Source organism: Streptomyces sp. NPDC056128, assembly GCF_042263835.1.
Lineage (GTDB): Bacteria > Actinomycetota > Actinomycetes > Streptomycetales > Streptomycetaceae > Streptomyces.
Genome location: NZ_JBHJVQ010000027.1, coordinates 9,483 through 63,931 on the forward strand (window position 1 = coordinate 9,483; position 54,449 = coordinate 63,931).

The window sequence follows — 54,449 nt, forward strand, 5'->3', positions numbered from 1 at the left end:
GCTTCGGCCTGAACGGCCTCGTCCTCAAACGCCGGACGGGCTGATTGGCCACGCATCCGCCAGCATCTTGCGGGTGTCCCCCAGCAGCTGCGGCAGCACCTTCGTGTGGCCGACCACCGGCATGAAGTTCGTGTCGCCGCCCCAGCGGGGGACGATGTGCTGGTGGAGGTGGGCGGCGATGCCCGCGCCGGCCACCGTGCCCTGGTTCATGCCGATGTTGAAGCCGTGGGCGCCGGACGCGGTGCGCAGCGCCGTCATCGCCTGCTTGGTCAGCGCGGCGAGTTCCGCGGTCTCCACGTCGGTCAGGTCGGTGTAGTCGGCGACGTGGCGGTACGGCACGGTCATCAGGTGGCCGCCGTTGTACGGGTACAGGTTGAGCACCGCGTACACGTGCTCACCGCGGCGGACGACCAGCCCGTCCTCGTCGGATTTGGCCGGGATCGAGCAGAAGGGGCAGCCGTCGTCGGCGCCCGGGCCGCTCGGCTTGTTCTCGCCCTGGATGTAGGCCATCCGGTGGGGCGTCCACAGGCGCTGGAACGCGTCCTGCGTCCCCACTCCCAACTGCTGCTCCGGCTCACTCGTCATGCGTGCAGCATATGGCGTCGTGTACGGCGACAGGGAAAGGCCCCCGGGAGATCCCGGGGGCCCTGCAAGCCCGTGATCAGACCTGCACCCGCTCCTCGACCACCTTCGCGATCTTCGCGATGGCCTCGTCGACGGGGATGCCGTTCTCCTGGGAGCCGTCGCGGTAGCGGAAGGAGACCGCGTCGTTGGCCATGTCCTCGTCGCCCGCGATGACCATGAAGGGCACCTTCTGCTTCTGGGCGTTGCGGATCTTCTTCTGCATCCGGTCGGAGGAGGTGTCGACCTCGACGCGCAGGCCCTGCCTGCGGGCCGCCGCGGCGAACTTCTCCAGGTGCTCGACGTGCGCGTCGCCGATCGGGATGCCGACCGCCTGGACCGGGGCGAGCCAGGCCGGGAAGGCGCCCGCGTAGTGCTCCAGGAGCACCGCGAAGAACCGCTCGATCGACCCGAACAGCGCGCGGTGGATCATGACCGGGCGGGTCTTGGTGCCGTCCGCCGCCGTGTACTCCAGGTCGAAGCGCTCCGGCAGGTTGAAGTCGAGCTGGATGGTCGACATCTGCCAGGTGCGGCCGATGGCGTCCTTGGTCTGGACGGAGATCTTCGGGCCGTAGAAGGCGGCGCCGCCCGGGTCCGGGACCAGGGGCAGACCCTGCTTCTCGGCGACCTGCCGGAGCGTCTCGGTGGCCTCCTCCCACGCCTCGTCGGAGCCGACGAACTTCTCCGGGTCCTTGGTGGACAGCTCCAGGTAGAAGTCGGTCAGGCCGTAGTCGCGCAGCAGGTTCAGCACGAAGGTGAGCGTCGAGTCCAGCTCGTCGGACATCTGCTCACGTGTGCAGTAGATGTGCGCGTCGTCCTGGGTGAAGCCGCGGGCCCGGGTCAGGCCGTGCACGACGCCCGACTTCTCGTACCGGTACACGGTGCCGAACTCGAACAGGCGCAGCGGCAGTTCACGGTAGGAGCGCCCGCGCGCGTCGAAGATCAGGTTGTGCATCGGGCAGTTCATGGGCTTGAGGTAGTAGTCCACGCCCTCGTCGAGCTGCATGGGCGGGTACATGCCGTCGGCGTACCAGTCCAGGTGGCCCGAGGTCTCGAAGAGCTTCCCCTTGGTCGCGTGCGGGGTGTAGACGAACTCGTAGCCCTCCTCCTCGTGGCGGCGCCGCGAGTAGTCCTCCATGACCCGGCGGATGATGCCGCCCTTGGGGTGGAAGACGGCGAGGCCGGAGCCGATCTGCTCCGGGATCGAGAACAGGTCCAGCTCGTGGCCCAGCTTGCGGTGGTCGCGCTTCTCGGCCTCGGCGAGGAACTCCAGGTGCGCCTTCAGCTCGTCCTTGGTCGGCCAAGCGGTGCCGTAGATGCGCTGGAGCATCGGGTTCTTCTCGCTGCCGCGCCAGTAGGCGCCCGCGTTGCGCATCAGCTTGAACGCCGGGATGTTGCGGGTGGTGGGCAGGTGGGGGCCTCGGCAGAGGTCCTTCCAGCACAGCTCGCCGGTCTTGGCATCCAGGTTGTCGTAGATCGTCAGCTCGCCCGCGCCGACCTCGACGTCCGCGCCGTCGTCGTGCGAGGCGGAGCCCTTGAGGCCGATCAGCTCCAGCTTGTACGGCTCGTCGGCGAGCTCCTCGCGGGCCTCGTCGTCGCTCACCACGCGGCGCGAGAACCGCTGCCCCCGCTTCTGGATCTCCTGCATCTTCTTCTCGATGGCCTTGAGGTCATCGGGGTGGAAGGGCTTCTCGACGTCGAAGTCGTAGTAGAAGCCGTCCTTGACCGGCGGGCCGATGCCCAGCTTGGCCTCGGGGAACAGCTCCTGCACGGCCTGCGCCATGACGTGCGCGGTGGAGTGGCGCAGGATGTTCAGGCCGTCCTCGGAGGAGATCTCGACGCCCTCGACGGTCTCGCCGTCGCCGACCTCGTAGGCGAGGTCCTTGAGCTCACCGGCCACCCGCGCCGCGACGATCGAGCGCTGGCCGGCGAAGAGCTCGGCGGCCGTAGTGCCCGTCGTCACCACGCGTTCTTCCCGCTCGGAATCGCGTTGGATGATCACACGGACGTCTGACACCGGTCTCTCCTGACTGAAGGTGGGGCCGCGGCGCCATACCGGAGCGCACGCATGAGGGCGATCGTACCGACCCGGACCCGTGCACCGCGAAATCATTCCCGGCGGCCGCCCTCAGCCCGCGTCCTCGCCCTCGCCGCCGCAGGTCTCCTCGAAGAAGGCCGCCACCTCCACGTGCTCCTGGACCGCCTTGAGCAGCCGGTCCCGCTCCGCGTCGTCGACCTGCACCGGGGCGATCTCGCAGGCCCCGGTGAGCCGGCGGAAGCCGCCCCGGCTCTCCAGCCGGCCGAGCACCCGCACCGGCAGCCCGACGAGGTGGGCGTGGCCCGCGATCCGGTAGGCCTCCTCGTCCAGGGTGATCCGCACGTGCGGCACCTCGGCACCGGCCAGCACCCGCAGCCGTACGGTGCCCGTGCCGCGCGGTCCGGAACGGCGCATGCGGACGACGGTGCCGGTGATCCGCACCGGCACGGAGGGCTCCGCGCGCAGATAGCGGGCGGCGGCCTCGCGCAGCGCGGGCAGGTCGCCGGGCGAGAACTCCACAGGTTCGGCGAGGGCGCCGCAGCCCTCGGGGACGCCCGCGGCGGGCGCCCAGTCGACGGCGACCCTGGCTCCCTGGGTGCCCCGGACCAGGGCGACCAGCGCCTCGGTCAGCTCGTGGCTGACGCCGGCCCCGACTGCGGCGTCGAAGGCTTCCATGCCGCCGGTGGCCCGCCGGTAGTCGACGGCCTCACGCGCGGCGTACAGGGCCTGGTGGAGGCGTACGGCGAGCGGGCGGCCGGTGGTGACCGGCACGAACGCCGTCAGTCGGCGACCGCCAGGGGCCGTGCCGACCAGGACGTTCTCCAGGGCGGTGGCGGCGGTGCGCCGGTGCCGGGCGCCGAAGTAGCCCGCACGCGCGCGTGTGGCGAGCGCTCCGGCGAGCAGCATCCGGCGGGCGGCGGCGCGCAGCTGTTCCTCGGCGGTCCAGGAGGCGGTGTCGCCGGGGCCGGTCGGCACGTCGCGTGCCCAGCGGATCTCGTCGCTGGGGACGGAGAGTGAGACGAGGATCTCGCGGGCGGCGGGGGTGCCGCTGCGGGACAGGGCGAGCAGCGCCTCGCCCAGCAGGTCCTCGCTGTCGGGGAAGGCGCGGCTGACGGGCACCAGCAGGCTGGTGGCGCCGGCCGCCGGGCCGGGTGGTGTCCAGCGGCCGTAGCGGCCGGGGGCGCCGCCGCGCCGCTGCCAGCCGTGCCGGTGGAGCAGCGCGGTCAGGACGGCCGGGTCCACGGTGGCGGACTCGGGCGGGCGGCCGTCGTCCCAGGCGGTGTCGTCGCCGGCGGGGTGCGGCCGTACGGCGCGCAGGGGTTCGCCGGTCGGGCGGTGCGTCATGGTTTCCCTCCCGTACCGACCCGCGTCATGATCTCGCACAGCGCCCGGTCGTCGAAGACCCGCGCGGTCGGTATCCGCACGGTGGTGCGCCGCCGGCCGGTGACCGGGTGTCCGGCGAGGTTGGTCCAGTAGCAGCAGTGCCTGAGGTCGAGCCGGTCGTGGCCGGCGCGCAGCCACTGGTCCCTGGACCGGGGGACGATCATCACGACCAGGATCTTGTGCACGGAGACCGGGGTGCGGGCGAGCTTCGCCAGGTGGTCGTTGTCGAGCGTGAAGGAGAAGAAGCGGCCGGGCGGCTGCGGCGGGATCTGGTACGTCGCCTTGAGCTGCACCTTGATGGTGACCTCGTCGTCGACCGTGTGCCCGGGGGCGCTGTGGCTGACGTGCCAGTCGATGCCGTTGTCCGGGAAGGGCTGGGAGAGCGAGCAGCCCGCGGCGGCGGCGACCGCGTGGAGGTAGCCGACCTGCAGGGTCTCCATGCAGGCGGTGGTGGCGAGGGAGCCGCGGGTGGGCGCGGTGCGCTCCGGCAGCAGCCCGCCCCGTTCGGGCTGCGCGATGGCCATGACCAACAGCCTTCCAGAACTGGCGTGTCCGTGTCGCGGGTCGCTGAACTGCGAGGACCCGTAATCCTGTTGTGTCCTTCCGGCGTACGTCGCAAACAGCCCGGGTATCACCGAACCGGGACAGAGGACGGCGCGTCAGCCGGTGTGTGTGGACGAGGAGTTGAGTGCCCTATGGCGAGCTGGTTCGAGGGGCCGCTGGCCGCCTTCGACACGGAGACGACGGGTGTGGACGTCGAGACCGACCGGATAGTGTCGGCGGCGCTCGTCGTCCAGGACGCGCCCGGGCTCCGGCCGCGCGTCACCCGGTGGCTGGTGAACCCGGGCGTGCCGGTGCCGGAGTCGGCGACGGCGGTGCACGGGCTGACCGACGAGCATCTGCAGCGCCACGGCCGCTGGCCGGCGCCGGTGATGTACGAGATGGCGGAGGCGCTGGCCGAGCAGGCCCGCGCCGGGCGTCCGCTGGTGGTGATGAACGCGCCGTTCGATCTCACGCTGCTGGACCGCGAGTTGCGCCGCCACCGCGCCTCGTCCCTGGGCCGCTGGCTGGAGCGGACGTCACTGCACGTGCTGGACCCGAGGGTGCTCGACAAGCACCTGGACCGGTACCGCAAGGGCCGCCGCACCCTCACCGACCTGTGCGCGCACTACGGCGTCGAGCTGGCGGAGGCGCACGACGCGGCGGCCGACGCGCTGGCCTCGCTGGAGGTGGTCCGGGCGGTGGGGCGGCGCTTCCCGGGCCGGCTGGAGCGCCTGTCCCCCGCCGAGCTGCACACGCTCCAGGCGGTGTGGCACGCGGGGCAGGCGCGGGGACTGCAGGCGTGGTTCGCGCTCAACGGCACCGAGGAGCCGGTGGACCCGGCCTGGCCACTGCGGCCGGACCTGCCCGCGGCGGCGTGAGCCCGGACGCGCACGCGTGGGCATACGAAGAAGCCGGTCCGTCGTCTGACGGACCGGCTCTTCCCGGGTGGGCGATACTGGGTTCGAACCAGTGACCTCTTCGGTGTGAACGAAGCGCTCTCCCACTGAGCTAATCGCCCGGGAACGCACCGAACAATACAGGGCCCGGCGCGCTTCCATCAAACCGCTTGCCGATCGCCTTCCAGGTACGCGGCGAGCCCGCGCCGTCCCGCCCGCATCATCAGCCGGTGGTTGGCCCGGAACAGCGGCCGCCCCGGCACGGCGAGCCGGCGCAGCAGCGGCTTGCGTACTTCGACCTCCTGGTCGTAGCGGGCGAGGGTGCCGGATCCGCGCGGGGTGACCGTCCAGCGCGCCCACCCCTCCATGTCGCCGCGCATCGCGACCTCCAGGACCCCGGCCGCCGGGTCGCGGCGCCCCTCGTACAGGGTCGCGGTGAGGTCGTACGGGAGCAGGGAGCGGAAGCGGAGGAGTCCGCTGGTGTCGTCGAGCCGGGTGACCTCGCGCACCTGCGGCCACCAGCGGGGGTAGTCCTCGATCCGTTCCAGCGCGCGGTAGACGTCCGGGGCGGGCGCGGGCAGGGCCCACAGGCTGCGGAATCGGTACTGGTTCCAGTCCACCTGTGGAGTCTGCCCGTACCCGCCTTGGTCACGTGCCGTCTAGGGCATCCTGTCCCCGAGGAGCGCCAGGTTCTCGATGGCGGCGAGCCCGTAGAGGGCGGTGTCGTTGGTGGACACCCAGCTCGCCTCGGTGCCCGGCACCAGGGTGACGGGGCCGGTCAGCTTCTCCGTCGTCCAGGGCGCCGACTCCTTGTAGCCGTCGGAGTCGTAGAACTTGGCCCACGCGCGCGTGGCGAGCTTCTCGTCGCCGGTCCGCACGGCGGCGTAGGCGTCGAGGCGGGAGTGGCCCTGGAAGAGGATGAGGCTGCCGAAGTCCTTGCCGTACCGGGCCGCTTGTTCGGCCTTGGAGGCGTTGAAGTAGCGGCAGTAGTCGTAGTAAGCCTCATGGAACTCGGGCATGTCGACGAGGTCGATCAGCTCGGCGCACAGTTCGCCCAGGCCGAAGACGGCCGACAGGTGGGAGACCTCGACCTTCGGCGTGTCGGCGACGGCGAACCTCCCGGTGTCCAGGTCGTACAGGCCGCTGCCCTGGACGAAGCCGTTGGGCTGGGCGGCGATGGTCTCCATGGTGGACAGGACGCGGTCCCGGGCCTTCTCCCACTTGGGGCCCCTGCGTTCCCACTCGGTCAGCCAGGCCGACACCAGGCCGCTCCAGTCGGTGCCGAAGCCGATCGACAGGGCGTGCCGGTCGGGTGTGTACGGCTCGGTGCGGATCTTTCGCAGCGGGTCGAGGGCGAGGAAGGTCTCGTCGGAGTCGACGTTGGCGTGCATGAGGTCGCCGACGCGTTCGTCGGCGGTGAGGAAGTAGTAGAAGCGGCGGTAGGTGGTGTTGGCGATGCGCTGCTGCTTGGCGCTGTCGGCGTAGTGCTGGACGCCGTGCCGGGTGCCGAGGCCGGCCCATTCGCCCAGGTGGTAGACGTCGACCTCGCCGGTGTGCCGGGTCATGGCCTCGGCGAAGCGGAAGATGTCGGCCCGGCCGGAGCGCAGGTAGGCGTACCAGAGCCACAGGTCCGGGGAGAGTTCGGAGTTGTCCCAGGCGTAGCCGCCCACGTCGTAGCGCCACTGGTGGCGGGCGGTGTCGTAGGAGTGCATGACGTCGCCGTGGTCCCAGAAGCCGTACCAGCGGCGCTGTTCCACCTGGTCCTTGTAGTAGGTGAAGAGGAAGTCGAGGTGGTCCTCGATCCTGGCCTTGGCGGGTGTGGAACGGTCGGGTTCGGCGTAGAGGCCGGGGCCGAAGACCCTGGACCTGATCAGCTGTGCGGGCGGGGCGGCGAGCTGCGGCGGTGTCCGCACGGTCCGGACCTGTTCGGCGAGCGTCTCCGCGCTCGGGGTGGCGGCGTTGGCCCAGAACATCAGCTCGCTGGTGCGGGCGATGCCGTACGGGGTGCCGAAGCCGGGTTCGTAGTCCTCGTAGGTGATGTTGAGGCCTTCGAGCTGTTCGGCGTAGCTGTCCTGGCCCATGCCGTCGTGGTAGAAGCGCAGGTCCATGGGCTGGGCCTCGGGTGACCAGAGCCAGAGGGTGACCTCGGCCGCGTCGGTCGCGGCGTCGCGGATGTCGAGCTGGGCGGGGAACTTCTCCCAGAAGTCGCGCAGGCCGAAGGAGAGGCCGCCGCTCGCGCCGCCGACGTAGCCGAAGCCGGAGGCGCGCCGTCCGCCGCCGGCGCCGATCCAGCCGTGGCCCTTCTTGGTGCGCTTGCGGACGGTGAAGCCGTCGGCGGAGAGCTGGGCGAGGGTGTGGTCGCCCCACTCGGGGATGTACTGGAGCCGGGTGGTGACGCGCTGGTCCCAGGTGGCGGGGTCGGGCAGCTTCTCGCCGGCGAACTGCGCCGCCTGCACGGCCGCCCCGGGGTCGCGGCGCAGTCCGGTGATGCCCTTGACGGCCTCGCGCAGCAGGCCGGTGCCCTCGCCGCCGAGGCGGATGTGGCGGTCGTAGGACTCGTCGCGCATCGGGACGGTGAAGCGGACGCCGAGGCCCCGGACGAAGTCCCCGTTCGCCTTCCCGGGCTCCTGCTTCCCGTCGAACGTGATGGTGTGCACCATGCGGAAGGAGTCGGCGCCCGCGTAGAAGTAGAGGCGGACGGAGAAGGGCAGCAGGCCGCGGCGCCCCTTGCGGTGCTCGCCGTCGACACGGACCACGGCGCGGACCGGGCCGTCCTGTTCCACCTTCACCTCGTGGATCGCGCCGTCGAAGCGTTCGGACCTGACCGTGCCCTGCTCGTCGTCCTCGATCTCGGGCCGGCGCAGCACGACCAGGCGGCCGTTCCTGGCGATCTCGGTGGAGCCCCGGACGACCGACTTGACGAGCGTCGATCCCGAGGTGCCGATCCTCGCGGTGATGACGCCGGTCGATATGTCGATGGTGCCGCCGCGCCGGTCGACGGTGATCTTCCGGGTGGGTGCGGCGGGCGTACCGGCGGCCAGGGTGAGCTTGCCGTTGCCCGAACCGACGGCGTGCGCGGTCCACTTCAGGGAGCCGTCCGGCCACTGGGCGAGCGGCCAGGACTGCACGGGTACGTCCTTGCCGTCGGCGTCGGTGACCGCGAAGGACTGGTCCGCCCGGAAGGTGCCCCTGGGCCAGGGGACGCCGACGGTGGAGCCGGGTGCGGCGCCGAGGCCGCCGTCCTCCAGCCAGGTCAGGGTGACGGGGCTGTCGTCGGCCACCGCGGCCTGCGCGTTCTTCGTGCCCAGTGCCCAGCTGAACTGGGCGGCGGCGCCGGCGACGGCGGCCGCCTTGAGGAGGGACCTGCGGGGGATGGGGGACATGGCCTTCCTTTCCTGTGACAGGGCATGACTGGCAGGGGCATGACAGATCGAGCCGCGGGCGGGGCACGGCAGTCGGAACGGGCCCCTCAGCGGCGCCGGTGGCGCTCCTCCGCGGCGACGGCAGCCGCCGCCACCGCGCCCAGGACGGCGACCGCCAGCGGTGCGCTGAACCAGGCGGAGCAGACCACGAGGGCCAGTCCGCCGACGAGGAGGAAGGAACCGGCGGGGTCGAGCACGGTGCGCCGGGCGGCCCCGGCGAGCAGCGACCGCCAGGAGGCACCCGGGTGCCAGGCCGCCGCCGCGCGCAGTCCCGCGACGGCCGCGCCGATGAGGGCCAGGACCCCGACGGCACCCACGAAGGCGCCGCCCGGCAGCCCGTCCCGGACCACCCGAACGTCCACCCACACCACCGCCAGGGCGGCCCATCCGGCGACCCCGACGAGCCACCCGCGGCGCACCGCGGCCCGGAAGTCGGCCGCGAACTCCCGCAAGCCGCCGCGTTCATGGGCGAGTCTGCGCCGGAGATGCCGCGTGCCGGCCGCGAACGCGGCGGGGTAGCTGACCAGCGGCAGCGCGGCCACCGCGATCCACACGCCGGTGAGCAGGCACTCGGCGAACAGGGCGAAGCCCTCGGCGAACCGCGACTCGCCCCGCTCCCCCGCCCGCTCCGTACGGGCCTTCGCGCGCGCCTGGGTCATGATCGGCTCACCTCAGCCCTTCAGGCCGGACGTCGCCATGCCGTCGATCAGATAGCGCTGGAAGGCCAGGAAGAAGGCGAGGACGGGCAGCAGCGCGACGAGGGACATGGCGATCATGCCGCCGTAGTTCGCCAGCCCTTCCTGGTCCACGAACATCTTCAGACCGAGCGAGACGGTGTACTTGCCGGGCTCGTTGAGGTAGATCAGCGGGCCCATGAAGTCGTTCCAGGAGTTGATGAAGGTGAAGATCGCGCTGGTGATCAGGGCCGGCCGGCAGAGCGGGAGCACGATCGACCAGTAGATCCGGAAGTGCCCGCAGCCGTCGAGGCGGGCCGCCTCGTCCAGTTCCCTGGGCAGGTTGCGCATGAACTGGACCATCAGGAAGACGAAGAACGCCTCGGTGGCCAGGTACTTCCCCAGCAGCAGCGGGGTGTACGTGTTGATCATGTCCAGGTTGCGGAAGAGCACGTACTGCGGGATCAGCAGCACGTGGTACGGCAGCAGCAGCGTGCCGATCATCAGCGTGAACAGCAGATTGCGCCCGGCGAACCTGATCTTCGCGAAGGCGTACGCCGTGAGCGAGCAGGACACCACGATCCCGATCACGGAACCGACGGCCAGGAACAGCGAGTTGAGGAAGAAGGTGGAGATCGAGATGTCCGCGATGCCGTCGGCGAGGCTCGTGTAGTTGGAGACGATGGGGTCGCCCGGGAAGAGGTCCAGGCTGCCGACGATGTCGCCGCTCTCCTTGAAGGAGCCGCCGACGACCCAGAGCACCGGGTAGAGGATCACCGCCAGGATCGCCAGCGACCCCAGGTGCCAGGCGAGCGAACCCGGCAGCCTGCGCCGCAGGGCGCCCTTCGCGGCGGCGGTCGGCGTGACGTCCGTGGCCTGCGCGCTCATCGGCCGCCCTCCTCGTAGTGCACCCAGCGCTTCTGGGACCAGAACAGCACCGCGGTGACCAGGGCGACCGCGACCAGCAGCATCCACGCCATGGCGGAGGCCAGGCCCATGCGGCTGTTCTCGAAGCCCTGGACGTACAGGTAACAGGTGTAGACCATCGTGCCGTCCGCGGGACCGCAGGCGTTGCCTCCGGCGCCGCCGCCGACGATGTAGGCCGAGCTGAAGATCTGGAACGAGTGGATCGTCTCCAGCAGGACGTTGAAGAAGAGCACCGGGGAAATCATCGGCAGGGTGATGTTCCAGAACTGGCGCAGCTTGCCCGCCCCGTCGACGTCGGCCGCCTCGTACAGCTCGCGCGGCACCTGCTTGAGGCCGGCCAGGAAGATGACCATGGGGGCGCCGAACTGCCAGACGGTGAGCGCCACCAGGCTGTAGATGATCAGCTCCGGGTCGCCGGTCCAGCCTCCGGCGCCGATCCCGAAGAACCGCTGGGTACGGTCGACGACCGCGTCGTCCGAGAAGATCGCCTTCCACACGATGGCGATGGACACGCTCGCGCCGATCAGCGAGGGCGCGTAGAAGGCGGCCCGGTAGAAGGCCTGCCCGCGCCGCTTCTGCGCCAGCAGCAGCGCGACGCCGAGCGCCGCGAGCAGCTTGATCGGCGTGCCGACGACGACGTACCACAGGGTGATCCGGACCGAGTGGCGCCAGCGGGGGTCGCCGAACATCTCGGAGAAGTTGTCCAGGCCGATCCACCTGGGCGCGTCGAACAGGTTGTAGTCGGTGAACGCGAAGTAGAGCGAGGCGACCATCGGTCCCGCCGTCAGCAGCAGGAATCCGGCGATCCAGGGGGACATGAAGAGGTAGCCGGCCAGGTTCTCCCGGCGGCCCCGCCGCTTGTGCGCGGCGGAGCGCGCGGGCTTCTCCGGGGCGGGCCGCGGCCGGGAGTCCCGGGCCGGGCCCGCCATCGCGGGGGCGTGTGTCACGGTGCTTCCCCTCAGCCGGCGAGGGCCGTCTTCGACTCGGTGAAGAACTGCTCGACGGCGTCCTCGACGGACCGCGAGCCGAGCGCCATCTCCTCGGCGATGCGCAGGAAGGCGGCCTCGCAGATGTCCGCGCCGTTCGGGTGCGGGGTGATCGGCTCCAGCACGCCCGCCTCGACCAGCGACTCCTCGTAGGCGGCGATCGCCTTGTTCACCGGGTCGGTCGGCCGGTAGGCGTCGTACTGGGCCTGGGTCGTGGGGACACCGCGGTCATAGCCCATGATCTTGGCGACCTCGGGGTCGTGGACCATGAAGTCGATGAACTGGGCGACCTCCTTGGGGTGCTGGGTGCGCTTGTAGGCGCTGAGCATCAGCGAGCCGAGGTACTGGCCGGTCTTCTTGCCGTCCGTGGTCGGGATCGGCGCGAGTCCGTACTCGCTCTTGCCCTCCGACGTGTAGCGGACGGTGAAGTTGTCCCAGGTGAACTCGCTGCCGGCCAGTTCGGCGGAGAGCGCCGACTTGGGCTTGATCTGGGCGACCTTCTTGGGGTCGGCGAAGAGGCCGGACCGCACGCCCTTGTCCGCCTTGGTCCACCAGGTGGTCAGGTCGGCCTCCGTGAAGCCGAGTCCGTCCTCGGTGAAGAAGGCCTTGCCGTTCTGCCGCAGGTACAGGTCGTAGAGGTACATGACTCCGTACATGCCGCTGTCACCGGCGCGGCCCGTGCGGTCCCGGACCCTCGTCATCGCCTCGTCGAAGTCGTCCCACGTCCAGCCCTGTTCGGGCTTGACGCCGGCCCGGGTGTAGACCGGCTTGTCGATGACCAGGGCCATGGAGTTCGAACCGACGGGCACGCCCAGGAGTTTGCCGTCGATCTCGCCGAACTTCTCCAGGCCCGCGCGGAATCCGTCCATGGAGAGGTTTCCGGCCTCGACCTGCCCTCCGAGGTCGAGCAGGACATTCTTCGCGTCGTATTTGCGAAGAAATCCAATGGCATTCTGGAAGACGTCCGGCGGATTCCCCCCGGAAGCCTGTGTGTTGAACTTCTTCCAGAAGTCGGTGTACGGCTGAAAGTCCGTCTTGACCTTGATCTTCGGGTACTTCTTCTCGAAGAGCGCGATGGTCTTGTTGATGCGCTCGGCCCGGTCCTCGGCACCCCACCAGGAGTAACGGATCGTCACCGAACCGTCTCCCGAGCCGCTCCCGCCGCCGCACGCGGTGGCCGTGGCGCCCAGTCCCGTGACGGCCAGCGAAGCCCCCGCCGCCTTGAGGACCGTGCGCCTCCCGACCTGCCTCCGCGCAATCCCGTCCTGCTGCATACGAGCCTCCCCGCGACGCGGCCTTCGCTTCATGAATCGTTTCAAGTAAGCGCTTGCTGGCACAAGGTACGGAGGGCCCGGAAGCGCGTCAACGATTCGGACAGGAATTTACGGGCGCCCGGCGTGCGGAGCCGGAGGCACCGTTTCGGGGGCGGCGGCAGCAGCAGCACCGGAGAACGGCCAGGTGGGCGCCGCGCGACCGACGGACCGAACACCGGGGAGCCCGTCGGCACGCGGGGCGCGGAAGGTCACGGTTGGATGACGGCGCACGGAAGCGGAACGGTCGCGCGGTTCGCGGGCGGACACCGGGAGCGACCGGCATGCCCGGCGCGGACACGCCGGGGGGGCGGACACGTACGCACCGGGCGGCGGACACTGACGGGCCGGGGGGCGGCCACTGACGCACCAGGTGGCGGGCATGACAGAGCGGCCCGGCTCACGATCGTGAGCCGGGCCGCCTGATGATCCGGTGGGCGATACTGGGTTCGAACCAGTGACCTCTTCGGTGTGAACGAAGCGCTCTCCCACTGAGCTAATCGCCCGGACGCAGGAAGAACATTACCCCATGTCAGAGGCGCTCGTGACCAGCCGGTACCGGGACGCCGCGCCCGTCGCGGCGGTCACTGGTCCTTGATCTTCCAGGGCATCTCGAGGCCGAACTTCCACAGGTAGATCCCGGCGAGCACGGCGAAGATCACCACCCCGATCGAGGTCAGGATGATGTTCCTGCGCCGCACCTTGGGATCGAGGGCGCGTTGCGCCGCCTCGGTGACCTTGCGCTTGGTCCAGCGCAGCACCAGCTGGGCCCAGACGAACTCGGTCGCCCAGATCGCCATGCCGCCGAAGATCACGACCCAGCCCGGTCCGGGCAGCGGCAGCATGATGATGCCGGCCACCACCACGGCCAGGCCGACGATGAAGACGCCGACCTGCCAGCTCAGGTGCAGGGCGCGGCGCGCCTTGATGAAATCCGGTGCCCGCGAGCCGAGCGCGCGCTCGCCCGTGGCGCCGTCCGTCCCCGTACGGTCTTCCGCCACGGCCGCCTCGCCGGGCTTGTTACTCCCCGTGTTCATACGGCCAAACACTACCCGAGCGAAACCTGTCACCGGAATGGGCGCAGGACTCGAACGACCACTCGGCCGGAAGAGTTACGTAAACACACGCAAAACACTCAGAGGGGTTTACAACGGCACCGTAGGTGGCATGTCGATTTCGCCGACGTGCGAATCCCCGAGCGCACACTGAGCGAAAGGCCCTGGCGCTTATGAACACCACGGTCAGCTGCGAGCTGCACCTGCGCCTCGTTGTGTCGAGCGAGTCCTCCCTGCCTGTCCCCGCAGGCCTGCGGTACGACACGGCCGACCCCTACGCCGTGCACGCCACCTTCCACACCGGAGCCGAGGAAACCGTCGAGTGGGTGTTCGCCCGCGACCTCCTCGCCGAAGGTCTCCACCGTCCCACCGGGACCGGCGACGTCCGTGTCTGGCCGTCCCGCAGTCACGGCCAGGGCGTCGTGTGCATCGCCCTCAGCTCCCCGGAGGGCGAGGCGCTGCTCGAGGCCCCCGCGAGGGCCCTGGAGTCCTTCCTGAAGCGCACAGACGCCGCCGTGCCTCCCGGCACGGAGCACCGGCACTTCGATCTCGATCAGGAGCTCTCGCACATCCTGGCGGAAAGCTAGGGCGGGGCTCCGCGTGAAGCCGCCCGTCGCCGTCGACTCGGGGTGACGGCACGGGCCGGGACAACCGCATACGGCACACACGGCGTCGTCGCCGCGGTTCTCCGCGGGGGCGGCGCCGGCGCGTGTCCCCGCCGGGGAACCAAGGCCGGTCCGGCCGCGTTGTAGGGGCAACCGGTGGCCGGGGGCGCGATCGCGGCCGGTCCGCCCGCCGCGGATGGCACTACCATCGGCCAGCATCGGCGGGCGCCCGCCCGACCCCAGGCCAGGGAGCTAAGTGTGCTGATCACCCACGACACCCGGTGCGCGCTCGACACCGTGGTCGATCTGGTGAACTCCGTACCGGAGGACGACACGGCTCCGGACGGGCTGCGGGACGTCGCCGCCCTGCAGGAATTCGTGGGAACGCACGAGATCAGCGACGTCGGCGTGCTCTCGGAACTCGACCTCTCGGCGGTCCTCAAGATCCGCGGGAGGTTCGCCGCGGTCTTCGCGGCTCCCGACGCCCGTGCCGCCGCCGGACTGATCAACGACCTCGTCGCGGCCGCCGGCACCACACCCCGTCTCACCGACCACGACGGCTACGACTGGCACATCCACTACTTCGCGCCCGGCGCCTCCGTCGCGGACCACCTGGCCGCCGACTGCGGGATGGCCCTGGCCTTCTTCGTGGTCGCCGGGGAGCAGGAGCGGCTGCGGCGCTGCGAGGCCCCCGACTGCCGGCGCGCCTTCGTCGATCTCTCCCGCAACCGGTCGCGGCGGTACTGCGACAGCCGGACGTGCGGAAACCGGTTGCACGTGGCGGCCTACCGGGCCCGGCGCAAGGAGGCCGCGGGCTGAGCCGTCGGCACGGACGGGCGGGGGCGTGGACGCCCGGGTGGTGTGTCGCGACCCCCGGCGGGTGGCGCCGGGGAGCGCGGGTACGGCTCACAGCAACAGCAGATCGTGCAACGCAGCCATGAGCAGCAGACACCCGATCACCGCAAGGAAGATCATGAGCGGTGGCTGGGAAAGGGCGAAGAGGCAGCCGCGTGGTTCACTCCGTGTCCGCGCGGTTTCGCTCTGTCTCGTGTCCAGCTGGGGATCCAGCTGAGTGGTGTCCGGCATCTCGCGGCGATGATGACGCAGCGGAGCGGGCCCTCGCGATCAACACGCCCGTAACGACCGGGTGTTCGTTGAATGTCGCAATGTCCGGTCGGATCGTGATCGTTACGGAGCACGCACTGTCGGCCTCGGACCGCTGTGTCGTTTCAGCCCGGGACGACGGGGGTCATATGCCGTGCTTCTTGAGGATGGCCTCGATGTCGCTGAAGTCGTCCTCACCACGGGACGCTTTCGCCGGCTTGGGCGCGGGCTTGGCGGCCGGGCTCGCACCGGCGCCCAGCGAGGGCGCGGAGGCGTCCGGCGCCACCGCGTCGCGCTGTGCCGCCGCCCGGGCCTGCTTGCGCTCCTTGCGGGTGCCGCCGCGGCGGCGCTCGACCGTGCGCGTGATCATGAAGAGGGCCCAGGCCACGCCCAGGACTCCGAATCCGGCCCAGGCCACCGGGCTGAAGGCGGTGTCGGCCAGCCACTCCACGACCCCGGTCATCACCAGGCCGATCGGAACCAGCGCGTAGGCGGCGACACGGACGGCGGTGAGGAAACGCCTGCGGTACGCGGTGACCGCCGCGATGCCCAGGCCCGCCGCGGACACCGCGGAGCAGACGGTCTCGGCAATCATCCGGTCCTCCAGAGCTGGGCCAGGTCGGGCATGAGTACTTCGTCCCTTCCATCCTGCACCGCCCGCACGCGGTGAGGCCATGCCGTGGCCCGAGATCAGGGAGATCTCGGGGTCGGCTCCTCCCCAGGTGCCGGGCCCGGAGGAGGACCGCGGTCGGGGCGCCGCCCCGTGGACTGGGAGGATGGGGGCATGAGTGACTCCTCCCCCGCCGGGCCCGCCGCGCCCGTACTCGACGTCTGGTGCGAGCTCCAGTGCCCGGACTGCCACGCCGCCCTGGACGACCTGCGCGCCCTTCGCGCCCGCTACGGCGACCGGCTGGAGCTGCGGCTGCGGCACTTCCCGCTGGAGAAGCACAAGCACGCCTTCGCCGCCGCGCAGGCCGCCGAGGAGGCCGTCGCCCAGGGCAGCGGGTGGCAGTACGCCGAGGCCGTGCTGGGCCGCGTGGCGGAGCTGGACCGCAAGGGCGAGTCCCTGCTGGTGGAGGTGGCGGGCGACCTCGGACTGGACGCGGAGGAGTTCGACACCGCCCTCGTCGACGGCCGGCACATCCTGATCGTCGACGCCGACCAGGCCGAGGGCAAGGCGATCGGCGTGACCGGCACGCCGACCTACGTGATCGGCGGCGAGCGCCTCGACGGCGGCAAGAGCCAGGAGGGGCTGCGCGAGCGGATCGAGGAGATCGCGGACCGGCTGCTGGCCGAGCGGCAGGGCTGAGGCGGGCGCGAACCGCTGTCCCGTGCGGCGCGCGTCGGGCCCACTCCCGCCGCGCGTATCGCCGTCGCGCGCGGCGCGCGCCAGGCCGGACCCCCGCTTCGCGCCGCGCGTACCGCCGCCCCGTGCAGCGCGCGCCGGGCCCCATCCCCGCTTCGCGACGGTCCGGCACCCCGCTTACAGCAACGGCTTGTAGAACAGCGACCGCGTGGTCCGGTAGCCGAGCGACTCGTAGAGGCGCTCGGCCGCCGTGTTCCCCGCGAAGACGTTGAGGCCGATCAGGGGCCGGCCGGCGCCGATCGCCCGGCCCTCGGCCAGCAGCATCAGGGTGCGCCCGTGGCCCCGGCCCCGGTGGGCCGCGTCGGCCTCGACGTCGAAGACGAAGGCCCGGTCCTCGTGCAGCGCCAGCCAGAGGATCCCGACCCTGGTCCCCTCGTGCTCCAACACGTTGAACAGCGTGTTCTCCGTGGCCAGACCCTGCGGCAGGAGCACCTCGTGGTCACGGCGGGCCTTGGCGCGCGCTTCGGCCTCGGGCACCCCCCGCTCCATCCAGGTGCGGGCGTACTGCTCGGACTCGTAGGCCTGCCAGGCGTCGAACTCGTCCGGTGTCATCGGCCGGGCGCGGCTGCCCTCGGGCAGGGCGGGCGGGGTGTCGCCGAGCTGCTTGGTCATGCCGCGGTTGCGCAGGACGTACCCGAGCGCCTGTGCGAGGCGGGCGCCGGCCTCCGCGTCGGCGGCGACGCCCACCTCGATCTGCCGGCAGCCCCAGCCCCGCGCGATCTCCTCGGCGGCGAGCGCGGCCACCGTGCCCCGGCCCCGCCGGCGGTCCGGTTCGTCGATGCGCAGCCGGTGGATCACGGCCACCGAGTCGCCGAGGGAGCGCGAGGTGCCGAGGTGTACGGCACCGACGGGGCGGCTGTTCACGCACACCTGGTAGCGGCGGGAACGCGTCCCGTCGGCGGCGCGCTGGAGCGGCTCGGTCGGCCGCAGGGTCGTGGTCATCAGGGCAGTTCTACCCACCCAGGACGCCGAACGGCAGCCCAATATCCGCGCTCAGGGATCCAGGTCGTCCCCGGAGCGCTCCTCGAAGACCCGCATGGCCTTGGCGGTCACCGGTCCGGGGGCGCCGGGAAGGTCGCGGTCGTCGACCCGGTGCACGGCCTGCACGTCCCGCAGCGTGGAGGTCAGGAAGACCTCGTCGGCGCGGTCCAGGACGTCCAGCGGGAGGTCGGTCTCGCGGGCGCCGGTCCACTCGGCGGCCAGGGCGCGGGTGATCCCGGCGAGGCAGCCGGAGGCGACCGGCGGGGTGTGGATCTCTCCGTCGAGGACGACGAAGACGTTGGAGCCGGTGCCCTCGCAGAGTTGCCCGACCGTGTTGGCGAACAGCGCCTCCGAGGCGCCCCGTTCCCGGGCGCGGGCCAGGGCGACGACGTTCTCGGCGTAGGAGGTGGTCTTCAGGCCGGTCAGCGCGCCGCGTTCGTTGCGCGTCCAGGGCACCGTGATGACGGCCGTGGAGTCGGGGCGGCGGCTCGTCTCCCCGAGGGCGACGACGAGGGTCGGGCCGTGGTCGCCGCGGTCGGAGCCGAGGGGGCCGTGGCCGCCGGTGTAGGTGATGCGGAGCCGTCCCAGCGGCACCGGGTCGTCCGCCAGGACGGCGGCGCAGGCGCGGCGGACCTCGTCGAGGTCGGGGTCGGGCAGGCCCAGGCCGCGGGCCGAGCGGGTCAGCCGGTCCAGGTGGCGGGTGAGCGCGAACGGCCGGCCGGCCACCGCCTTCACCGTCTCGAAGATGCCGTCGCCCACGGTCAGCCCGTGGTCGAGGACGGAGACGCGGGCGGACTCGATGTCCTGCAGCCCGCCGTCGAGCCAGATCTTCACGTCGGTAGCGCCTCTCCACTTCCGGTGACCTCGTACACCCCCGACGCTACCGCGAGCAGCCGGGACGCCTTGAGTTCGGTCTCCCGCCATTCGCCGTCCGGGTCGGACCCCCAAGTGATGCCGGCCCCGGTGCCGAAGCGCAGCAGCCCCTCGGTCCGGTCGGTCCAGAACGTCCGGATGCCGACGGCCAGCTCGCCGGTGCCCCGGTCCGCGTCGACCCAGCCGACGCCCCCGCAGTACGGGCCGCGCGGCGCGGTCTCCAGGGCGTCGATGATCCGCAGGGCGCTCGACTTGGGCGCGCCGGTGACGGAACCGGGCGGGAAGGCCGCGTCGAACAGCTCCGGCCAGCCGGCGTCCGCGCGCAGTTCGCCGCGTACGGTCGACACCAGGTGGACGAGGCCGGGGTGCTTCTCGACGGCGCACAGGTCGGGGACGGTCACACTGCCCGTGGCGCAGACCCGCCCGACGTCGTTGCGGACCAGGTCCACGATCATGACGTTCTCGGCGTAGTCCTTCTCCAGCAGGTCGCCCTCGGTCCGCCCGGTCCCCTTGATCGGCCCGGACTCCACGGTCCGGCCGTCCCGGCGCAGGAACAGCTCGGGCGAGGCGGTGGCGATCTCGACGCCGTGTCCGGGCAGCCGGATCGTGCCGGCGTACGGCGCCGGGTTGCCCCGGGCCAGCAGGGCGGTGAGGGCGTCCACGTCGGCGTCGGGGGCGAGGGGCGCCGAGAGGACCCGGCAGAGGTTGGCCTGGTAGACCTCGCCGGCCGCTATGTGCTCGCGGATGCGCCGCACCGCCGCCGTGTACGCGGCGCGGTCGAGGGAGGACGTCCAGTCACCGACGGCCGGTCCGTGCCACCGCCCCGGTGCGGGCGCGGGCACCGGCTCGGTCCGTACGTCCGCGAAGCGTGCGCAGGTCGTGCGGCCCTCGAAATCCGCGCAGACGGCCCAGAAACCCTCGGACTCCAGAGCGGCGGCATCGCTCGTGACGTCGAGGAGACCGGTGGCGAGGCGGTCGCCGAAGCGGGCGAGAGGAGGGAGGTCGTGCACGTGCCCGAGTCTAGGCCGGTGTCCCGGAGGGCACTCGAACGTGTCCTTCCGGGTGCCCTGACCAGGTCCGCGAGCGGACGCACCGCAGCACGCTGCACAAACGCGTTTTTGTACTGGCCCCGGTATCCGCTAGAGTTCATCACGTCGCCGGGCCGCGCAAGCGGACCGAACCGACAGGCGGACGTAGCTCAGTTGGTAGAGCGCAACCTTGCCAAGGTTGAGGTCGCGAGTTCGAGCCTCGTCGTCCGCTCGCAGGAACAGGGGGTCTCCCGGACCTCCTACACTCCTGGTGGAGTGGCCGAGAGGCGAGGCAACGGCCTGCAAAGCCGTCTACACGGGTTCAAATCCCGTCTCCACCTCCAAGGACGATTAGCTCAGCGGGAGAGCGCTTCCCTGACACGGAAGAGGTCACTGGTTCAATCCCAGTATCGTCCACTGGTCCGCAAGGATCACCGATCCGTATGGATCCCCGCGCGATTAGCTCAGCGGGAGAGCGCTTCCCTGACACGGAAGAGGTCACTGGTTCAATCCCAGTATCGCGCACGCAGCACTTCGCACCATCGCAGCACTCCCAGGACGATTAGCTCAGCGGGAGAGCGCTTCCCTGACACGGAAGAGGTCACTGGTTCAATCCCAGTATCGTCCACACCCACCGAAGCCCCGGCCGTCTCGTACGGCCGGGGCTTCGTCGTGTCCGGATCAGCCGGAGATCCGGATCAGCTGGAGAAGAGCATCCGGCCGAAGCCCTTCTGACGGTGGTGACCGTACTGGCCGTGCCCGTGGCCGTGGCCGCCGTGCGGGGCACCCCAGGCGGGCTGCTGCGCGGCCGGGTAGGCCTGCGGGGCGGCGGGCGGGGCCGGCGGCGGAGCGGACTGGGACCACTGGGCCTCCAGGCGGGTCAGCGACTCCAGCTCGCCGTAGTCGAGGAAGATGCCGCGGCAGCCGCTGCACTGCTCGATCTGAACGCCGTTGCGGTTGTAGGTGTGCATCGGTGCGTGACACTTGGGGCACTGCATGGACGGCTCAACTCCTCGCCGGTCGGTCCTGCTTCGCGTATCGCCAGGACAGACTCTGTCCGGCCGCGGGTCGGTTGCACCCTACTTCGCGGAAATTCGGCTCAACCGCCTGGGGCTCAGGGGCGGACGGCGGCCATGCGGGCGCAGGCGTCGACCAGGGGCAGCTCCACCTCGTCCAGGGGCCGGTCCGCCGCGACCGCCTTGGTGACGGCCCTGGCCGCGGTCTGCACGGTGAGGGCGCGGGCCGGGACGTCCAGGGCGGGCCAGGGATCGCCGTCGGACGGGACGGCGGGGCCGCCGGCGGCGCGGTAGGCGGTCAGGAAGCGGTGCCACTCGTCGGGCGGGAGCAGTCCGCAGGCGTACCAGGCCGCCGGGCGCGCCAGGTCCCAGGCCGGGACGCCGGTGCCGAGGTCGTCGACGTCTATCAGCAGCCAGGGCCCTCCGGGGACGGGGTGGCGGACGAGCTGGCCGAGGTGGAAGTCGCCGTGGACCAGGGTGGCCGCCGTCGGCGGGGCGGCCTCGCCGCGCGCCCAGGCGGGCAGGTCCGCCCAGGCCCGGAGCACGGGGGCGGTGGCGGGGTGGTCCGGGGCGCCGGTCCGGAGGCGGGCGACGGCCTCGGCCGCCTTCGCGGGTCCGCGCATCGCGGGTACGGCGGCGGGCACCGGTGCCCGGTGGAGGCGCGCGAGGAGTACGGCCGCCGCCTCCCAGGGAGCCGCGTCCGGATCCTCGGGGTCCACGGGGGTGCCGTACGGCCAGGAGGTGACGAGCCGTCCGTGCAGCGTCACGGGCGTGGGGGCGAGCGGCGGCAGGAGCACGCCGGGGAGCCGGGCGGCGACCTCGACGCGGCGGGCAAGGGCGGCGGGGTCGGCGTCCGCCGCGTGGGCCTTGGCGACGGTGCCGGCGTGCCGGACGACGGTGGCGTCCGGGCGGTCGGCGAGGGTGGTGAGGGTGGCCGCGCCGCAGGGGCAGGCCGGGGTGTCGGCGTGGGCCGTCGCCCTGACGCGGGCCGCGAGGGCGGGGAGGAGGGCGTCCGTGGTCACCGGGTGAGGGTACGCACCGCTCCCTCGGACACGGCAATGCCGGCGCAGCTCCCCAGCTGCGCCGGCATTCTTGCCGTCCGCCGCACCCCCGTCCCCACGGGGTTTCATGGATGGATGTCCCCGCCCGGACCGCTCTTCCGGGCCCGGGGCGCCGCTCAGCGCCCCAGCACCACACCCACGGACGACGCTTGTGTGGCCACTGTCTCCCACCCGTCGAAGACGAGGAGGAGCAGGACCGCCAGGGGCAGGGCCATGAGCGTCGCCACCGCGGGGTGGCGGCGGCCCTGACGGCGGGTCTCCCGCGTGCGGACCAGCGTCCGCGGCAGCGTCTGGGCCATGGTCCCTCTCCTGACCGATTCCGGTGTTCTTGGCAAGCGGCGGGTGTCTGACCTCGGGGGACGAGTGCTGCACCCGCCGCTTGACCTCAAATCTAGGCGTCCGGGGATCGCCGGACGTCATGCCCTCGTACCGATTGCCGGGCCTCCCGGAGGATGAGCCATGACCAGCGGAGTACTCCCCTGGGTGGAGACCGGGTCCCGGGTCTCGGGGTCTTCCCGGACGGGGTGCCCACCGTGCCCCGGTATCTCCGGGCTGTCCGGTGACTTCGCTCACTTCCGACACCGCCCCGTACGCCCCCGTCTCCGCCCGCCGTCCGACCCGGACCGGCCCCGCACGGCAGGCACCCGGCGCCTCCCCTGAACCCCCCACCCGCATCTCCCGCCCTCCTCCCCGGACCCAATCCCCCGCCCGCGACGGTCGGTTGGGATCACCGGCGGTCCGGGGCCAGGGCGCCCTCTTGTTCCCTGACCGCCCCTCAACTGTCGCACCCGGCACTGACAATCCGTCGTCGCGAGAGGGCGCGGCCTCTGCGCGCGGGCGGCCGTGGAAACGTAAGCTGTGGCTCGTCACAGGGACCGGGCAGCGGGGATGAACATGGCGATGATGCGCCTGAGGCGCGAGGACCCGCGCGTCGTCGGCTCGTTCAGGCTTCACAGGCGGCTCGGCGCGGGTGGGATGGGCGTGGTCTACCTGGGCTCCGACAAGAAGGGGCAGCGGGTCGCGCTGAAGGTCATCCGGCCGGACCTGGCCGAGGATCAGGAGTTCCGGTCGCGCTTCGCGCGTGAGGTCTCGGCGGCCCGGCGAATCCGGGGCGGCTGCACCGCCCGGCTGGTCGCCGCCGACCTGGACGCGGACCGTCCCTGGTTCGCCACGCAGTACGTGCCCGGCCCCTCCCTGCACGACAAGGTCGTCGACGGGGGCCCGCTCGGCGCGGCGGACGTCGCCGCGGTGGGCGCCGCCCTCTCCGAGGGGCTGGTCGCGGTGCACGAGGCCGGGGTGGTGCACCGGGACCTGAAGCCGTCCAACATCCTGCTGTCCCCGAAGGGGCCGCGGATCATCGACTTCGGCATCGCCTGGGCGACGGGCGCCTCCACCCTCACGCACGTGGGCACCGCGGTCGGCTCCCCCGGGTTCCTCGCGCCGGAGCAGGTGCGCGGGGCGGCGGTCACGCCGGCCACGGACGTGTTCTCGCTCGGTGCCACGCTGGCGTACGCGTCGATGGGCGACTCGCCCTTCGGGCACGGCAGTTCCGAGGTGATGCTGTACCGCGTGGTGCACGAGGAGGCCCAGCTGCACGGCGTCCCCGACGCGCTGGCGCCGCTGGTGCGGGCCTGTCTGGCCAAGGACCCCGAGGAACGCCCCAGCACGCTGCAACTGTCGCTGCGGCTCAAGGAGATCGCCGCCCGCGAGGCCCAGGGCCTGCCCGACGCCCGGCCGCCAGCGCCGCGCAGCGCGGAGGCCGACCTGCCGACGGGACGGCTCGCCGACACCTACCCCGAGCGCGCGCCGCGGCGTCCGCAGGGCACCCCGGCGCCGCGGAGCACCCCGGGGTCCCGTGGGCCGGCGCCCCGGCGCGCCGCTCCGTCGCGCGGCGGTACGCCCTCGCGCGGAGGTACGCCGTCGCGCAACGGCGGTACGGGCGCCCGGCCCGCGTCCCGGTCCACGCCCGCCCCCCGCGACGGCACCGGGCGCGGCAGCGCACGCAACGACGGCGGCCGGCCGGGACCGCGCAGCGGAACCGGCCGCACCGGGCCGAGAACCACGGGAACCGGCCGGCGCCGCCCCGCGAACCCGCGGCTGCTGCGGCAGCGCCTGTTCGTCTTCGTGGTGGTGACGCTGCTGGTCGCGCTGGGTATCGCCGTCGCGCAGGGCTGCCAGGGCCCGTCGCAGGGGCTCGGCGACGACCGCGGTGTCGTACGGGCGGCGCAGGAGCGGGTGCAGGTGCCCGGCGGCGGATACCTCTCCGGGGACCCGGCACCGGGGCGGTAGCCGCGGGCTACGCCGTGGGGCGGCCCACCGTCACCGCGTAGAAGGCGACCGCTGCCGCCGCGCCCACGTTCAGGGAGTCGACGCCGTGGGACATCGGGATGCGGACCCAGGTGTCGGACGCGGCCAGCGCCCGACGGGACAGCCCGTCGCCCTCGGCGCCCAGCATGAGGGCCACCCGGTCCATGCGGTGCGGGGCGACCTCGTCGAGGGGCTCGGCCCGTGCGTCCGGGGTGAGGGCGAGCAGCGAGAAGCCCTCCTCGCGGACCGTCTCCAGGCCGGCCGGCCAGGTGTCGAGGCGGGCGTAGGGCACGGAGAAGACCGCGCCCATCGAGACCTTAACGCTGCGCCGGTACAGGGGGTCGGCGCAGTCCGGGGAGAGCAGGACCGCGTCCATCCCGAGGGCGGCGGCGGAGCGGAAGATCGCGCCGATGTTGGTGTGGTCGTTGACCGACTCCATGACCACGACGCGACGGGCGGTGCGCAGCAGGTCGGCGGTGGCCGGGAGCGGCCTGCGCTGCATGGAGGCGAGGGCGCCGCGGTGCACGTGGTAGCCGGTGACCTGCTCGGCGAGGGCCGGGTCCATGACGTACACCGGGGCCGGGGCCTCTTCGATGACGTCGCGCATGGTGTCGACCCACTTGGCGGACAGCAGCATCGAACGCATCGCGTAGCCCGCCTCGCCGGCCCGCCGGATGACCTTCTCGCCCTCGGCGATGAACAGGCCCTCGGCGGGTTCGCGGCGACGGCGCAGTTCGACGTCGGTCAGGTTCGTGTAGTCGTGCAGACGCGGGTCGCCGGGGTCGTCGATGGTGACGATGCCGCCCATGTCAGACCGTCCCGTGCGGGCCCACGCCGACGACCTCGCCGACGACGATGACGGCGGGCGGCCTGACCCCCTCGGAGACGACCCGGTCGGCGACGGTGGCGAGGGTCGCGTCCACCCGGCGCTGGGCGGCCGTCGTGCCCTCCTGGACCAGGGCGACCGGCGTCTCGGGGGACCTGCCGTGCGCGACGAGGGTCTCGGCGATCCGGCCGATCTTGTCGACGCCCATGAGGATCACGAGGGTGCCGGTGAGCTTGGCGAGGGACGCCCAGTCGACCAGGGAGCGTTCGTCGTCGGGGGCGACATGGCCGCTGACCACGGTGAACTCGTGGGCGACCCCGCGGTGGGTGACCGGGATGCCGACCGCGCCGGGCACCGAGATGGAGCTGGAGATGCCGGGGACGACGGTGCACGGGATACCCGCCTCGGCGAGCGCCTGGGCCTCCTCCATGCCCCGGCCGAAGACGAAGGGGTCGCCGCCCTTCAGCCGGACCACGGCCTTGCCCTGCTTGGCGTGCTCGATCAGCGCGTTGTTGATGGCCTCCTGGGCCATGAAACGGCCGTACGGGATCTTCGCCGCGTCGATGACCTCGACGTGCGGCGGCAGCTCGGCGAGCAGGTCCCGCGGGCCGAGCCGGTCGGCGATGACGACGTCGGCCTCGGCGAGCAGGCGGCGCCCCCGGACGGTGATCAGGTCCGGGTCGCCGGGGCCGCCGCCGACGAGGGCGACCCCGGTGGCGCGGGTGCGCTGGTGCGGGGCGACGAGCGTCCCGTCGCGCAGGCCCTCCACGACCGCGTCGCGGATGGCGGCGGTGTGGCGGGGGTCCCGGTCGCGCGCGTCGGTGGTGAGCACGGCGACGGTCACGCCCGCGCTGTGGCCGGACGCCGGGGTCCAGGCCGTGGCCCGGTCGGCGTCGTCGGCGCGGACGCACCAGACGCGGCGCCGCTCGCCCTCGGCTGAGGCGGCGGCGTTGGCCTCGGCGTCGCTGGTGGCGATCAGGGCGTACCAGGCGTCCGTGAGGTCGCCTTCCGCGTACCGGCGACGCTCCCAGGTGAGTTCGCCCGCGTCCACCATCGCCTCGACCGACGCGGTCGCCGAGGGAGAGACGAGGAGGACGTCGGCGCCCGCCGCGATCAGGGCGGGCAGGCGGCGCTGGGCGACCTGACCGCCGCCGAGGACGACCACGCGACGGCCGGTGAGGCGGAGGCCTACGGGGTAGGCGGGGTGTTCGGCCATCAGGGTGGGCTCCTCGTCCTGACATGCGGTGGGGCGCTGCGTCGGTGGAGCGGCCCTGACGTGGGGATACGTGCGGATTGTAAAAGACGTGCACGGGCGGCACGAGGTCGGTCCAGCGTACGGCCGGGCCGGGGCGGTGGCGGGACGGTGGCGACGGATCTCCCGCCGCCTTGTCCCGCCCCGCCCCGTCCGGCGCGTCGCGGTGCTACTTCTCGGTGACCCCGGCCGAGTCGAAGGTCGCCACCTCGTGCATCGCCCGCGCGGTGCTCTGCACCATCGGCAGGGCCAGCAGCGCGCCGGTGCCCTCGCCGAGGCGGAGGTCCAGGTCGACCAGGGGGCGCAGGCCGAGCTTGTTGAGCGCGGCGACGTGTCCCGGCTCGGCGCTGCGGTGGCCCGCGATGCAGGCCGCGAGGACCTCGGGGGCGATCGCCCGGGCCACCAGGGCGGCGGCGCCGGCGCTGACGCCGTCCAGGATCACCGGTGTGCGCAGGGAGGCGCCGCCGAGGAGCAGGCCGACGATGGCGGCGTGCTCGAACCCCCCGATGGCGGCGAGGACGCCCAGGGGGTCGGCCGGGTCCGGCTGGTGGAGTTCCAGGGCGCGGCGGACGACCTCGGTCTTGCGGGCCAGCGTCTCGTCGTTGATGCCGGTGCCCCGGCCGGTGACCTCGGCGGGGTCGGCGCCGGTGAAGACGGAGATCAGCGCGGCGGACGCGGTGGTGTTGGCGATGCCCATCTCGCCGGTGAGCAGCGCCTTGTTGCCGGCCGCCACCAGGTCGCGGGCGGTCTCGATGCCGACCTCGATGGCCTGCTTGGCCTCCTCTCGGGTCATCGCGGGGCCGGTGGTCATGTCGGACGTGCCCGCGCGGACCTTGCGGGGCAGCAGGCCCGGCGTCGCGGGCAGGTCGGTGGCGACGCCGACGTCGACGACGCAGACCTCGGCGCCGACCTGGGTGGCGAACGCGTTGCAGACCGCTCCCCCGCCGAGGAAGTTGGCCACCATCTGGGCGGTGACCTCCTGCGGCCAAGGGGTGACGCCCTGGGCGTGCACCCCGTGGTCGCCGGCGAAGACCGCGACGGCCGCGGGCTCCGGGATCGGCGGCGGGCACTGCCGGGAGAGTCCGGAGAGCTGGGCGGAGATGATCTCCAGCATGCCGAGCGCGCCGGCCGGCTTGGTCATCCGCTTCTGCCGCTCCCACGCCTCGCCGAGCGCCTTGGCGTCCAGCGGGCGGATCTGCGCGACGGTCTCGGCGAGCAGGTCGTGCGGGGCCTCGCCGGGCAGGGCGCGACGGCCGTACGTCTCCTCGTGCACGACCCAGGACAGCGGGCGGCGCTTGGACCAGCCGGCCTGCATCAGCTCGGGCTCGTCCGGGAACTCGTCGACGTACCCGACACACAGGTAGGCGACGACGTCCAGGTGCTCGGGCAGGCCCAGCGCGCGGACCATCTCGCGCTCGTCGAAGAAGCTGACCCAGCCGACGCCGAGGCCCTCGGCGCGGGCGGCGAGCCACAGGTTCTCGACCGCGAGCGCGGAGGAATACGGCGCCATCTGCGGCTGGGTGTGCCGACCCAGGGTGTGCCGGCCGCCGCGCGTCGGGTCGGCGGTGACGACGATGTTGACCGGGGTGTCGAGGATGGCCTCGATCTTCAGTTCCTTGAACTGCTTGGCCCGGCCCTTGGGGAGGGACTTCGCGTACGCCTCGCGCTGCCGCATCGCCAGTTCGTGCATGGCGCGGCGGGTGTCGGCGGAGCGGATGACGACGAAGTCCCAGGGCTGCGAGTGGCCCACGGAGGGCGCGGTGTGGGCGGCCTCCAGGACGCGGAGCAGCACCTCGTGCGGGATGGGGTCGCTTCGGAAGCCGTTGCGGATGTCGCGGCGCTCGCGCATGACCTTCAGTACGGCCTCGCGCTCGGCGTCGTCATAGGCGGGGGCCGCGGGTCCGGCGGACCGGCGTACGTCCGGGGGCGCCGGCTGCTCCGTGGCAGGCGCGGCGTCGACGAGGTCGTCCTGGTCGGCGGCGTGGGTGTCCAGGTCGTCGGCGCTCTGGGCGAGGCCGGGGTCGGCCTCGCGCGGGGCGGGGACCTCGGGTGCGGGGTCCGTCGCGGGGTCCTCGGTGCCGGGCTCCGCGGCCAGGGCCTCCGGTGGGAGGACGAACGCCTCCGGCGGGGTGGGGGCGAGATGCGGGGTGGTGGGCACCGGAGCACCGTCGACCGGCAGGAACTGGCCGACGGAGTCGTCGGGCTGCGGTTCCTGGGCGACGGGCGCCTGCTCGGGCTGGGGCTGCTCGGCGGTGGCGGTGGCGGTGGCCGGAGTCGGGTCGGTGTCCGCGGGCTCGGGCGGGGCGGGGAACACGGCCATGTCCTGAGGCACGTCTTCCTGCGGGGCGTCCGGGGCCGGGACCTCTTCGGCGGTGAGGTGGGGTTCGGGGGCGGGCTCGGCGGGCGGCTGCGGGGCGAACTCGATGTCCGGCTGCGCGGGTGCCGACTCCTGCGGTACGGGGGGTGCCTGCGGCTCGGGCTGCGGCACCTCCTCCTGCTGCGGCGGTGCGGGCGGTGCGGTGGCCATCGGTGCCCCCGGGGCGGCCGGGGCCGGCTCGGGCTCGGTCACCTCGGGAGCAGGTTCGGCTGCCGGGACGGGCGGCACGGGCATGTCCGGCACCTGGGCGTCCGGGGCGTCCTGCGGCGCGGGAGCCTCGGCCGGCGGGGCGTCCGGAGGCGCGGGAGTCTCGGCGGCCAGGGGTTCTTCCCACGCCGCCGGTTCCTCCGGGGCCGGCGGCTCGGAGGAACCATCGGCCCCTTCCGCTCCTTCGACAGCCTGGGCCTCTTGGCCCTCTTGGTCCTCGTCAGCCGCGTCGGCCGTGGGCTCCGTGACGACCGGCTCGGGGGCGGGCTCCGCGGCGACCGGCTCAGGGGCGGGCTCCGCGGCGACCGGCCCGGGGATGGGCTCCGCGGCGACGGGCTCGGGAGTTGGCTCCGCGACAACCGGCTCGGGGATGGGCTCCCCGGCGACCGGCCCGGGAGTGGACTCCTCCTCCGCCGAGCCTGGTACGTGCGCCACCGGCGCGGAGTCCTCGCCGGACTCGGCCTCGGGCGTGCCCGTCCCGCCCGTCGCCGCGACGGCCTCCGTGGCGACGCGGGTGACGAGGGCCTGGGCGGCGCCCACCGGCTCGGGTGCCTGCTCCGGTACCGGAATAACCGTTTCCGCATGCCCCGCCGCGGCGCTCACCGGCGCCTGCGCGGTCTGCGGCGCGCCCTGCGCTCCCCAGGGAGCCGCGGCCTGCGGAGGCGTCGCGGCGGCCTGCTGGACGTCGAGGTACTCCGGGCCGGCGGTCGGCGGTCCGGCGTGCCGTGCCGGAGCGTCGGCCGGGCCGCGGTCGGCGAGGGAGCGGACCGGGCTGGCGGAGGTGTCGGGAATCGGCGGGCCGAGGTGCAGGGGCCTGCGCGGCGGGACCGGAGCGGTCGCGGGGTCCTGGGCCGGATCGGGCAGGCGGACGCCATTGAGGTCGACCGAGCCGCTGTCACGGCCGGACAGCTCGTGCGGGCCCGGCTGGTGCACGGTCTCGACGACCGGCTCCGGCGCCGGTGGCGCGACCTCGTTGCCCCATGCACCTTGGGCTCCCGGCAGCAACAACAGGTCCTCGTCCTCGGCTTCGGCCTCGGAGAGGTAGGTGTACGCGCCGGGTGCGGGGACGCCCGGCTGCTCCACCATGCCTGCGTTCTCCGGCAGCCCCTCGCCGGGGATCTGGCCGGTGTCGGTCATGCGTAACCCCTCGCCCATCGGTTAGTGCTTCTACGACCAGCTCACCCGGGGCGGCGCACCGACCGCCCCACAGTGAAGAACGAGCGTGCGTGCCCAGCGGCACGAACGACCCGCGGGAAAAGACGACAAAGCCATTCAGTGGCATTGTCGCGGTCGTTCCCCCGCCACGACAGGTTGATCCGCGACGGCCCGCTGTGGACTGCGCCACGTTGCGCGTCCTCCGGTTCTGCCGTACCACACCCGGCCCGGATCGGGCGGGTTTCTGCGGACATTGACCGACGAAATGCCGGGTGTCCGAGTGCGGTACAACAATCCGCCAGCCTACCCCGCGCGGTATGAACAACCGATCACGGGGCGCGGTCCGGAAGGACCCCGCTGAGCAGGAACGCGACGCTCCGCTCCGTCTCCGTCCAGGCCCGGGTGTCCAGTCCGACGGACTGGAGCAGGGCGCACTCGACCCGGTACCCGTGCTCCGTCAGGTCCCTGCCGACGAGTTCGGCCGCGTCACGGGTCGCGGCGTGCGCGACGATGCGCTGCGGGCGCCGGTCGGCGACCGCGGAGACCACGGCCGCTCCCCCGCCGCCGACACGGACGACGTCGGGTTCGGGAAGGTTCTCCAGGATGTGCGGCGCGGTGCCGTGCACGATCTGGATTCGGACGCCGAAGTGGCGCGCGGTGGCCTCGGTGCGGGCGCAGGCGTCGGGGGCGCGGTCGACGGCGATGACGGCGGCGCCGCCGCGTGCCGCCTCGGTGGCGAAGGCACCGCTGCCGGAGCCGATGTCCCACACCAGGTCGCCCGGGCGGGGGCCGAGCCTGGCGAGTTGGGCCGTGCGCAGCAGGTCGGTCTCGCCCTCGCCCAGCGGGCCGGCGTACGCCTCGGCGGGCAGGGACCAGCCGCGCGGTCCGACGGCGGGGTCGCGGCCGGCGATCCAGCCGGCGCCGTCGGGTGCCGTGCCCGGTCCGACGCTGCCGCCGGCCACGATGACGACGTTCGGGTCGCGCCAGGTGTGGTCGGCGGCCTTGTCGGAGGTGACGACGGTGACCCGCTCGCGTGTGGTGCCGAGTTCCTCGCAGATGACGAAGGTGCGGTGGACGCCCTCCATCAGCAGGCCGAGTTCGGCGGGCCCGGCGCCCGGGGAGGTGAGGACCGCGACCTTGGTGTGGGCCCGGCATACGTTCACCGCGCGTCGCAGGGTGCGGGGGTGGGCGACGACCACATGGGCGTCGTCCCAGGGCATCCCGGCGCGGGCGAAGGCGGCGGCCACGGAGGAGACGGCGGGGACGACCTCCACCTCCAGGCCGAACTCGGGCGCCCGCAGGGTGCGTACGACGCCGAAGAAGCCGGGGTCGCCGTCGGCGAGGACGACGGTCGTGCCGCGGTGGGCGGCGATGCGGCGGGCGGCGAGGGCCACGCTGCCGAGACGGATGCGCTCGGCGGTGGGCGGTACCTCGGGAAGTGCCAGGTGGTGGGCGGCGCCGGCCACCAGTGTGGCGGCGCCCAGTGCGGAGCGTGCCGCGGCGGTCAGCGGTGAACCGTCCCAGCCGATCACCGTGACACGGTCGGCCATCGTCGTCAGTCTCCAGGAATTTCGCAGGTCGTGGTCGCGAAACCATGCGCGGGCGCGCCCCGTGAGGGTACCCGCTGCGGCCCGGTCGCGGAGCGGCGGCGGCGTCGGCCCCCGGGGATCAGTTCCAGTCCGTGAAGGTGGTGAAGTCACCGTTGTCGGTGAGCTGGCCGGACGCACCCTCCAGGTCCTCCGGCAGCAGGCTCCACACGATGAAGTCGGTGCGTACGTCCGTCCAGAGGCCGTCCTCGGTGCGGACCCGCGCTATGCACGCGTTGCGCAGGACTCCCTCGCTGATGCAGCCGATCTTCTGGGCGACCTGCTGGGAGGCGGTGTTGTCGGCCGCGGTGCGCAGCTCGACGCGTTCGAGCTTCTGGTCGCCGAAGAGCCAGTGGGCGGTGGCGAGGGCCGCCTCGGAGGCGTATCCCTCGCCGCGGGCCCAGGGGGCGACGATGTACGACAGTTCGGTGGACCGGACGTGCCAGTTGGTCTTGGCCAGCTGGACGACGCCGACCAGCCGCTGGGTGAGGAACTCGGTGACGGCGAGGTCGAGGCCGCGGCCGGAGGTGCGCTCGGCGGGGGCGTGGTCGCCGATCCAGGTGCGGGCGCCGTCCTCGGTGAAGGGCTGGGGGACGTGGGTCCAGGCGGCGACCTGCTCGTCGTTCATCATGGCGGCGAGGGCGGGGACGTCGTCCTCGTCGAGGGGGCGCAGCACCAACCGCTCCGTGCTGATGGAGATGTTGGGGAAGGTGCTCGTCATGCGCCGCTCCGTAACCTGTGTAACCGTCAGGGCCTGCTCGAACTGCCCAGCATGCAGCATGAAAGCACTCAACCGCACCACCGGGTCCGCTCCGCGCGCGCGGAGCGGACCCGGTGCGGGACGCGCTGTTCGGATCCGGATCGGATCGGGATCGGATCGGGATCGGATCGGAGACGGATCAGAAGGAGGGGAGCACGGACCCGGCGAAGTTGTCCTCGATGTACTTCTTGACCTCGGGCGAGGTGAGGAGCTTCGCGAGCTTCTTGACCCGCGGGTCGTCCTCCTGGCCCTCCTTGACGACGAGGAGGTTGACGTTCGGGTTGTCCTTGGCGGACTCCAGGACGAGGGCGTCCTTCGTCGGCTTGAGGTCGGCCTCGAGGGCGTAGTTGCCGTTGATGACCGCGGCGTCGACGTCGTTCAGGGAGCGCGGGGTCTGAGCCGCCTCCAGCTCCTTGAACTCGAGGTTCTTCGGGTTCTTGGTGATGTCGGCGGTGGTGGCCGAGTTGCCCGCGCCGTCCTTGAGGGTGATCAGGCCCTCCGAGGCGAGCAGCTGCAGCGCGCGGGCCTCGGTGACGGTGTCGTTGGGCAGGGCGATGGTCGCGCCGTTCTTCAGGTCGCCGGCCTTGTCGGCCTTCTTGGAGTACAGGCCGAGCGGCTCCAGGTGCACCGAGGCGACGGACTTCAGGTGCGTGCCGTTCTTCTTGTTGAAGTCCGCGAGGTAGGGCTCGGTCTGGAAGTAGTTGGCGCCCACCGAGCCGTCCTCCGTCGCCGTGTTCGGCGTGACGTAGTCGGTGAACTCCTTGACCTCCAGGTCGAGGCCCTCCTTCTGCGCCAGGTTGTCCTTGACGTAGGTGAGGATCTCGGCGTGCGGGACGGGCGTCGCGGCGACGACCAGCGGGCCGGAGGTGTCGGAGGCGGAGTCCTTGTCCGAGCCGCAGGCGGAGAGGCCGAGGGTGAGGGCTCCGGTGGCGAGTACGGCGGTGGTGATCTTGGCGGTGTTACGCACGAAAAGTGCCTTTCCTGAGGTGGTGCGACCCCGTTTCGGGTAATACGGGGGGTTCTTGGGGAGTCAGGCGACCTTGCTGACGTCGGCCGCGGCGGGTTCCTTCGCCTTGAGCAGCCGGAGCCCGGGGGCGGCGCCGCCGCGCCCGCGGCTGTGCAGGGTGCGGGCCGCGAAGTCGCCGGCGAACTGGATGAGGGAGATGACCACGGCGAGGAGCGCGACGGTGATCCACATCAGCCCGGTCTCGAAGCGCTGGTAGCCGTAGCGGACGGCGAGGTCGCCGAGGCCGCCGCCGCCGACGGTGCCGGCCATGGCCGAGTAACCGATGAGCGCGATGATCGTGGTGGTGGTGCTGGCGATCAGCGACGGGAGCGCCTCGGGGACCAGGACCTTGCGGACGATGGTCCAGGTGTTGCCGCCCATGGACTGGACGGCCTCGACGAGCCCTCCGTCGACCTCGCGCACGGCGGTCTCGACGAGCCGCGCGAAGAACGGGATGCCGCCGATGGCGAGCGGCACGATCGCGGCCTCGCTGCCGATGGTGGTGCCGGTGACCCAGCGGGTGAAGCTCATCAGCGCGACCATCAGGATGATGAACGGCATCGAGCGGCCCACGTTCACGACCTGGCCGACGACCTTGTTGACCACGACGTTCTGGAGCAGTCCGCCCCGGTCGCTGAGGACGAGCAGGACACCGAGCGGGAGTCCGGCGACGACGGCGATCAGGGTGGACCAGCCGACCATGATCAGGGTCTCCCAGGAGGCCTGCTCCAGCAGGGGCTGCATCTCGGACCAGGTCACTTGGCACCTTCCTTCACCAGCGGGGACGGCGCTTCGCTCGTCGCGTTCACCACGTCGATCTGGAGGCCCTGTTCGCGCAGGAAGCCGACGGGCACGACGTTGTCCTCGTAGCGGCCGGGCAGTTCGATGCGCATCCGGCCGACCTGGAGGCCGCCGACGGTGTCGATGGCCGCGCCGAGGATCGATATGTCGATGTTGTAGGTGCGGGAGAGCTGGGAGATGACCGGCTGGGTGGCGGCCTCGCCGTGGAAGGTGATGTCGAGGACGGTGCGGTCGTCGGCGGAGGCGTCGCCGCCGACCGGGAAGAGCGCGGCGGCCAGTTCGGAGCCCGGGGTGGCGAGGAGTTCGCCGACGGTGCCGGACTCGACGATGCGGCCGTGTTCCATGAGGGCGGCGGAGTCGCAGATGGTCTTGACGACGTCCATCTCGTGGGTGATGAGCAGGACGGTCAGACCGAGCTGCCGGTTCAGGTCGCGCAGCAGCTGGAGGATGGAGCGGGTGGTCTCCGGGTCGAGGGCGCTGGTGGCCTCGTCGGAGAGGAGCACCTTGGGGTCGCCGGCCAGGGCGCGGGCGATGCCGACGCGCTGCTTCTGGCCGCCGGAGAGCTGGGCCGGGTAGGCCCCCGCCTTGTCGGCGAGGCCGACGAGGTCGAGCAGCTCCAGCGCCTTGCGGGAACGTTCCTTCCCGGACTTGCCGAGGATCTCCAGCGGCAGTTCGACGTTGTCCCGCACGGTCCGCGCGGAGAGCAGGTTGAAGTGCTGGAAGACCATGCCGATACGGCTGCGCGCCTGCCGCAGTTCGCGGCTCGCGCGGGGGCCGCGGCCGGCCAGCGCGGTGAGGTCCTGGCCGGCGACGGTGACCGTGCCGGCGGTGGGCCGCTCCAGGAGGTTGACGCAGCGGATGAGCGAGGACTTGCCGGCGCCGGACTGGCCGATGACGCCGTACACCTCGCCCTCGCGGACGTGCAGGTCGACGCCGTCCAGGGCGGTGACCTCGCGGCCGCGTGAGCGATAGACCTTCGTGAGGCCCGATGTGGTGATCACGTGGGTTTCCGTCACTGTCGAGTGCGCGGCGCGGTGGTGGGCGCCGGGCACGGGGCGTTGTTCTTCGGGGGCTTGGGGTCCTTCGGAACGCGGCACGTTCTCGCGGTGGCGGTGCGACCCGGCTGACCGGGGAGAAACGCGTGCGCGGGGCGTGGCTCAGCCGCGTGCGCGGGGCGCGGTGGCGGTCATGAGCGGCGCTCGCTTCGGGGCGCGAGGCTCAGGTGGTGCAGGGGCCCTCTAGAAGGCGCACATTCGACACGTGCGAGGAGCGATGCGGCACATACAACGAGCACCGGGCGTCATCGTCGCCTCGGTCGCAGGGGTGCGGTCGCTCGTCGTGCTCATGCGATCAGTAAAGCAGACGTGTGCTCGTGACCGGACGCCGCTGTCCGGATGGTGGACAGCCGTGGACGGTGGGTGGTCGCGGGCCGGTGGATCAGCCCCGGACGACGATCTCGATGCCCGCGTCGGTGACCAGTGGGGACAAGGCCGACAGGTCGGTGACCACCAGGTCGGCGTCGAGTTCGCCGGGCCGGTGGGTTGTGGCCAACGCCACGGTCCGCATCCCGGCGGCGCGACCGGCCCGCAGACCGGCGGGGGCGTCCTCGAAGACGACGCAGTCGGCCGGGTCGACGCCCAGGAAGCGGGCGCCCAGCAGGTAGGGCTCGGGGGCGGGCTTACCGCGGGTGACGTCGTCGGCGGCGACGAGGTTCTTGGGGAGGATGTCGACGGCCGCGAGCCGGGCCTCGGCGAGCCGCCGGGTCGCGGAGGTGACCACCGCCCAGCGGTCGGCGGGCAGCGCGTCGAGGAAGTCCCGGGTGCCGGGCAGCAGTCGTACGCCGCCGTTCGGCACGTCCTCGACCTCCAGCTGCTCGATCCGCGCGACGGCCCGCGGCACCGCGTGGGCGGGGAGCAGGTCGGCGGCTATCTCGGCGGCGGTCCGGCCGTGCAGCTCGACCCGTGCGAACTCCTCCGCGGTGATCCCGTACTCACCGGCCCACCGCGTCCAGCAGCGGGCCACGGATTCGAGGGAGGAGACGAGGGTTCCGTCGTTGTCGAACAGCAGGGCCTGTGCGTGGAGCTTCATGCCCCCGACCCTACGGGTCCGCCGCGGGTCGGTGCCGGGTGCGGCGGGCGGGGCCGGGGACGGCGGGCCTTTTGGGCCGTAATAGGCTCGCTGCCATGCTTGACGCCCTGACACTGGTGACCGGTGTCGCCGCGCTGCTGCTCGCCGCCTGGTGCGGCTGGGCGGCCTACCGTGACCAGCCGACCAAGGACTGGCACTTCATCGGCATGGCCGTGGTCTCGCTGCTGGCGCTGGTCCAGCTCGTGGTCGGGATCGTGCAGCTGGCGCGGGGCGAGGAGCCGGACCAGGGCACGACCATCTTCGTGGCGTATCTGCTGGGCGCCTTCGCCTGTGTCCCGGCGGCGGGGTTCATGTCGCTGGCCGAGCGCACCCGCTGGGGCTCGGTGACGGTGGCCGCGGGCGGCGTCGTCCTCGCCGTCCTGGAGGTGCGGCTGTATGACATCTGGGGAGGCTGACGTGGTGGCCACGGAGGAGAAGCCGGCCGGTGCGCGGCTGATCAGCGGGCCCGGGATCCTGCTGGTGTGGCTGTACGGCGTGATGGTGGTCGGCGCCGTGTCCCGCTCCGCGTACCAGATCGCGACCGAGTTCGACCGGGCGCCGCTGCCCTACACGCTGTCCGCCCTCGCGGGTCTCGTGTACGGGTTCATCACCTACACGCTGGTGCGCGGCGGCGAGACGGCCCGCAGGGCGGCGGTGGTGTGCTGCGCCGCCGAGCTGGTGGGCGTGCTGACGGTCGGCACCTGGACGATGGTGGAGCCGTCCGCCTTCCACGACGCGACCGTGTGGTCCGACTACGGGATGGGCTACCTCTTCATTCCCGTACTGCTGCCGCTGTCCGCCCTGTACTGGCTGCGCCGGGCCCGCACCGCGTAGCGCCGCCGCACGGTCCCGGCGGTGCGTCAGGCCGTGGTCGCGTACGCCTGGGCGGGCTTCTCCAGGACGATCATGGGGACGCCGTCCTCGCCCTGGGCGGTGCCCACCGTCTCGTAGCCGACCCGCCGGTACAGCCGCAGGCCGCTCTCGCTGCGGTGTCCGGTGTGCAGGCGGAAGCGCTTGGCGCCCCGCTCGTCGGCGAGGGCGGCCTCGGCGGCCCGCAGCAGGCGGGCTCCGATGCCGTGTCCCTGGAGCCGGGGATGGACGCACAGCTTGCCGATGGCGGCGGCGCCGTCCTCGCTCACCCGGCCGCGCACCGAGCCGACGACCTCCTCGCCGAGCCGCGCCACGTAGACGCAGTCGGCGGCGACCTCGTCGCGCACGGAGTCCAGGGTCTGGACGAGCGGGTCGATGCGGTAGTTGCCGTACAGCGCCGCCTCGCTCTGGAAGCAGAGGTACTGCAACCGGAAGATCTGCTCGGCGTCCTTTTCGGTCGCCGCCGAGATGGTCACGCTCATGCCCATGTGCGCATGCCTCCCGCTCACCTGATCACCTGTGGTCCCCCACTCCTATCCCCGTCCTCAGCGGGCCGCAACCTCCGGCGTCAACAATCGGCGCAGACATCCCAGACATCGGGAACGTTCCGGGCCAAGGCTGCCCTGTGAGATACCCAACTCCCCCGCGATCTCCCGGTATGTGAGGTCTCTCGGCGACAACAGCGCCTCCATCAGCCGGGGGCAGCGGCCGGGCAGCCGGCGCACCGCGTCGCGCAGGGCGCGGTGCCGGGCGGCGGCGAGGGCGAGTTGCTCGGGCTCGTGCTCGGCGGCACCGGCGGGCTCGGTCTCGTACGGCCGCTCGTGCCGGGTCGTCCGGCGGGTGCGGCGGGCCTCGGTGCGGACGGCGCGGCGCAGCCAGCGGTGCGGGTCGGAGGGCGGGCCGTCGGTCTCCACGCGTTCCAGCAGGCGCAGCCAGACCGCCTGTTCGAGGTCGCCGGGCTCGGCCCCGGACGCATATGCCTCGGCCGCGGCCTCGGCGGTGAGCAGGGGGCTCAGGGAGGTGACCAGGTCGTGCGTCATATGCACGTCGACGCGGCCGCCCGGGCGGCGGGTTGCCCGGACGGCCGAAGCTCACCCCAACCGGGGGCGGGCGCTCAGTCGTTGACGAAGTCCTCGCGGGCCAGCACGCCGGTGTCCGGGTTGTCGGTGAAGATGCCGTCGATGCCGGTGGCGAAGTACGTGCGGAACGCGCCGAAGACGTCGCCGTAGGCGTCGGGGTCACCGCCCTTGCGGAACTCGGCGGGCAGGAAGGGGTTCTCGTTGCGCATGGTGTAGGGGTGCAGGATCAGGCCCGCGCGGTGCGCGTCGCGGACCAGGGTCGTCGGTTCGGTGAGCCGGCCCGCGGAGTCCTTCGGGATGATCAGGTCGAGTGTGGGGCCGATGCCCTGCGCGTAGGAGGCGATCTCCTTGAGGCCCTTCGGCGTGATGAGGTCGGCCGTGGTGCGCGGGTCGCCGGTCTCGACGAAGTCCCAGGGGCGGCTGTTCGCGCCGGACAGCAGGACGGCGAGGGGGTTGCCGACGAGCCTGTTCATCCGCTGGATGCTGGTGGGTTCGAAGGACTGGATGATGACGGGCGAGTTCTTGCGGTCCTTGCCGTACTTGCGCAGCAGCCGCGCGAGACGCTCTTCCGTGCCCAGGCCGAGCTTGCGGAAGTAGGTGGGGTGCTTGAGTTCGGGGTAGATCCAGACCTGCCTGCCCCGCCTGCGGGTCTGCTCGTTCTGCCAGCGGAGCACCTCTTCGAAGGTGGGGATCTCCCAGCGGCCGTCGTAGAGGGTGTTGTGCGGGCGGTTGGCCGGGATGCGCTCGGTCGCGCGGAGCGTCTTCAGCTCGGCGAGGGTGAAGTCCTCGGTGAACCAGCCGGTGGTGGAGACGCCGTCGAGCTGCTTGGTGCGCTCGCGGTCGGCGAACTCGGGGTGGTCGGCGACGTCGGTGGTGCCGCCGATCTCGGGCTCGTGGCGGCAGACGAGGTGACCGTCCCGGGTCGGGACCAGGTCGCCGGCCTCGACGATGTCGGCGCCCATGTCGAGGGCGAGTTCGTAGGAGCCGAAGGTGTGCTCGGGGCGGTAGCCGCTGGCGCCGCGGTGGCCGATGACGGTCGGGACGGGCAGGCCCTTCACGCCGCCGCCGTGTCCCCCGCCGTGCCCGGTGCCGGCGGCTCTCGCCGTGCCGGACAGGCCGAACACGGCTCCGCCCGCGCCGAGCACCGCCGCTCCGAGGAGCGCGCGCCGTCCGGTGCCGCCCGCCTGCTCGTCCGACTCCTGCGTTCCCATCAGGGCCTCCTGCCGTCGACGTCGGTGCGGGCCGATCGTAGGGGCGCGTACATGACGAGTGGGAGACCGGGGCCGGAACACGCGGGTGCGGGGTGATGTCGTACGCGATACGAGCGGGACGCCGGGTGCCCCTGAGGATGGTGGGCGCGGATGGCTGACGGGCCGTCGGCTTGGGGGCGGTCTGCGGGGGTACGCGATGTCACACGGGTCGGTGGCGCGGCTCCGGCGGCGCGCCTCGTACGGTGCGGGCGGCGCCCGTGCTTCGATCCGGGCCGGGTCGGCACACCGGGACCGGCGACACACCGGGCTCCCGGGCGCGACCTGCCTCACACCGGCGTGAGGACGTTACCGCCGCGCAACACGACGGCACCGCAGGTGAACACGCGTCAACACCGCGTAAGACCCGGGTGACCCGAGGTGCGTGACCCCCTGGGCCGCGAGTAATGTCCTCACCTGCACAGACTCATACCGCATCCCCGACACCGGAGGACCCGTTGTCCCGCTTCGCGCTCATCAAGGCAGTGCTCGGCCCGATCATGCGCCTGATGTTCCGCCCACGGGTGGAGGGCGTGGAGAACATCCCGGGCGACGGACCGGTGATCCTGGCCGGCAACCACCTCACGTTCATCGACTCGGTGATCATGCCCCTGAACTGCGACCGGCAGGTCTTCTTCATCGGCAAGGACGAGTACGTCACCGGCAAGGGGTTCAAGGGGCGGCTTATGGCCTGGTTCTTCACCGGCGTCGGCATGGTTCCGGTCGACCGGGACGGCGGCCGGGGCGGGGTCGCGGCGCTGATGACCGGCCGCCGCATCCTGGAGGAGGGCAAGGTCTTCGGTATCTACCCGGAGGGCACCCGCTCCCCCGACGGCCGCCTCTACCGCGGCCGCACCGGCATCGCCCGGCTGACGCTGATGACCGGCGCGCCCGTCGTCCCGTTCGCCGTGATCGGCACCGACAAGCTTCAGCCGGGCGGCGCGGGTCTGCCCCGGCCGGGCAGGGTCACGGTCCGCTTCGGCGAGGCGATGGAGTTCTCCCGCTACGAGGGCATGGACCGCGACCGCTACGTGCTGCGCGCCGTGACCGACTCCGTGATGACCGAGGTCATGCGGCTGTCGGGCCAGGAGTACGTGGACATGTACGCGAGCAAGGCGAAGGCGGCGTAAGCCTCCGGCGGGTGGGCGGGGAGGACGGCACGCCCTCGCCCACGTGCGCCGCGTTGGCCGACCACCCTCGCCGGCGCCGTCCTCCACCGGGCCGGGCCCACGCAGGTCGGTCGGGCATCGCCGCCCGCCGTGACGTGATCCGCCGGGCACGCCTGGAGCCTCGCACCTCGCGGAGGACGGGCCTCGCAGCCCATGGACGGCAGGCCGCACAGGGCGCGGACGGCGGCCCCCGTGGACGGCTGACCGCGCAATCGCGGAGAACAAGCCGCGACCTCGAACAGCGGGCCACGCGACCCCACGCACCGGACCCCGCAGGACGCGGACGGCAGACCGCGACGGACGGCAGGCACCGCAAACCACGGACAGCGCGCCCGCGAACCACGAACGGCGAGCCGCACCCCAGGGTGTGGCTCGCCGTTCGTGCGTCCGTGCGTCCGTGCCAGGCAGCTACGGGTGTTCCGCCCCGTCCTCCAGGCGCTGGCCCCGTAGCAGGAACCAGGAGGCCGCCGCGGCGGCCAGGAGGACCGCGGCGCCTACGCCGGCCGCGAGGGTCAGGCCGTCGACGAAGGCCTGGCGGGCGGAGTCCAGGAGCGCCCCGGCCGTGTCGGCGGGGAGACCCGCGGCGGCCTCCACCGCGCCGCCCAGTGACTCGTGTGCCGCCGCCGGAGTGCCCGCCGGACCGGTGAAGTCGCGGTAGACGCCGGTCACGATCGAGCCGAGCACCGCGATGCCGAGCGCGGCGCCGAGTTCGTACGCCGTCTCGGAGACCGCGGAGGCGGCGCCCGCCTGTTCCTTGGGCACGCTGGAGAGGATCACGTCGGCGGTGACGGTGAAGGAGAACCCGGCGCCGATGCCGACGACCAGCAGGGCCGCGCCGAGCAGCGGGTAGCCGGTGTTCTGCCCGATGACGGTCAGCGCGGCGAGTGCGAGGCCGACGGCGGCGAGCCCGCCGGCGACCACGGCACGGACCGAGAAGCGCCGGGCCGCGCGGCCCGCGATCAGACCGGCCACCACCGCGCCGATGGCGGCCGGCAGCTCGGCCAGTCCCGCCTCGAAGGGGCGCCTGCCCTGGACGAGTTGCAGGTACTGGGAGAGGAAGAAGACCAGCCCCGACAGGCCCAGGATGGTCAGCAGGTCGGCCAGGACCGCCCCGCTGAAGCCCCGGCTGCGGAACAGCCGCATGTCGAGCAGCGGCTTGGGCATCGTCAGCTGACGGCGCACGAACCCGTAGAGCGCGGCGGCGCCCAGCAGGCCAGCGGCGAGCGTGACCCACGCGAACCCGTGCGCGGCGGCCTCCTTGACGGCGTACACGACACCGACCATGCCGACCAGGGAGAGGGTGACGCTGGACAGGTCCCAGGGGCCCGGGTTCGGGTTGCGGGACTCGGGCAGCAGCTTGGCGCCGACGACGACCAGGACGGCCATCACGGGCAGGTTGATCAGGAAGACCGAGCCCCACCAGAAGTGCTCCAGCAGGAACCCGCCGACGATCGGGCCGACCGCCGTACCGGCGGAGGCGGTGGCGCCCCAGATGCCGACGGCGAGGCTGCGTTCGCGCGGGTCGTGGAAGAGGTTCCGGATCAGGGCGAGGGTGGCCGGCATCAGGGTGGCGCCCGCGACGCCGAGCAGCGCCCGGGCGAAGATCATCAGCTCGGGCGTGTGCGCGTAGGCGTTGAGCACGGATATCGCGCCGAACGCCGTGGCGCCCACGAGCAGGATCCGCTTGCGGCCGATGCGGTCGCCGAGGCTGCCCATGGAGACGAGCAGACCGGCGATGACGAAGGAGTAGACGTCGCCGATCCAGAGCAGCTGGGTGCCGGACGGGGCGAGGTCCTCACTGATGTAGGGGGTCGCGAGACCGAGCACGGTCGCGTCGACGGCCACCAGCAGCACGGCCAGCACGAGGACGGACAGCGCCAGCCAGCGACCGGGGCGTTTCACCGCCTCGGTCGTGTGTGCCGACTGCAGGGTGCGGGTCATGGTCCCTCTCTCCGGAGTGCGCCGCCGAGCAGCAGCTCGACGATCATGTGGGTGAAGTCGTTGCGGGCCACGCGGCCCTCGGTCACGGCCCAGGCGCCGGCGCCGATCAGGCCGTAGAGCGCCTCGGTGAGCCAGGCCGGGGTGAGGTCGATGCGGAACTCGCCGCTCTCCTGACCCCGGCGGAACAGCGCGGCCAGTCGGGCGTCGATGCGGGCCCAGCCCTCGTTCTGCTCCTCGCCCTCGAACAGCTGGTTCTCGGTGTAGAGGAAGGCGATCAGACCGGCGGCCGGCTCGATCTCGCGGACGAGCCGCCGGACCGCGTCGGCCGCCGCTCCGTCGTCGAGGCGGGCCGCCGCCAGGGCGGCCTCGCACTCGTCGATGCCGAGCGCTTCCAGCGCCCGGACCAGCGCGTCGCGCCCGGCGAACTGCCGGTGCAGCGTGGCCCGGCTGATCCCGGCCGCCCGCGCGACCTCGTCCATGGTCGCGGTGGCTTTGCGGGTCAGCAGGGACGCGGCGTCGCGCAGTACCTGGTCTCGATCAACGGCCATGAGACAACGATAACCCACATGAGACAAGTTTGTCTCACACTGGGCATGCGTGACTCACCTCTCAGAGGTGGGTCACGGTTTCCGGAGGGCTCAGTGCCAGGGCAGCTGCCCGCGCCGCTCCCAGTAGGCGCCCGGTTCCTCGACGAGCGCGCCGAGGCGTGCCACCTGGTCCTCGTCGAAGTCGACGACGGCGGCATGCAGGTTCGAACCGAGCTGGTTCACGGTGGCGGCCCCGGAGAGGACCACGCCCGCCCACGGCTGACGCAGGATCAGCGCGAGGGCGACCGCGTCGCAGCCCAGGGCCGTCTCCTCCGCGACGGCCTTCAGGGCGCCGGGCGCTTGGGGCTCGGCGAGGCGGCCGTTGGCCATGCCCTCCTTGACGATCACGGTGAGCCCGGCCTCGTGCGCCTCGGCCAGCGCGGGCCCGGCGGAGGTCTCCAGCGCGTTGTACGTCGACTGGACGGTGCGGAAGAGGGGGTCGCCGTCCACGGTCACCGCGAGCGCGGCGCGGATCGCCTCGGCCTGGGCGGGGCCGCTGGTGGAGAAGCCGACGGTGACCCCGCGCGCGGCGGCCTCGGCCAGCTTCGCGTGCAGTTCCTTGTCCGTGAGGGCCGGACTGTCGGGGGTCAGCGAGTGGATCTGGTAGAGGTCGAGCCGGTCGCCGAGCAGGGCGTCGGTCTCGGCGCGCTGGCGTTCGTAGGTCGCCGCGCCGTGGTCCTTGACCTCGTGCCGCTCGGCCTCGGTGGACCAGTCGGCGGTGTAGGTGTAGCCCCACTTGCTGCCGACGATCACGTCGTCGGCCTCCGGGCGCTGCCGGAGCCAGTCGGCCAGGAACTCCTCCGAGCGCCCGTAGGAGCGGGCCGCGTCGAAGTAGCGCACGCCCTGGGCGTAGGCGGCGTCGAGGAGGTCGTGGGTCCGCTCGCGCATCGCCTCGACCGTGCGGTCGGCCGGCAGGTCGTGGTCGCGGCCGAGGTTGATGTAGCCGGGGCGCCCGACGGCGGCGAGACCGAGGCCGATGTGGGAGGTCGGGGTCGTTGCTGTGGCCAGGCGGGCGAAGGGCATCGCGGGCTCCGTTCGGTCGGCTGCTGAAGCTGCTGAGCTTGCTGACGCTGCTGTAGCTGCTGAAGCTTGCTGACCAACGTAACCGCGATGCCCCTCGGGTACACCGGGTGCTACTTCTTGGCGTTCGCCCACGCGTGCTGGCCGGCCACGTCCGCCTTCACCTCGGCGAGCTGGACGGCGACCGCGCTGGGCGCCGTGCCGCCGCGGCCGTTGCGGGAGGCGAGGGCGCCGGGGACGTCGAGCACGGAGCGGACCTCGGGGGTGAGGTGGGCGGAGATCTTCGCGAACTGCTCGTCGGTCAGCTCGTCCAGTTCCTTGCCCTCGGCCTCGGCGGCCTTCACGCACTCGCCGGCCACCTCGTGCGCCACGCGGAACGGGACGCCCTGCCGGACCAGCCACTCGGCGATGTCGGTGGCCAGCGAGAAGCCGGCCGGGGCCAGCTCCTCCATGCGCTCGCGGTGCACGGTGAGGGTGGCCATCATGCCGGTGAAGGCGGGGAGCAGGATCTCCAGCTGGTCGATGGAGTCGAAGACCGGCTCCTTGTCCTCCTGGAGGTCGCGGTTGTACGCGAGCGGGAGGGCCTTGAGGGTGGCCATCAGGCCGGTGAGGTTGCCGATGAGGCGGCCGGACTTGCCGCGGGCCAGCTCGGCGATGTCCGGGTTCTTCTTCTGCGGCATGATCGAGGAGCCGGTGGAGAAGGCGTCGTGCAGGGTCACGAAGGAGAACTCCTTCGTGTTCCAGATGATGATCTCCTCGGCGATCCGGGAGACGTTCACGCCGATCATCGCGGTGACGAAGGCGAACTCGGCGACGAAGTCGCGGGAGGCGGTGCCGTCGATGGAGTTGCCGGCGCTGCCGTGCTCGAAGCCGAGGTCCCGGGCTACCGCCTCCGGGTCCAGGCCGAGGGAGGAACCGGCCAGGGCGCCCGAACCGTACGGCGACACGGCGGTGCGCTCGTCCCATTGCCGCAGCCGCTCCGCGTCCCGGCCGAGCGCCTGGACGTGGGCGAGGACGTGGTGTGCGAAGAGCACCGGCTGGGCGTGCTGGAGGTGGGTCCGGCCGGGCATCGCCACGTCCGGGTGCGCCTCGGCGAGGCCGATCAGCGCGTCCTGGAGGTCGGCGATCAGGCCGCCGACGGTCCGGGCGTGGTCGCGCAGGTACATCCGGAAGAGGGTGGCCACCTGGTCGTTGCGGGACCGGCCGGCGCGCAGCTTGCCGCCGAGGTCGGCGCCGAGCCGCTCCAGCAGGCCGCGCTCCAGGGCGGTGTGCACGTCCTCGTCGGCGATGGTGCCGGTGAACGAGCCGTCGGCGACATCGGCCTCGAGCCGGTCGAGCCCGGCGATCATCCGGGTCAGCTCGTCCTCGGTGAGCAGGCCGGCCTTGTGCAGCACGCGCGCGTGGGCACGCGAACCGGCGATGTCGTAGGGCGCGAGCCGCCAGTCGAAGTGCACGGACGCGGACAGCTTCGCCAGGGCCTCGGCGGGACCGTCGGCGAAACGGCCGCCCCAGAGCCGGACGTCACCGCTGTTGCTGCTCACTTGGGTCGCTCCTCACCGTACGATCACTGTCATGCATGAGTATGCAGAACTCCGCATGATTCGTCAATCTCGCAGGCAGACGGGACGTGCCGCGTCCACTCCCGCATAATCGTTAGACATGGGAAAGACTTATGAGCGCATAGACGGCAGACTCCGCGCCTTCATCGAGGCACAGCCCCTCTTCTTCACGGCCACCGCTCCCCTGGCCGGCGACGGCACGGTGAACCTGTCCCCCAAGGGCCTCACGGGCAGCTTCGCGGTGCTGGACGAACTCACCGTCGCCTATCTCGACTTCGCCGGTTCCACCGCCGAGACCATCGCCCACCTGCGGGAGAACGGGCGCATCACGCTGATGTGGTGCGCGTTCCAGGGCCCGCCGAACATCGTCCGGGTGCACGGTCGCGGCGAGCCCGTCTTCCGCGACGACCCGCGTTTCCCCGGCCTCCTCGGCCACTTTCCCGACATCGACAGCACCGCGCACGGACTGCGCTCGATCATCGTCGTGACCGCCGAACTCGTCCGCGACTCCTGCGGCTACGCCGTCCCCTTCATGGCGTACGAGGAGGACCGGGACCTGCACGGCAAGCGGTTCGCCCGGGAGGACGACGCCTCGCTCAGCGCCTATTTCGCCAAGAAGGACCACGTGGCGACGAGCCTGGACGGCCTTCCCGGGCTGCCGTTGCCGCTGCCTCCCTCTACCGTCTGACCCATGCGCCCCGGTGTCGTAGCCGTCCTCGTCTCCGCGTCCCTCCTCACGCTCGGTGCCGCGCCGCCCGGCGGGTCTGCTTCCCGGCCGCTGCCGGCCCGGATGGCGGACACCGGCGGCGGCACCCAGCTGATCACCGCGGTCGCTCCGGGCACCGGCTCGACGACGGGCACGGTCACCTGGTGGGACCGCAGGGGCGCGGGGGACGGCCGGTGGGTGCGGGCCGGTTCCGCGCCCGCCCGTTTCGGGGCCGGGGGGCTGACCGACGGGGCGACGCGCGTACAGGGCACGAACACCACCCCGACCGGGCTGTACGACCTGCCGTACGCCTTCGGCATCCGGGCGGCGCCGCGCGGCACGGCGTACCGGTACCGCCCGGTGCGCCAGGACTCCTGGTGGTGCCAGGACAACGCCTCGCGCGCCTACAACCGCTGGACCGAGCCGCGCCCCGCCGACTGCCGCGCCGCCGAGGCCGAGCACCTGGTCACCTACACGGCGCAGTACGCCCACGCCCTGGTCGTGGGCTTCAACTACCACCGCCCGGTGCGCGGCCGCGGCGCGGGCATCTTCCTGCACGTCAACGGGCGCGGGGCGACCGCCGGCTGCGTGTCGGTGCCGGCCGAGGCGATGCGGCGCATCCTGCGGTGGGCCGAGCCCGACGAGCGCCCGCACCTCGCGATCGGCACCACCGGCGGCGCGACGGCGATCACGCGCTACTGACCGGCGACAGGAGTGCCGGACCGGGCTGAACGCTCCGGCGGCGCGGCGCGTATCTGTGGGCCAAGGGTCAAGTCCCCACGGAGGAACCGTGACCACCACGCTCGCCGGCGGCCGTGCCGCCCGCCGTCAGACGATGCGGCGCATCCGTCCGCGCCGCTCCCCCGCCGTCCCCCTGCTGCTCGCCGTGTGGGCGGGCGCGGCGGGCGTGTTGTGGCTGTGGTGGCGCAACACGCCCGCCATTTCCGACCAGACCGGCATGATCCTCAACGCGGGCCGGATCACCGGTCTGCTCGCCGGGTACCTGATGGCGCTGGTGGTGCTCCAGATGGCACGGGTGCCGGCGCTGGAGCGGCGGGTGGGCTCCGACCGGGTGGCCCGCTGGCACGCGATGACCGGCCGCTACACGCTCTGCCTGGTCCTCGCCCACGTCTTCCTGATCATGTGGGGCTACGCCGCGCAGGCCGGCAAGGGCCTAGGTGACATCGTCGCCCAGACGGTCGACTCCGTGAACCAGCTGCCCGACATGGGCAAGGCCGCCATCGGCACCGGACTGCTGGTCGTCATCGGGCTGATCTCGATCGGCCCGGTCCGCCGGCGCATCCCGTACGACCTCTGGTACCACGTGCACCTGCTGACCTACGCGGCCGTGTTCCTGACCTTCTGGCACCAGCTGAGCACCGGCAACGACTTCGCGGTCGAGCCGGTCACCAAGACCGTCTGGTACGTCCTGTACGGGTCGGTGACGGCGCTCGTCCTCTGGTACCGCGTGCTGACGCCGCTGCGCCTCAACCTGCGGCACCGGATGCGGGTGGAGGCGGTGATCGAGGAGACGCCCGGCATCGTGTCGGTGCTGATCGGCGGTCGCCGGCTGCACCGGATGGGCGCGGAGGCCGGGCAGTTCTTCCGCTGGCGGTTCCTGGCGCCGGGGATGCGGTTCAGCTCCCACCCGTACTCGCTGTCGGCGGCGCCGCGCCCGGACATGCTGCGGATCACCGTGAAGGCGATCGGCGACCACAGCGCCCGGCTGCGCGAGCTGGAACCCGGCACCCGGGTCTGGGCCGAGGGTCCGTACGGCGCCCTGACCGCCCAGCGCCGCAGCCGCGGCAAGGTGCTGCTGGTGGCCGGCGGGGTCGGGATCACGCCGATGCGGGCGCTGTTCGAGACGCTGCCCGGCGCGTCCGGCGACATCACGCTGCTCTACCGGGCCAACAGCACGCAGGAGCTGGCGCTGTGGGACGAGCTGGCCGGGATCGCCGAGGAGCGCGGCGCCCGGCTGATGTACGCGGTCAACAGCCCGGACGGGGAGCGCCCGGACATCTCCGCGGAGACCCTGAGCCGCAAGATCCCGGACGTCGAACGCCACGACGTCTTCCTGTGCGGGCCGCCCGGCTTCGCCCAGTCGGTGTACGAGGCACTGCGCGGCGCGGGGGTCCCCGCCCGCCGTATCCACCACGAGTCGTTCGAGATGTGAGCGACGGACATCAGGAGTCCAGGACAGATGAGGAAAAGTCACCCCGTTCGGCGTGCCGTGCTCGCCGGCGCCGCGACCGTGTCCGGGATCGTGCTGCTGCTGTCGCTGAAACCGGCCTCGGACCCGGGCTCCGCCTCGGCGGCGGGCGGCGCCGCACCGCCGGCGGCCGCGCAGTCGCCGCAGGGCGGCCGGGGCGCCGGGTCCGGCACGGTCACCGGAGACGCCGCCGACACCCAGTACGGGCCGGTGCAGGTCCGGCTCGCGGTGAGCGGCGGGAAGATCACCGGGGCCGAGGCCGTGCAGGCGCCCAAGGGCGGGCAGAGCGACCAGATCACCGCGAACGCGGTGCCCAAGCTCAACCAGGCCGCCGTCAGCGCGGGCACCGCCGACATCGACGCCGTCTCGGGTGCCACGTACACCAGCGCCGGATACGTGAAGTCCCTCCAGTCGGCGCTGGACAAGGTCGCGGCCGCCTCCGCGGGACAGGACTCGGGCGAGGGCTCGGGACAGGACTCGGGCGAAGGCTCGGGGCAGGGTTCCGGCGACGGGACGGGGCAGGGCTCCGGCGACGGCGCGGGCGAGGAGCAGGGCGGTGCCGGGCAGGGCACGCAGGTGCTCACCGGTGACGTCGCGCAGACCCAGTACGGGCCCGTTCAGGTGCGCGTCACCGTCAGCGGCGGGAAGATCACCGACGCCGAGACCCTCCAGGCGCCCAAGGGCGGACGGAGCGACCAGGTCACCGCCGACGCGGTGCCCAAGCTCGACCAGGCCGCCGTCACCGCCGGCACCGCCGACATCGACGCCGTCTCCGGCGCCACCTACACCAGCGCCGGATACAAGCAGTCCCTGCAATCGGCACTGGACCGGGCCGGTGGCTGACGCCGTGGCCGAGTCCGCACAGGCTCCCGCCGCGGTGCGTCACGTGGAGGAGACGATGGGGACCGTCTTCTCCTTCGACGTCCGCGGCGGGGAACCCACGGCCGTACGGGCGGCGCTGGACGAGGCGGTCGCCGGGCTGCACCGGGCCGACGAGGTGTTCAGCACCTACCGCGACGACAGCCAGGTTTCCCGCCTGGCGCGCGACGAGGTGACCGTCGACGCGTGCGCGCCCGAGGTCGCCGAGGTGCTGGAGCTGGCGGCCGAGGCGGAGCGGGTGAGCGACGGCTGGTTCAGCACGCGGTACCGGGGCCGGCTCGATCCGACCGGGATCGTCAAGGGCTGGGCCGTGGAGCGCGCCGCCCGCCGGATCGCGGCGGCGGGCGCGACGGGGGTCAGCCTCAACGGCGGCGGGGACGTGCAGTTGCTCGGGGCGCCGGGGCCGAGGCGGCCCTGGCGGGTCGGTGTGTCGGACCCGCTGCGGCCCGGCGGGCTCGCGGCCGTGGTCTCCGCGGCGGGGGCGGCCGAACTGGCCGTGGCGACGTCCGGCAGCGCCGAGCGCGGTGCGCATGTCGTCGACCCGCGCACCGGGCGTTCGGCGGTGACCGACCTGTTGTCCGTGACCGTGGTGGCACCCCGGCTGACCTGGGCGGACTGCTGGGCGACGGCGGCGTTCGCGATGGGTTCGCGGGAGGGGCTGCGCTGGCTGGAGTCGCTGCCCGGCGTCGAGGGGCTGCTGATCACGGCCGGGGACGAGGTGCGGTGTACTGGAGGACTGGCGGCCTGGCTGGGCTGAACCCGGCCGACGGGTGACCGGCGCGCCGCCGAGCAGGTGTCCGCACGCGCTGGAGGAGGCCGTATGGCAGAGGCGAGCGAGGTCGAGGCCGTCGTGTTCGATGTGCTCGGCACGATGGTCGACGAACCGGGGGGACTGCGCGCGGCGTTGCGCGAGGCGGTGCCCGAGGCCGACGCGGCGTCGATCGGCCACCTGCTCACGGTGTGGCAGGAGCACGTCGAGCACGAGACAGGGCGCATCGGGGCGAAGGAGCGGCCGTACGCCGACTCCGGGGTCCTGGACCGCGAGGCGGCGGAGCGGGTCGCCGAGCACGCCGGGCTCACCGACGTGGACGCCGTCGCGCGGCTGGCCACCGCGGGGCGGCGCCTGGCGCCGTGGGACGACTCCGTCGCGGGTCTCGCGCGCCTGGCCGAACGTTTCCCGGTCCTGGGGCTCTCCAACGCGAGTCGTGCGTCGCTGCTCCGCCTCAACGCGTACGCGGGGCTGCGCTGGCACCAGGCTCTGTCGGCCGAGGACGCCCAGGCGTACAAACCCGCGCCGGAGGTCTACCGGCTCGCCCTCACCGCGGCCGGCTGTCCGCCGCAGCGGGTGCTGATGGTCGCCGCCCACGCCTGGGACCTGCGTGGCGCCCAGGCCGTGGGCATGCGCACCGCCTATGTCCGGCGCCCGGTGGGTGACCCGCCGCGCGGCTCGGACGCCTTCGACTGGGCGGTGGACGGTCTGGCCGAGCTGGTCGCGGAGCTGACGCGGGGATAGCGGCCCCGGCGCCCCGGCCCCCCGCTCAGTGGCCGTTCTGCGCCAGCCGCAGCAGGTGGTCGGCCAGCGCCTGCCCGCCCGTCGGCTCCCGGCTGATCAGCATCAGCGTGTCGTCGCCCGCGATGGTGCCGAGGATGTCGTGCAGCTCCGCCTGGTCGATGGCCGAGGCGAGGAACTGCGCCGCACCCGGCGGGGTGCGCAGGACCACGAGGTTGGCCGAGGCCTCCGCGGAGATCAGCAGCTCCGCGGAGAGCCGCCGCATCCGCTCCTCCTTCGCCGACTCGCCGAGCGGCGCCCGCGGGGTGCGGAAGCCGCCCTCGCTGGGCACCGCGTAGATGAGGTCGCCGTCGGTGTTGCGGATCTTCACCGCGTTCAGCTCGTCCAGATCGCGGGAGAGCGTCGCCTGGGTGACGGTCAGCCCGTCGTCGGCGAGCAGCTTCGCGAGCTGGCTCTGCGAGCGCACCGCCTGCCGGTTGAGGATGTCCACGATCCGCCGGTGGCGTGCGGTGCGGGTCTGCGGCAGGGCGGGCCCCGCCGTCTGATCGTGCTCCTGCGCCTGGCTCATCGTCGTCTCATTCTCCGGATCGTCCGTCCCCGTGGGCCGCGTCGGCGGCCTGGTCAAGGATGCCGGGCAGGGCCCCGAGGAAGGCGTCCACCACGTCGTCGCCGAGGTTCAGCGCGGGCATCAGCCGTACGACATCGGGGGCGGGCGCGTTCACCAGGATTCCGGCGTCCTGAGCCGCCTGCTGCACCTGGGGCGCGAGCGGCTCGGTGAGCACGATACCCAGGAGCAGTCCGGCGCCCCGGACGTGCCCGACCAACGGGTGGCCGAGAGCCTCGACTCCGCCGCGGATCCTCTCGCCCTGCCGCTTCACGTTGTCCAGCAGGCCCTCGTCCGCGATGGTGTCGAGGACGGCGAGTCCGGCGGCGCAGGCGACCGGGTTGCCGCCGAAGGTCGTGCCGTGCTGGCCGGGCCGGAGGAGTTCGGCGGCGCGTCCGAAGGCGACCGTCGCGCCCAGCGGCAGTCCGCCGCCGAGGCCCTTGGCGAGGGTGACGACGTCCGGCAGGACGCCCTCGTGCGCCTGGTACTCGAACCAGTGGCCGGTGCGGCCGACGCCGGTCTGCACCTCGTCAAGGACCAGCAGCGCCCCGGTGGCGGCGGTGATGGCGCGGGCGGCCTTGAGATAGCCGGGCGGCGGGACGACGACGCCGTTCTCGCCCTGGATCGGCTCGATGACGACCAGGGCCGTCTCCTCGGTGACCGCCGCCGCCAGCGTCTGCGCGTCCCCGTAGGGCACGTGGGTGACGTCGCCGGGCAGCGGCCGGAACGGCTCCTGCTTGCCGGGCTGGCCGGTCAGCGCCAGGGCGCCCATGGTGCGGCCGTGGAAGCCGCCCTCGGTGGCGACCATGTGCGGCCGCCCGGTGAGCCGGCCGATCTTGAAGGCGCCCTCGTTGGCCTCGGCTCCGGAGTTGCAGAAGTAGACCCTGCCGTCCCGGCCGAAGCGCTGGAGCAGCCGTTCGGCGAGCGCGACGGGCGGTTCGGCGATGAACAGGTTGGAGACATGGCCGAGGGAGGCGATCTGCCGGCTCACCGCCTCGACCACCGCCGGGTGGGCGTGGCCGAGCGCGTTGACCGCGATGCCGCCGACGAAGTCCAGGTACTCGGTGCCGTCGGCGTCCCAGAGCCGGACGCCCTCGCCGCGCACCAGGGGCAGGCGGGGCGTGCCGTAGTTGTTCATGAGCGTGCCCTGCCAGCGCTCGGTCAGCTCCGCGTTGCCCGCGGCGTCCCCGGTGTTGCTCACGACTCCCCCTGTTCGTCCGGCACGACCATCGTGCCGATGCCCTCGTCGGTGAAGATCTCCAGCAGGATCGAGTGCTGGACCCGGCCGTCGATGACGCGGGCGGTGGTGACGCCGTTGCGTACGGCGTGCAGGCAGCCCTCCATCTTCGGCACCATGCCGGAGGACAGGTCGGGCAGCAGTTTCTCGAGCTGGGTGGCGGTGAGGCGGCTGATCACCTCGTCGGAGTTCGGCCAGTCCTCGTAGAGGCCCTCGACGTCGGTGAGGACCATGAGAGTCTCGGCGCCGAGCGCCGCAGCGAGTGCCGCAGCCGCCGTATCAGCATTGACGTTGTAGACATGGTGGTCGTCCTGGGAGCGGGCGATCGAGGAGACGACCGGGATGCGGCCGTCGGCGAGCAGCGCCTCGATGGCGCCGGTGTCGATCTCGGTGATCTGTCCGACCCGCCCGATGTCGACGAGTTCGCCCTCGATCCGGGGCTGGTGCTTGGTGGCGGTGATGGTGTGCGCGTCCTCGCCGGTGAGGCCGACGGCGAGCGGTCCGTGCTGGTTGAGCAGCCCGACCAGCTCGCGCTGGACCTGTCCGGCCAGCACCATCCGTACGACGTCCATGGCGTCCTCGGTGGTGACGCGCAGGCCGGCCTTGAACTCGCTGACGATGCCGTGCCGGTCGAGGGCGGCGCTGATCTGCGGGCCGCCGCCGTGCACGACGACGGGCTTGAGGCCGGCGTGGCGCAGGAAGACGACGTCCTGGGCGAAGGCGGCCTTCAGGTCCTCGTCGACCATGGCGTTGCCGCCGAACTTGATGACGACGGTCTTGCCGTGGTGCCGGGTCAGCCAGGGCAGCGCCTCGATGAGGGTCTGGGCCTTGGGCAGCGCGGTGTGCTTGCGGGTGCTCATGAGGAATACGCGCTGTTCTCGTGGACGTAGTCGGCGGTGAGGTCGTTGGTCCAGATCGTGGCCGTGGCGTCGCCGGCGGCGAGGTCGGCGACGACGTGGACCTCGCGGTAGCGCATGTCGACCAGCTCGCGGTCCTCGCCGACGCCGCCGTTCTTGCAGACCCAGACGCCGTTGATGGCGACGTTCAGCCGGTCGGGCTCGAAGACGGCGGAGGTGGTGCCGATGGCGGAGAGGACGCGGCCCCAGTTGGGGTCCTCGCCGTGGATGGCGCACTTGAGGAGGTTGTTTCGGGCGATGGTGCGGCCGACCAGGACGGCGTCGTCCTCGGTCGCGGCGTTCACGACCTCGACCTTGATGTCCTTGCTGGCGCCCTCGGCGTCCCGGATGAGCTGCTGCCCGAGGTCGTCGCAGACGGCCCGTACGGCCTCGGCGAAGTCGTCGTGGGCCGGGGTGACGCCGGAGGCGCCCGAGGCCAGCAGCAGCACGGTGTCGTTGGTGGACATGCAGCCGTCGGAGTCGACCCGGTCGAAGGTGACGCGGGTGGCGGCGCGCAGCGCGGTGTCGAGCGCACCGGCCTCCAGGTCGGCGTCGGTGGTGAGGACGACGAGCATGGTGGCGAGCCCCGGCGCGAGCATCCCGGCGCCCTTGGCCATGCCGCCGACGGTCCAGCCGTCCTTGG

General features: G+C 72.5%; 53 protein-coding genes and 7 tRNA genes (1 of these 60 only partly in view). 19 read left to right on the forward strand and 41 right to left on the reverse strand.

Translation table 11 applies throughout. The features are described 5' to 3' along the window. Window positions 1-24 precede the first annotated feature (24 nt). The 4 genes from ACFC1X_RS32065 to ACFC1X_RS32080 all read right to left on the reverse strand — a co-directional run bounded on the left by ACFC1X_RS32065 (window position 25) and on the right by ACFC1X_RS32080 (window position 4,566). Window positions 25-585 (reverse strand): HIT domain-containing protein, encoded by a 561-nt coding sequence (locus tag ACFC1X_RS32065; protein WP_376360471.1) that lies wholly within the window; start codon window positions 583-585, stop codon window positions 25-27. A gap of 76 nt (window positions 586-661) precedes the next feature. After that, a complete protein-coding gene (thrS, locus tag ACFC1X_RS32070; RefSeq protein ID WP_376360473.1) occupies window positions 662-2,638 on the reverse strand; it encodes a threonine--tRNA ligase in 1,977 nt (658 codons plus the stop codon). A 111-nt stretch (window positions 2,639-2,749) separates the two neighbouring features. Continuing rightward, entirely contained in the window at window positions 2,750-4,003 is a 1,254-nt protein-coding gene (locus ACFC1X_RS32075) for a hypothetical protein (RefSeq protein ID WP_376360476.1), read from the reverse strand. Next, entirely contained in the window at window positions 4,000-4,566 is a 567-nt protein-coding gene (locus ACFC1X_RS32080) for a DUF4365 domain-containing protein (RefSeq protein WP_234958314.1), read from the reverse strand. The genes ACFC1X_RS32075 and ACFC1X_RS32080 overlap by 4 nt, the downstream gene beginning before the upstream one ends. A gap of 171 nt (window positions 4,567-4,737) precedes the next feature. Here ACFC1X_RS32080 and ACFC1X_RS32085 point away from each other — a divergent pair, with 171 nt between their 5' ends. Then, window positions 4,738-5,463: a 3'-5' exonuclease gene (locus tag ACFC1X_RS32085; protein ID WP_376360479.1), complete on the forward strand. Its 726-nt coding sequence runs from the start codon at window positions 4,738-4,740 to the stop codon at window positions 5,461-5,463. 68 nt (window positions 5,464-5,531) lie between these two features. Here ACFC1X_RS32085 and ACFC1X_RS32090 read toward each other — a convergent pair. From ACFC1X_RS32090 to ACFC1X_RS32130, 9 genes are all read right to left on the reverse strand, one after another. Next, window positions 5,532-5,603, reverse strand: a tRNA-Val gene (locus ACFC1X_RS32090). 39 nt (window positions 5,604-5,642) lie between these two features. Next, a complete protein-coding gene (locus ACFC1X_RS32095) occupies window positions 5,643-6,101 on the reverse strand; it encodes an SRPBCC family protein (RefSeq protein WP_376360482.1) in 459 nt (152 codons plus the stop codon). A 39-nt stretch (window positions 6,102-6,140) separates the two neighbouring features. Continuing rightward, window positions 6,141-8,864, reverse strand: coding sequence for a Tat pathway signal sequence domain protein (locus ACFC1X_RS32100; protein WP_376360485.1), 2,724 nt, complete (start codon window positions 8,862-8,864; stop codon window positions 6,141-6,143). An 86-nt stretch (window positions 8,865-8,950) separates the two neighbouring features. After that, the gene (locus ACFC1X_RS32105; RefSeq protein WP_376360488.1) at window positions 8,951-9,562 is read right to left on the reverse strand and encodes a hypothetical protein; all 612 of its coding nucleotides are present in this window, start codon (window positions 9,560-9,562) and stop codon (window positions 8,951-8,953) included. A gap of 12 nt (window positions 9,563-9,574) precedes the next feature. Further along, complete coding sequence (locus ACFC1X_RS32110; protein WP_125490907.1) at window positions 9,575-10,465, reverse strand: carbohydrate ABC transporter permease; 891 nt, start codon at window positions 10,463-10,465, stop codon at window positions 9,575-9,577. Next, window positions 10,462-11,433, reverse strand: coding sequence for a carbohydrate ABC transporter permease (locus ACFC1X_RS32115; protein WP_376360678.1), 972 nt, complete (start codon window positions 11,431-11,433; stop codon window positions 10,462-10,464). Before ACFC1X_RS32115 ends, ACFC1X_RS32110 begins: the two co-directional genes overlap by 4 nt. Window positions 11,434-11,462: 29 nt before the next feature. Continuing rightward, window positions 11,463-12,764 (reverse strand): ABC transporter substrate-binding protein, encoded by a 1,302-nt coding sequence (locus ACFC1X_RS32120; protein ID WP_376360493.1) that lies wholly within the window; start codon window positions 12,762-12,764, stop codon window positions 11,463-11,465. Window positions 12,765-13,234: 470 nt separating this feature from the next. Further along, a tRNA-Val gene (locus ACFC1X_RS32125) sits at window positions 13,235-13,306 on the reverse strand. A gap of 78 nt (window positions 13,307-13,384) precedes the next feature. Continuing rightward, entirely contained in the window at window positions 13,385-13,837 is a 453-nt protein-coding gene (locus ACFC1X_RS32130; protein WP_376360495.1) for a TIGR02611 family protein, read from the reverse strand. Between the two features lie 191 nt (window positions 13,838-14,028). On the opposite strand from ACFC1X_RS32130, the gene ACFC1X_RS32135 reads away from it, so the two are divergent. Then, the gene (locus tag ACFC1X_RS32135; RefSeq protein WP_004002642.1) at window positions 14,029-14,442 is read left to right on the forward strand and encodes an SsgA family sporulation/cell division regulator; all 414 of its coding nucleotides are present in this window, start codon (window positions 14,029-14,031) and stop codon (window positions 14,440-14,442) included. Between the two features lie 276 nt (window positions 14,443-14,718). After that, window positions 14,719-15,279, forward strand: coding sequence for a CGNR zinc finger domain-containing protein (locus ACFC1X_RS32140; RefSeq protein ID WP_376360498.1), 561 nt, complete (start codon window positions 14,719-14,721; stop codon window positions 15,277-15,279). An 87-nt stretch (window positions 15,280-15,366) separates the two neighbouring features. On the opposite strand, the gene ACFC1X_RS32145 is transcribed toward ACFC1X_RS32140, so the two are convergent. Together ACFC1X_RS32145 and ACFC1X_RS32150 are read right to left on the reverse strand one after the other, a co-directional pair. Further along, window positions 15,367-15,546 (reverse strand): hypothetical protein, encoded by a 180-nt coding sequence (locus ACFC1X_RS32145; protein WP_122617228.1) that lies wholly within the window; start codon window positions 15,544-15,546, stop codon window positions 15,367-15,369. A 163-nt stretch (window positions 15,547-15,709) separates the two neighbouring features. Continuing rightward, the gene (locus ACFC1X_RS32150) at window positions 15,710-16,159 is read right to left on the reverse strand and encodes a hypothetical protein (RefSeq protein ID WP_376360500.1); all 450 of its coding nucleotides are present in this window, start codon (window positions 16,157-16,159) and stop codon (window positions 15,710-15,712) included. Window positions 16,160-16,348: 189 nt separating this feature from the next. On the opposite strand from ACFC1X_RS32150, the gene ACFC1X_RS32155 reads away from it, so the two are divergent. Further along, a complete protein-coding gene (locus ACFC1X_RS32155) occupies window positions 16,349-16,873 on the forward strand; it encodes a DsbA family protein (protein ID WP_376360503.1) in 525 nt (174 codons plus the stop codon). A 174-nt stretch (window positions 16,874-17,047) separates the two neighbouring features. Here ACFC1X_RS32155 and ACFC1X_RS32160 read toward each other — a convergent pair whose 3' ends face one another. Genes ACFC1X_RS32160 through ACFC1X_RS32170 form a run of 3 tightly spaced genes read right to left on the reverse strand, consistent with a single transcriptional unit; the run spans window position 17,048 to window position 19,794 of the window. Next, window positions 17,048-17,872, reverse strand: coding sequence for a GNAT family N-acetyltransferase (locus ACFC1X_RS32160; RefSeq protein ID WP_376360506.1), 825 nt, complete (start codon window positions 17,870-17,872; stop codon window positions 17,048-17,050). A 51-nt stretch (window positions 17,873-17,923) separates the two neighbouring features. Continuing rightward, window positions 17,924-18,745, reverse strand: coding sequence for an aminotransferase class IV (locus tag ACFC1X_RS32165; protein ID WP_376360509.1), 822 nt, complete (start codon window positions 18,743-18,745; stop codon window positions 17,924-17,926). After that, the gene (locus ACFC1X_RS32170; RefSeq protein WP_376360512.1) at window positions 18,742-19,794 is read right to left on the reverse strand and encodes a chorismate-binding protein; all 1,053 of its coding nucleotides are present in this window, start codon (window positions 19,792-19,794) and stop codon (window positions 18,742-18,744) included. Before ACFC1X_RS32170 ends, ACFC1X_RS32165 begins: the two co-directional genes overlap by 4 nt. A gap of 177 nt (window positions 19,795-19,971) precedes the next feature. Between ACFC1X_RS32170 and ACFC1X_RS32175 the strand changes: the two genes are divergently transcribed. The 5 genes from ACFC1X_RS32175 to ACFC1X_RS32195 all read left to right on the forward strand — a co-directional run bounded on the left by ACFC1X_RS32175 (window position 19,972) and on the right by ACFC1X_RS32195 (window position 20,440). Further along, a tRNA-Gly gene (locus tag ACFC1X_RS32175) sits at window positions 19,972-20,044 on the forward strand. Window positions 20,045-20,082: 38 nt separating this feature from the next. Further along, a tRNA-Cys gene (locus ACFC1X_RS32180) sits at window positions 20,083-20,156 on the forward strand. A gap of 1 nt (window position 20,157) precedes the next feature. After that, window positions 20,158-20,229: transfer RNA gene (locus ACFC1X_RS32185), tRNA-Val, on the forward strand. A 36-nt stretch (window positions 20,230-20,265) separates the two neighbouring features. Continuing rightward, window positions 20,266-20,337, forward strand: a tRNA-Val gene (locus ACFC1X_RS32190). Window positions 20,338-20,368: 31 nt separating this feature from the next. After that, window positions 20,369-20,440, forward strand: a tRNA-Val gene (locus ACFC1X_RS32195). Window positions 20,441-20,510: 70 nt separating this feature from the next. On the opposite strand, the gene ACFC1X_RS32200 is transcribed toward ACFC1X_RS32195, so the two are convergent. The 3 genes from ACFC1X_RS32200 to ACFC1X_RS32210 form a co-directional block, all read right to left on the reverse strand. Beyond that, entirely contained in the window at window positions 20,511-20,810 is a 300-nt protein-coding gene (locus ACFC1X_RS32200; protein ID WP_376360515.1) for a zf-TFIIB domain-containing protein, read from the reverse strand. Between the two features lie 116 nt (window positions 20,811-20,926). Then, entirely contained in the window at window positions 20,927-21,850 is a 924-nt protein-coding gene (locus tag ACFC1X_RS32205) for a phosphotransferase family protein (RefSeq protein WP_376360518.1), read from the reverse strand. Between the two features lie 155 nt (window positions 21,851-22,005). Beyond that, window positions 22,006-22,188 (reverse strand): hypothetical protein, encoded by a 183-nt coding sequence (locus ACFC1X_RS32210; RefSeq protein WP_064726955.1) that lies wholly within the window; start codon window positions 22,186-22,188, stop codon window positions 22,006-22,008. Between the two features lie 589 nt (window positions 22,189-22,777). Between ACFC1X_RS32210 and ACFC1X_RS32215 the strand changes: the two genes are divergently transcribed. After that, entirely contained in the window at window positions 22,778-24,178 is a 1,401-nt protein-coding gene (locus ACFC1X_RS32215) for a protein kinase (protein WP_376360522.1), read from the forward strand. A 7-nt stretch (window positions 24,179-24,185) separates the two neighbouring features. On the opposite strand, the gene ACFC1X_RS32220 is transcribed toward ACFC1X_RS32215, so the two are convergent. From ACFC1X_RS32220 to ACFC1X_RS32260, 9 genes are all read right to left on the reverse strand, one after another. After that, window positions 24,186-25,004 carry a TrmH family RNA methyltransferase gene (locus ACFC1X_RS32220; RefSeq protein ID WP_376360525.1) on the reverse strand — a complete coding sequence of 273 codons (819 nt, stop codon included), beginning with the start codon at window positions 25,002-25,004 and terminating at the stop codon, window positions 24,186-24,188. 1 nt (window position 25,005) lies between these two features. Then, entirely contained in the window at window positions 25,006-26,238 is a 1,233-nt protein-coding gene (cobA, locus tag ACFC1X_RS32225; protein ID WP_329469998.1) for a uroporphyrinogen-III C-methyltransferase, read from the reverse strand. A gap of 205 nt (window positions 26,239-26,443) precedes the next feature. Further along, on the reverse strand, window positions 26,444-29,995 hold the full coding sequence (gene cobT / locus ACFC1X_RS32230; protein ID WP_376360529.1) for a nicotinate-nucleotide--dimethylbenzimidazole phosphoribosyltransferase: 3,552 nt from the start codon (window positions 29,993-29,995) through the stop codon (window positions 26,444-26,446). A 347-nt stretch (window positions 29,996-30,342) separates the two neighbouring features. Beyond that, window positions 30,343-31,563: a precorrin-6y C5,15-methyltransferase (decarboxylating) subunit CbiE gene (gene cbiE, locus ACFC1X_RS32235; protein ID WP_376360532.1), complete on the reverse strand. Its 1,221-nt coding sequence runs from the start codon at window positions 31,561-31,563 to the stop codon at window positions 30,343-30,345. Window positions 31,564-31,681: 118 nt separating this feature from the next. Then, window positions 31,682-32,320 (reverse strand): GNAT family N-acetyltransferase, encoded by a 639-nt coding sequence (locus tag ACFC1X_RS32240; protein WP_376360535.1) that lies wholly within the window; start codon window positions 32,318-32,320, stop codon window positions 31,682-31,684. Between the two features lie 178 nt (window positions 32,321-32,498). Further along, on the reverse strand, window positions 32,499-33,326 hold the full coding sequence (locus tag ACFC1X_RS32245; protein WP_376360538.1) for a MetQ/NlpA family ABC transporter substrate-binding protein: 828 nt from the start codon (window positions 33,324-33,326) through the stop codon (window positions 32,499-32,501). 63 nt (window positions 33,327-33,389) lie between these two features. Then, complete coding sequence (locus ACFC1X_RS32250) at window positions 33,390-34,124, reverse strand: methionine ABC transporter permease (RefSeq protein WP_376360541.1); 735 nt, start codon at window positions 34,122-34,124, stop codon at window positions 33,390-33,392. Beyond that, window positions 34,121-35,167, reverse strand: coding sequence for a methionine ABC transporter ATP-binding protein (locus ACFC1X_RS32255; RefSeq protein WP_376360544.1), 1,047 nt, complete (start codon window positions 35,165-35,167; stop codon window positions 34,121-34,123). The genes ACFC1X_RS32250 and ACFC1X_RS32255 overlap by 4 nt, the downstream gene beginning before the upstream one ends. Before the next feature lie 436 nt (window positions 35,168-35,603). After that, window positions 35,604-36,254 (reverse strand): HAD family hydrolase, encoded by a 651-nt coding sequence (locus tag ACFC1X_RS32260; RefSeq protein ID WP_376360547.1) that lies wholly within the window; start codon window positions 36,252-36,254, stop codon window positions 35,604-35,606. Window positions 36,255-36,349: 95 nt separating this feature from the next. On the opposite strand from ACFC1X_RS32260, the gene ACFC1X_RS32265 reads away from it, so the two are divergent. Both ACFC1X_RS32265 and ACFC1X_RS32270 read left to right on the forward strand, forming a co-directional pair. After that, on the forward strand, window positions 36,350-36,709 hold the full coding sequence (locus ACFC1X_RS32265; RefSeq protein WP_122617245.1) for a hypothetical protein: 360 nt from the start codon (window positions 36,350-36,352) through the stop codon (window positions 36,707-36,709). A gap of 1 nt (window position 36,710) precedes the next feature. Beyond that, complete coding sequence (locus ACFC1X_RS32270; protein ID WP_122617246.1) at window positions 36,711-37,127, forward strand: hypothetical protein; 417 nt, start codon at window positions 36,711-36,713, stop codon at window positions 37,125-37,127. Window positions 37,128-37,153: 26 nt separating this feature from the next. Here the strand turns inward: ACFC1X_RS32270 and ACFC1X_RS32275 are convergent, their stop codons facing one another. The 3 genes from ACFC1X_RS32275 to ACFC1X_RS32285 form a co-directional block, all read right to left on the reverse strand. Then, window positions 37,154-37,651, reverse strand: a complete 498-nt coding sequence (locus tag ACFC1X_RS32275; RefSeq protein WP_376360682.1) for a GNAT family N-acetyltransferase — start codon at window positions 37,649-37,651, stop codon at window positions 37,154-37,156. 57 nt (window positions 37,652-37,708) lie between these two features. Continuing rightward, complete coding sequence (locus ACFC1X_RS32280; RefSeq protein WP_376360551.1) at window positions 37,709-38,203, reverse strand: RNA polymerase sigma factor; 495 nt, start codon at window positions 38,201-38,203, stop codon at window positions 37,709-37,711. 74 nt (window positions 38,204-38,277) lie between these two features. Continuing rightward, entirely contained in the window at window positions 38,278-39,453 is a 1,176-nt protein-coding gene (locus ACFC1X_RS32285; protein ID WP_376360554.1) for a glycerophosphodiester phosphodiesterase, read from the reverse strand. A gap of 494 nt (window positions 39,454-39,947) precedes the next feature. Between ACFC1X_RS32285 and ACFC1X_RS32290 the strand changes: the two genes are divergently transcribed. Continuing rightward, complete coding sequence (locus ACFC1X_RS32290) at window positions 39,948-40,619, forward strand: lysophospholipid acyltransferase family protein (RefSeq protein ID WP_376360556.1); 672 nt, start codon at window positions 39,948-39,950, stop codon at window positions 40,617-40,619. Between the two features lie 447 nt (window positions 40,620-41,066). Here ACFC1X_RS32290 and ACFC1X_RS32295 read toward each other — a convergent pair whose 3' ends face one another. From ACFC1X_RS32295 to argH, 4 genes are all read right to left on the reverse strand, one after another. Beyond that, the gene (locus ACFC1X_RS32295) at window positions 41,067-42,599 is read right to left on the reverse strand and encodes an MFS transporter (protein WP_376360559.1); all 1,533 of its coding nucleotides are present in this window, start codon (window positions 42,597-42,599) and stop codon (window positions 41,067-41,069) included. Further along, window positions 42,596-43,147 carry a TetR/AcrR family transcriptional regulator gene (locus ACFC1X_RS32300; protein WP_376360562.1) on the reverse strand — a complete coding sequence of 184 codons (552 nt, stop codon included), beginning with the start codon at window positions 43,145-43,147 and terminating at the stop codon, window positions 42,596-42,598. The genes ACFC1X_RS32295 and ACFC1X_RS32300 overlap by 4 nt, the downstream gene beginning before the upstream one ends. A 90-nt stretch (window positions 43,148-43,237) precedes the next feature. Next, complete coding sequence (locus ACFC1X_RS32305) at window positions 43,238-44,209, reverse strand: aldo/keto reductase (RefSeq protein ID WP_376360565.1); 972 nt, start codon at window positions 44,207-44,209, stop codon at window positions 43,238-43,240. A 110-nt stretch (window positions 44,210-44,319) separates the two neighbouring features. After that, window positions 44,320-45,747, reverse strand: coding sequence for an argininosuccinate lyase (gene argH, locus ACFC1X_RS32310; protein ID WP_376360568.1), 1,428 nt, complete (start codon window positions 45,745-45,747; stop codon window positions 44,320-44,322). Between the two features lie 118 nt (window positions 45,748-45,865). Between argH and ACFC1X_RS32315 the strand changes: the two genes are divergently transcribed. From ACFC1X_RS32315 to ACFC1X_RS32340, 6 genes are all read left to right on the forward strand, one after another. Further along, window positions 45,866-46,453, forward strand: a complete 588-nt coding sequence (locus tag ACFC1X_RS32315; protein ID WP_376360571.1) for a pyridoxamine 5'-phosphate oxidase family protein — start codon at window positions 45,866-45,868, stop codon at window positions 46,451-46,453. Between the two features lie 3 nt (window positions 46,454-46,456). Further along, the gene (locus tag ACFC1X_RS32320; protein WP_376360574.1) at window positions 46,457-47,173 is read left to right on the forward strand and encodes a L,D-transpeptidase family protein; all 717 of its coding nucleotides are present in this window, start codon (window positions 46,457-46,459) and stop codon (window positions 47,171-47,173) included. 88 nt (window positions 47,174-47,261) lie between these two features. Beyond that, on the forward strand, window positions 47,262-48,644 hold the full coding sequence (locus tag ACFC1X_RS32325; RefSeq protein WP_376360576.1) for a ferric reductase-like transmembrane domain-containing protein: 1,383 nt from the start codon (window positions 47,262-47,264) through the stop codon (window positions 48,642-48,644). Window positions 48,645-48,671: 27 nt separating this feature from the next. Beyond that, the gene (locus ACFC1X_RS32330) at window positions 48,672-49,523 is read left to right on the forward strand and encodes an FMN-binding protein (protein ID WP_376360578.1); all 852 of its coding nucleotides are present in this window, start codon (window positions 48,672-48,674) and stop codon (window positions 49,521-49,523) included. A 55-nt stretch (window positions 49,524-49,578) separates the two neighbouring features. Continuing rightward, window positions 49,579-50,316 (forward strand): FAD:protein FMN transferase, encoded by a 738-nt coding sequence (locus ACFC1X_RS32335; RefSeq protein WP_376360685.1) that lies wholly within the window; start codon window positions 49,579-49,581, stop codon window positions 50,314-50,316. A gap of 63 nt (window positions 50,317-50,379) precedes the next feature. Continuing rightward, complete coding sequence (locus ACFC1X_RS32340) at window positions 50,380-51,072, forward strand: haloacid dehalogenase type II (RefSeq protein ID WP_376360581.1); 693 nt, start codon at window positions 50,380-50,382, stop codon at window positions 51,070-51,072. Between the two features lie 25 nt (window positions 51,073-51,097). Here the strand turns inward: ACFC1X_RS32340 and ACFC1X_RS32345 are convergent, their stop codons facing one another. The 4 genes in view from ACFC1X_RS32345 to argJ are tightly spaced (at most 7 nt apart) and all read right to left on the reverse strand, a layout consistent with a single transcriptional unit that may run on beyond the window. Continuing rightward, on the reverse strand, window positions 51,098-51,637 hold the full coding sequence (locus ACFC1X_RS32345) for an arginine repressor (RefSeq protein WP_064726981.1): 540 nt from the start codon (window positions 51,635-51,637) through the stop codon (window positions 51,098-51,100). Between the two features lie 7 nt (window positions 51,638-51,644). Next, entirely contained in the window at window positions 51,645-52,874 is a 1,230-nt protein-coding gene (locus tag ACFC1X_RS32350; protein ID WP_376360584.1) for an acetylornithine transaminase, read from the reverse strand. Further along, window positions 52,871-53,770 carry an acetylglutamate kinase gene (argB, locus tag ACFC1X_RS32355; protein ID WP_376360587.1) on the reverse strand — a complete coding sequence of 300 codons (900 nt, stop codon included), beginning with the start codon at window positions 53,768-53,770 and terminating at the stop codon, window positions 52,871-52,873. Before argB ends, ACFC1X_RS32350 begins: the two co-directional genes overlap by 4 nt. Then, window positions 53,767-54,449, reverse strand: partial view of a bifunctional glutamate N-acetyltransferase/amino-acid acetyltransferase ArgJ gene (gene argJ / locus ACFC1X_RS32360; protein ID WP_376360590.1) — the 3' portion only. It continues 469 nt past the right edge of the window; 683 of the gene's 1,152 nt are visible here — the last part of the coding sequence; its start codon lies beyond the right edge, outside the window; the stop codon is at window positions 53,767-53,769. Before argJ ends, argB begins: the two co-directional genes overlap by 4 nt.

What these genes read in the sequence shown, in the direction of transcription:
- ACFC1X_RS32065 (WP_376360471.1), bottom strand. Translation starts at nt 585, where the DNA reads ATGACGAGTGAGCCGGAGCAGCAGTTGGGAGTGGGGACGCAGGACGCG.
- ACFC1X_RS32075 (WP_376360476.1), bottom strand. Translation starts at nt 4,003, where the DNA reads ATGACGCACCGCCCGACCGGCGAACCCCTGCGCGCCGTACGGCCGCAC.
- ACFC1X_RS32080 (WP_234958314.1), bottom strand. Translation starts at nt 4,566, where the DNA reads ATGGCCATCGCGCAGCCCGAACGGGGCGGGCTGCTGCCGGAGCGCACC.
- ACFC1X_RS32085 (WP_376360479.1), top strand. Translation starts at nt 4,738, where the DNA reads ATGGCGAGCTGGTTCGAGGGGCCGCTGGCCGCCTTCGACACGGAGACG.
- ACFC1X_RS32100 (WP_376360485.1), bottom strand. Translation starts at nt 8,864, where the DNA reads ATGTCCCCCATCCCCCGCAGGTCCCTCCTCAAGGCGGCCGCCGTCGCC.
- ACFC1X_RS32105 (WP_376360488.1), bottom strand. Translation starts at nt 9,562, where the DNA reads ATGACCCAGGCGCGCGCGAAGGCCCGTACGGAGCGGGCGGGGGAGCGG.
- ACFC1X_RS32110 (WP_125490907.1), bottom strand. Translation starts at nt 10,465, where the DNA reads ATGAGCGCGCAGGCCACGGACGTCACGCCGACCGCCGCCGCGAAGGGC.
- ACFC1X_RS32115 (WP_376360678.1), bottom strand. Translation starts at nt 11,433, where the DNA reads ATGGCGGGCCCGGCCCGGGACTCCCGGCCGCGGCCCGCCCCGGAGAAG.
- ACFC1X_RS32120 (WP_376360493.1), bottom strand. Translation starts at nt 12,764, where the DNA reads ATGCAGCAGGACGGGATTGCGCGGAGGCAGGTCGGGAGGCGCACGGTC.
- ACFC1X_RS32130 (WP_376360495.1), bottom strand. Translation starts at nt 13,837, where the DNA reads ATGAACACGGGGAGTAACAAGCCCGGCGAGGCGGCCGTGGCGGAAGAC.
- ACFC1X_RS32135 (WP_004002642.1), top strand. Translation starts at nt 14,029, where the DNA reads ATGAACACCACGGTCAGCTGCGAGCTGCACCTGCGCCTCGTTGTGTCG.
- ACFC1X_RS32145 (WP_122617228.1), bottom strand. Translation starts at nt 15,546, where the DNA reads ATGCCGGACACCACTCAGCTGGATCCCCAGCTGGACACGAGACAGAGC.
- ACFC1X_RS32150 (WP_376360500.1), bottom strand. Translation starts at nt 16,159, where the DNA reads ATGATTGCCGAGACCGTCTGCTCCGCGGTGTCCGCGGCGGGCCTGGGC.
- ACFC1X_RS32155 (WP_376360503.1), top strand. Translation starts at nt 16,349, where the DNA reads ATGAGTGACTCCTCCCCCGCCGGGCCCGCCGCGCCCGTACTCGACGTC.
- ACFC1X_RS32160 (WP_376360506.1), bottom strand. Translation starts at nt 17,872, where the DNA reads ATGACCACGACCCTGCGGCCGACCGAGCCGCTCCAGCGCGCCGCCGAC.
- ACFC1X_RS32200 (WP_376360515.1), bottom strand. Translation starts at nt 20,810, where the DNA reads ATGCAGTGCCCCAAGTGTCACGCACCGATGCACACCTACAACCGCAAC.
- ACFC1X_RS32210 (WP_064726955.1), bottom strand. Translation starts at nt 22,188, where the DNA reads ATGGCCCAGACGCTGCCGCGGACGCTGGTCCGCACGCGGGAGACCCGC.
- ACFC1X_RS32215 (WP_376360522.1), top strand. Translation starts at nt 22,778, where the DNA reads ATGAACATGGCGATGATGCGCCTGAGGCGCGAGGACCCGCGCGTCGTC.
- ACFC1X_RS32220 (WP_376360525.1), bottom strand. Translation starts at nt 25,004, where the DNA reads ATGGGCGGCATCGTCACCATCGACGACCCCGGCGACCCGCGTCTGCAC.
- cobA (WP_329469998.1), bottom strand. Translation starts at nt 26,238, where the DNA reads ATGGCCGAACACCCCGCCTACCCCGTAGGCCTCCGCCTCACCGGCCGT.
- cobT (WP_376360529.1), bottom strand. Translation starts at nt 29,995, where the DNA reads ATGACCGACACCGGCCAGATCCCCGGCGAGGGGCTGCCGGAGAACGCA.
- cbiE (WP_376360532.1), bottom strand. Translation starts at nt 31,563, where the DNA reads ATGGCCGACCGTGTCACGGTGATCGGCTGGGACGGTTCACCGCTGACC.
- ACFC1X_RS32240 (WP_376360535.1), bottom strand. Translation starts at nt 32,320, where the DNA reads ATGACGAGCACCTTCCCCAACATCTCCATCAGCACGGAGCGGTTGGTG.
- ACFC1X_RS32260 (WP_376360547.1), bottom strand. Translation starts at nt 36,254, where the DNA reads ATGAAGCTCCACGCACAGGCCCTGCTGTTCGACAACGACGGAACCCTC.
- ACFC1X_RS32265 (WP_122617245.1), top strand. Translation starts at nt 36,350, where the DNA reads ATGCTTGACGCCCTGACACTGGTGACCGGTGTCGCCGCGCTGCTGCTC.
- ACFC1X_RS32275 (WP_376360682.1), bottom strand. Translation starts at nt 37,651, where the DNA reads ATGGGCATGAGCGTGACCATCTCGGCGGCGACCGAAAAGGACGCCGAG.
- ACFC1X_RS32280 (WP_376360551.1), bottom strand. Translation starts at nt 38,203, where the DNA reads ATGACGCACGACCTGGTCACCTCCCTGAGCCCCCTGCTCACCGCCGAG.
- ACFC1X_RS32285 (WP_376360554.1), bottom strand. Translation starts at nt 39,453, where the DNA reads ATGGGAACGCAGGAGTCGGACGAGCAGGCGGGCGGCACCGGACGGCGC.
- ACFC1X_RS32295 (WP_376360559.1), bottom strand. Translation starts at nt 42,599, where the DNA reads ATGACCCGCACCCTGCAGTCGGCACACACGACCGAGGCGGTGAAACGC.
- ACFC1X_RS32300 (WP_376360562.1), bottom strand. Translation starts at nt 43,147, where the DNA reads ATGGCCGTTGATCGAGACCAGGTACTGCGCGACGCCGCGTCCCTGCTG.
- ACFC1X_RS32305 (WP_376360565.1), bottom strand. Translation starts at nt 44,209, where the DNA reads ATGCCCTTCGCCCGCCTGGCCACAGCAACGACCCCGACCTCCCACATC.
- ACFC1X_RS32315 (WP_376360571.1), top strand. Translation starts at nt 45,866, where the DNA reads ATGGGAAAGACTTATGAGCGCATAGACGGCAGACTCCGCGCCTTCATC.
- ACFC1X_RS32320 (WP_376360574.1), top strand. Translation starts at nt 46,457, where the DNA reads ATGCGCCCCGGTGTCGTAGCCGTCCTCGTCTCCGCGTCCCTCCTCACG.
- ACFC1X_RS32330 (WP_376360578.1), top strand. Translation starts at nt 48,672, where the DNA reads ATGAGGAAAAGTCACCCCGTTCGGCGTGCCGTGCTCGCCGGCGCCGCG.
- ACFC1X_RS32335 (WP_376360685.1), top strand. Translation starts at nt 49,579, where the DNA reads ATGGGGACCGTCTTCTCCTTCGACGTCCGCGGCGGGGAACCCACGGCC.
- ACFC1X_RS32340 (WP_376360581.1), top strand. Translation starts at nt 50,380, where the DNA reads ATGGCAGAGGCGAGCGAGGTCGAGGCCGTCGTGTTCGATGTGCTCGGC.
- ACFC1X_RS32345 (WP_064726981.1), bottom strand. Translation starts at nt 51,637, where the DNA reads ATGAGCCAGGCGCAGGAGCACGATCAGACGGCGGGGCCCGCCCTGCCG.
- argB (WP_376360587.1), bottom strand. Translation starts at nt 53,770, where the DNA reads ATGAGCACCCGCAAGCACACCGCGCTGCCCAAGGCCCAGACCCTCATC.